This is a genomic window from Phycicoccus sp. Soil802 (genome assembly GCF_001429605.1).
Classification (GTDB): Bacteria; Actinomycetota; Actinomycetes; order Actinomycetales; family Dermatophilaceae; genus Pedococcus.
In genome coordinates this window covers 457,591-514,997 of the sequence record NZ_LMSS01000006.1, presented here as the reverse complement: position 1 = coordinate 514,997, position 57,407 = coordinate 457,591, and the positions used below count along the sequence as shown (strand labels likewise).

Sequence of the window (57,407 nt, the reverse complement as noted above, 5' to 3'; positions counted from 1 at the left end):
GTCGGCCGGGGAGCCTGAGACGGTGAAGGACAGGGACTTGAGGTCGACGTCGTGGGTGCCCCAGAACCCATCGCGGATCGCTGTACCGTCGGAGTAGAAGCTCGAGCTGTTCCCGAACTGGTCTACCACGGCGACCGAGGTCACGGCGTACGTGCCGTTGGCCCAGGTGTCCGGGACCGTGGTGGTCGCCGTGCCGGAGGTCGGCAGGTCGGCGTCGACCAGCTTGGCAGCCCGGACGTAGGGCGAGAAGTCGGCGGTCTTGTTCTGGTAGTACACGGTCACGGCGCGCAAGAGGTGCTGCTCATCCATGGCGTAGTTGACGGCCAGCGAGTCGCCCACGGTGAGCGTCGAGTCGCTGATGGAGGCGGAGGTCAACACAGGTGACGTCCAGTCGGCGACGGAGCCGGTCAGGGTGAGGTCACCGTCGGCCAGGACCAACGGATGGGTCGCCGGGCCGGTGGCGCCCGAGGAGTAGCTGACCGAGCCGCCGCGGAAGGCGGTAGAGGTGTTGCCGGCTGGGTCCTTGAGCCGCACCAGGCTGAGGGAGTAGGTCCCGTTCGCGGAGCCGTCCGGCAGGCTGACGTGGACGGTGCCCGAGGTCGGCACGGCACCAGTCGCGTGGGCCGTGTAGGCGACTGTGCCGCGTTGGAACTGGAACTCGACCGACGAGAGGGTCCCGGCCGCCTCGGTCGCTGCGTAGGTCACCGTGACGTCCTGGCCGGGCCCGACGGCCCGGGGCGAGACCGAGAAGGAGGCCAGCATCGGGGCCTCGGTGTCGGCGGCCTGAGCGGCCGGCGCAGAGACCGCGAGGGCGCCCACGAGCACGGCGAACGCGGTGGCTCCACTCAGGACATGGCGCCAGGTCGGCAGAAAGCTCACGGTTGGATCCCCCCAAGAGATGTCGTGTGGCCGCATGAGTGTAAGGCCCCGGAGCCGTGGGTCGGGGCGCTTCGACGCACCGAATCGCGGTCAGGCCGCGGTGGTGGCCCTGCCGGTGACCCGCCGGCTGATGACCGAGCCCCAGGCTGCCGCGAAGACGAACATGAACAGCGAGTAGACCGCTGCCGGGATGGAGATCTCGGTGGCTTCCAGGACCTCGACCGCCACGAAGATGGCGAGGGTCGCGTTGTGCACCCCGATCTCCATCGACGAGGCGATCGCCTGACCCTCGACGATGCCGAGCGCCTTCGGGATGACGTACCCGGAGACGAGGCTGGCGGCGCAGAACAGCGCGGCGACCAGACCGACGTCGGCGAGGTAGTCGGCGACGTTCTCGCGCTGGTCGAGCAGGATGCCGACGACCAGCACCGCCAGGATCACGGCCGACGCGATCCGCACACCCTTGTCGGTGCGGGCCGCGAAGGCGGGGGCCTTGGCGCGCACCGCCATCCCGATGGCGACGGGGACCAGGACGATGGCGAACACCTCGAGGACCTTGCCGAACTGCAGGCTCACGGTGTCGGACTGGTCGTAGTGCGCGATCGCGAGGTTGGTGATGATCGGCAGGCTGACGATCGCGATGATCGAGTTGATCGCGGTCAGCGTCACGTTGAGCGCGACGTCGCCCCGGAACAGGTGACTGAAGAGGTTGGCGCTGGTGCCGCCGGGCGAGGCGGCGAGCAGCATCATGCCGATGGCCAGGAGCGGGGGCAGGTCGAAGAGCTTGACCAGCCCGAAGCAGACGGCGGGCAGCAGGAGGAGCTGGCAGGCGAGGGCGACCGCGACGGCCCGCGGGTGGCGGCCCACCCTGCGGAAGTCGTCGGGCGTCAGCGAGAGGCCGAGCCCGAACATGATGATGGCCAGGGCGACGGGCAGCCCCACGGTGGTCAGCGCTGAGTCCATGACCGGACTGTAGGGGCCGCGCGCTGCAGATGGGGCTGGGTTCGCCGAGTCACGCCGTCGTGCTGGCCGGCACCTCTTCGCGGTCGACCTCGGCGCCCCTGAGCTTGCGGGGCCAGGCGCTGAACCCGCCGAGGAGTGCGAGCAGGGCGGGGACCAGGACTGCGCGCACCACCAGGGCGTCGATGAGGACTCCCAGCCCCATGACGAACGCCAGCTCACGGAACTGGCGGAGCGGCACGAGGGCGAGCATGCCGAAGCTCGCCGCGAGGGTGATGCCAGCGGCCGTGATGGCGCCGGAGGTCTCCGGCACGCGTTCGGCGATGGCCTTGCGCATGGTGGTCTGCTTGGCCCGGGTCCAGACGTGACCGACCCCGTAGATGTTGTAGTCGGACCCGAGGGACAGCAGCAGGACCGAGGCGGCGAACGGCACGTAGAAGGCCACCCCTTCGTGGCCCAGCCGGTCCTGGAAGACCAGCGTGAGGCAACCCAGCGATGCGGCGAGGGCGAGCACGCTGCACGCGAGCAGCAGCACCGGGGCGACGAAGGCCCGCAGGAAGACCATCAGCAGGACCAGGTTGACGAGCAGCACCGCGACGGCAATGCGCTGCAGGTCGGCGTTGGTCGCGGCCACGAGCTCGCTCGCCACAGCCGTGTCGCCGGCGAAGCCGTAGCGGGCGTCACCCAGTCCCGCCCGCTGCAGCAGGTCGGGCATGGCCGCAGACACCCGGTTGAGGTCGCGGATCGCGGTGGGCCCCAACGGATCGTGGTCGAGGACCACGATGAGACGAGCCGCGTCGCCGTTCTTGGTCACCAGCGCCCCGGCCACCACCTCGTCGGGCAGGGCCTCAGGGCTCAGCACACCCGCGACGCCCTTCTGTTCCGCGAGCTCCTTGCCCAGGCGGGTGAGCTTGTCCCGGTCGCCTCCCACCTTGCTGCCTTGCAGCAGCAGCTCGGTCGGCGCGACGATGCCGGGCGCGAACCCGGACGCGGCGGCCTGCGCCGCGCGCTGCGGCGCGCTGTCGGAAGGGAGGGACGCCGCGAAGGAGACGCCCAGGTGCAGGCGTCCCGCGTCGGTGGCCAGGGTCGCGAGCCCGAGCACGCACGCTCCACCGAGGACCAGCGCCACCACCCGCACCGTCAGCAGCCGGGCGGCGGCCCGGGCGAGGGGGAGCGTGGTGTTCCGACTGGGCCGGCTGGGCCAGAACAACGCGCGACCGAAGATCGCCATCAGCGCCGGGATCAGGGTCAGCGAGACGACGACCGCGGACAGCACGGACAGCGAGAGCACGGGACCAAAGGCGCGGAAGAAGCCCGACTTGGCCACGAGCATCGCCGCGCTGCCTGCCGCGACCGCGATCCCGGCGACCAGCACGATCCGACCGGTCTGGGTGGCCGAGGCCTTGGCCGCCTCGACCTTGTCCAGGCCGTCCTCGAGACCGGTGCGCATGCTGGAGAGGTAGAAGATCGCGTAGTCCGTCACGATGCCCAGCACCAGCGCCAGCACGAGCGGTTTCAGCTCCTCGGGTGCCCCGCCCTCGATGAACCCGCCGGCGTAGTTGGTGACGCGAACGGCCAGGAAGTACGACGCCGCAGCGGTCACCAACGCCACGAGCGGCGCGACGATCGAACGGAACTTGAGGGCCACGATCCCGATCACCACGACGAGCGTGGCGCACTCGAGGAGCAGCAGGTGGCCGTAGAGGATGTCCGACTGCGCCAGCTGGGCGGGGACCGTCCCCGTGACCCCGACGAAGTGGTCGTCGGGCTGGTTCACGTGCTCCCGGGCGAACCTCTTCGCGGCAGCGACCTCGTCGCCGAACGTGGTGCCCGGCTTGGTGAAGACGTAGCTCAGGGCGGTGGTGTCCCGCTCCGCCGACGACGGGAAGACGGCCTCGGCGTTGCCGATCGGCACGACCGCCACGATGGGACCGACGTCTCCCGCAGTGTGCTTCGCCACGGCCACCGCCCGCTCCACGGCGCGCTGCTGCGCGGCCTGCGACAGACCGTCCTCGTCGCGCTGCACCAGCAGGGTGCGCGACAGGATGGGGAACCCGAAGGCCTTGGCCGACGTGGTCTCCGTCGCGATGGCGCGGCTGTTGGGCGGCGCGAAGCCGCCGAGGTCGGCGTTGGACGTGCTTGCCGGAAGCCAGAGGGCCGCAGCGACGAGGACGACCGCCCACCCGGCCACCAGGAACCAGCGGAACGTGACCACGAGCCACGCGAACAGCCTGGCGAGACCGCCGGCCTCGGACTTGCGCCACGACCTCATTGACCAGCCTCTCGTGTGATGGAGAAGGCATACCCCAGATCTCGGTCGCGCACACCTTTGATGTCGAACGCCTCGCCGGGGGTGCTGAGCTCCGGCGGCCGCCGTTCGATCGGAACGTCGTCAGGCTACGGCCCTGTGGACGAACCAGACGTAGGCCGCGACAGCGAGTCCAACGCTGGCCACGGTGACGATGCCCAGGGGAACCAGCGTCATTGAGCCGCCGAGGCCGACCAGTGGCGCGGTCAGGGCGCCGGCCGCGAACCGGGTGACGCCGAGGATGGATGACGCGGTGCCGGCGAACTGCGGGTAGTCGGCCAGGGCCAGCGATGTCGCCGGCGGAGAGACCGCCGCCGCGCCCGCTGCAACTGCGAAGAACGACGCGATCGCGCACGGCAGCGGCAGGTGGGTCACGGCCGTCGCCAGGAGCCCGCCAGCCCCCGCCGCCATGATGCCGAGACCGACGATGAAGGCCAGTCTCTCCGACCAGTGCTCGGCCAGGCGCCCACCGAGGAATCCGAACCCAGCGAACCCTGCCGCGTTGAGACCGAAGACCAGGGAGTACGTCGCCGGTGGCAGCGCGTAGACGTCCTGCAGGACGAACGATGCCCCCGCAAGGTAGCCGAAGTAGGCCGCGGCTGTGAACGCGCTGGCGAGCATCGCGCCGAGGAAGACGCGGTCGCCGAGGAGGGTCCGGACGTGTCCGCCGGTGCTCCGAGCGCCCCCACTGACGCGCAGTGCGACGGGCAGGCTCTCCCGGAATCCGAGGATGACGGCGAGCAGCACGAGCCCACCGATCGCGGTGAGAACGACGAAGAATCCTCGCCACGCGAGCAGCGTCGCCAGCTGCCCTCCGACCACCGGGGCGACGATCGCAGCCAGCCCGGACAGCACGACGATCCGACCGTAGTAACGCGTCAGCTGCCGACCCACGTAGATGTCGCGGCCTGCGGCCTGCGCAATGACCAGGCCTACCGCGCCGGCCAAACCCTGGACGAAACGCAGAGCGATGAGCATCCCGACGGAACTGCTGAAGACACACAACGCGGAGGCAACCATGAAGACGACCAAGCCGGCGATCAGCGGCCGACGGCGACCGTAGCGGTCAGAGACCGGCCCCGCGACCACCTGGCCGAGCGCCAGACCGAGCAGGCACGTGGTCATGGTCAGTTGCGCGGACGACGTGCTCGCCTCCACGTCGCGGGCGAGGGCGGGCAGTACCGGAAGGTAGAGGTCCATGGAGGCTGGCCCCAAGACCGTGAGCAACGCCAGGATCGCAGGGACGCCGCGGCCCACCGCGACTGTTGCCGAGGACGTCACAGGCCCTGGGTCAACGAGGGGCGGAGTGGTTTCCACGCTCAAGACCCCATGGTCGTGGGGGTGCCGGTCGCTGGCTCGATCCGGACGAGGAAGCTGTTGCCGGCCTCGTCGATCGACGAGAGCCCACTGTCCACGACCCCGAGCCGAACCAGGCCAGGCGGGGGAACCGACTGCCCAAGGTCGTCATGGAAGATCGCGACCGTGTGGCTCGGAGCCCAGTAGTACAGCTCCCCCTCGCGGGGGTCGAACACCCGCGCCGCGCCGGACACGTCGATCGGCGCCGGCAGCCTGCCGGACTTGGCCTGACCCATCGGGTCGCCCATGGACACCCGCAACGGCAGCATCGCAGCAAACGCTCGCGCTGCCGGAGTGTCATCAAGGCTGACCACCGCCCGTCCAGCGGGGACACGCAAGAAGACGTCGCCCGTTCTGGGAACGCGGCTGACGCTTGCGTCGGTCGGCAGAGCCGGGACGGCGGGAAGTGTCGACCCGGAGGGAGCGGGGCCGCTCAGGGTCCAGCACGCCAGCAACGCGACCACGGACGCGGGGACCAATGCTGCGCCCGCCACCAGGCGGGGTTGGCGTCGGGGTCGTCGGGTGCTGGTCATGTCCCAAGGAGACCGTCGGCGCGACGCCTGGAAAAGTCACTGATGATGGGTGTACCGACAGGGCATCCCTCATCGTCACTCGCGGTCGTACCGTGGTCGACGTGGACAACCGAGCCGAAGTCCGCGAGTTCCTGACCTCGCGGCGAGCCAAGATCACCCCCGAGCAGGCGGGCGTGCCCCAGGCTGGGCAGCGCCGGGTACCAGGCCTGCGCCGCAGCGAGGTGGCCGCACTGGCCGGGATGAGCGTCGAGTACTACGCCAAGCTCGAACGCGGCGCACTTGGGGGCGTGTCTGCGGGTGTCCTCGACGCGATCGGCCGCGCGCTGCAGCTCGACGATGCCGAGCGCCGCCACCTGTTCTTGCTTGCCCAAGCTGCCGACGGCACCACGGCAGCCATGCGCCCCCGCCGACGTAGCCCCGCCCAGTGGGCGCTCCCGCCGAGCCTGCAGTGGGTGCTGGACTCCATCACCACCGGACCGGCGATCGTCGGCAACAACCGGTCCGACTTGCTCGCCGCCAACCACCTGGGGCGAGCTCTGTATGTCGACGTGTACACCGACCCAACCCGTCCGCCGAACCTGGCCCGGTTCGCGTTCCTCGACGCCGCCGCCCATCGGCTCTACCCCGACTGGGAACACATGGCCGACATCACCGTCGCCAACCTGCGCACCGCGGCGGGGCAGGACCCCCACGACAGGGCCCTTCAGGACCTCATCGGGGAGCTGTCCACGCGAAGTGACGACTTTCGACGCCGGTGGGGTACACACAACGTCCGGACGCATGCTGGTGGCACCAAGCACTACCACCACCACGTCGTCGGCGACCTCGAGCTGGCCTACGAGTCGATGGACCTGCGCTCCGGGGCCGGTCTGAGCATGACCATCTACAGCGCGGAACCGGGATCGCCCACGGCGCAGGCCCTTTCACTGCTTGCCTCGTGGGCAGCGACGCAGCAGGAAGCCAGCGTCGGGCGCACGTGACCGGCGTCAGCCGCTCACGATGACGACCAGCTGTCGGGGGCCGTGGACGCCTTCCACCCGGTCGAGCTCGATGTCGCTGGTGGCGGACGGGCCGCTGATGAAGGTGAGCGGGCGGACGGGGTCCACCCGCTGCAGGCCCTCGGGGACCGTCTGCACCACGTCGCTGACGCGGACGACGCAGACGTGCGTGTCGGGCACCAGGGTGATGGCTCGTCGTCCGCACAGCTCACCGCCGTCGAGGACGATGGTGCCGGTCTCGGCGATGGTCACCACGGATCCGGTGACGACGGCGGGGATGCGGTCGAGCGCCTTGGCGTCGAGCGACCCGTCGTCCACGACGACGTCGGCCAGCCAGCCGGTCCATTCCCGGGGCGTGCCGGGCGGCGTGACCGCCTGGCCGATCTCCCGCGGGGCCAGCGCGTCTGCGACGGCCCGGCCGATGGAGTCGTCGTCGTCCGCGCCGATGCGGACGACGGTGGCGCGGTAGTCCTCGAGCCGGTCGACGAGCTGCAGGACGAGCTCTGGTGCCCCGGCGGCATACTCACCGTGCTGGCGGTAGGCGCGCGGGACCGGCGGCGCCGTGGGGTCGGCACCGAGGGCGCCGCGGATGCGCGCCAGCACGTCGTCGCGGGCACTCACGACGAGCCTCCGCGGGTGCGGGTCCACCAGTCGCGGAACGACTCGGCCGCCGGGGCGGGTGCGTCGCGGGAGGCGGTCCACCCGTTGAGTGGCGGCGGCAGCGGGATGCGCGGCTTCCCTCGACGTATGCCGTGTCGCGCCACGGCGGCGGCGCGACCGGCTTTCGCGAAGCGGCCCTCGTCGGCCATCACCCAGGCGGCGGCTTTCATCGCGGCGGCCTCGGGGCTGGGCAGCCGATGGGTGTCGGCGTGGGCCTCGGTGTGCTCGGCGCGCAGCTGGACGAGCATGTCCGGGATGTTGATCTTGACGGGGCAGACGTCGTAGCAGGCGCCGCAGAGGCTGGAGGCGTAGGGAAGCGAGTCGTTGGGGTCGTCGCCGCCGGTGAGCCCGGTCAGCAGGGGGCTGAGGATGGCGCCGATCGGGCCGGGGTAGACCGAGCCGTAGGCGTGGCCGCCGGTGCGTTCGTAGACGGGGCAGACGTTGAGGCAGGCGGAGCAGCGGATGCAGTGCAGGGCGGTCCGGCCGAGCTCGTCGGCCAGGGCCCGGGTGCGGCCGTTGTCGAGCAGGACGAGGTGGAAGTCCTGGGGCCCGTCGCCTGGGACCACGCCGGTCCAGGTCGAGGTGTAGGGGTTCATCCGCTCGCCGGTGGAGGATCGGGGGAGCAGCTGGAGGAAGACCTCGAGGTCGCGCCAGGTCGGGACGACCTTCTCGATCCCCATCACCGTGATGAGGGTGTCGGGCAGGGTGAGGCACATGCGTCCGTTGCCCTCGGACTCGACCACGGTCAGCGTGCCGGTCTCGGCCACCCCGAAGTTGGCGCCGGACACGGCCACCTTGGCGCGAAGGAACACCTCGCGCAGGTGGGTCCGTGCGGCGGCAGCGAGCACCGCTGGCTCGTCGGTCAGCAAGGGGTCGACGCCGGGCATCTCGCGGGCGAAGATCTCGCGGATCTCGGCTCGGCCGCGGTGGATCGCGGGCACGAGGATGTGCGACGGCTTGTCGTGACCGAGCTGGACGATCAGCTCGGCGAGGTCGGTCTCGTGGGCGGTGATGCCGGCGGCCTCGAGGGCCTCGTTGAGCCCGATCTCCTGGGTCGCCATCGACTTCACTTTGACGACCTCGTCGGCGCCGGTCGCGCGGACCAGGTCGGTCACGATCCGGTTGGCCTCGGCGGCGTCGCGGGCCCAGTGCACCGTGCCGCCCCGCGCGATGACGTTGGCCTCGAGCTGCTCGAGCAGCTCGGGCAGCCGGGCCATGGTGTCGGCCTTGATCGCCGAGCCGGCGTCGCGCAGGGCCTCCCAGTCGGGGACCTCGGCCACGACGCTGGCGCGCTTGGCGCGGATGGTCGAGGTTGCGTGGGCGAGGTTGCGCCGCAGCTGGGTGTTGGCCAACGCGTCGTGGGCCGCGGCGGGGAACGACCGGTCGCCGGTGAGGTGACCCACGCCCGGGTCGGCGGCCGGGCCCCTTGTGCCGGCAGTCCGGCCGCCCGGCATGCCGAGGAAGGTGCTCATGCGGTGCTCGCGAGGATCTCGGCGAGGTGCACCGGCCGGACGCCGGTCTTGAGGCGGGAGAGGCCGCCGCCGATGTGCATCAGGCAGGAGGCGTCGCCGGCGGTGACCACCTCCGCCTTGGTCGTGAGCACCGCGGACATCTTGTCGGCGAGCATCGCGGTGGAGGTCTCGGCGTTCTTGATCGAGAAGGTGCCCCCGAAGCCGCAGCACACGTCGGCGGCCGGCAGCTCGACCAGGTCGATGCCACGAACTGCCCGCAGGAGCTGCAACGGAGCCTCGCCGACCCCCAGCAGCCGCAGCGAGTGGCAGGTGGGGTGGTAGGTGACGCGATGGGGATAGGAGGCTCCGACGTCGGTGACCCCGAGCACGTCGACGAGCAGCTGGGACAGCTCGAACGTCTGTGCTGCAACGGCTTCCGCGCGGACGGCGAGCGCCTCGTCGCCGGCACGGCGGGCGAGGGCGGCGTGCTGGTGGCGGACCGACCCGGCACACGACCCCGAGGGCGCCACGATGGCTTCGCAGCCGTCCGCGAGGGCCTGCTCGAACACCTCGACGTGGTGGCGCACCAGACCCACGGCGTCGCGCTGGTAGCCGGTGTTGGTGTGCATCTGGCCGCAGCAGGTCTGCGCGTGGGGGAAGACCACCTCGTGGCCGAGGCGCTCGAGCACCGTGACCGTCGCGCGGCCCACGTCGGGGAAGAGGACGTCACCGAGGCAGGTGACGAACAGGGCGACCTTCATCAGGCAGTCCTGCGGACCGCTGCGGACGAGGCGCGGGCCACGAGCTCCGGCTGGAAGACCACGTGCTCGTGGTGGTGGTCGTCGCCCCGCTCGGCCTCGTCCATGAGCAGCCGGGCTGCGGTGCGCCCCAGCAGCTGGCGCGGCTGCGCCACGGTGGTGAGGGGGACTGCCGCCGCGGCGGCGTACTCGATGTCGTCGTAGCCCACGATGGCCACGTCGTCAGGGACGCGCACCCCGAGCTGGACCAGGTGCTGCAGGAGACCGAGGGCGAGCAGGTCGTTGGCGCAGAACACGCTGGTGGGCCGGCCACTCCGCGGCAGCCCGAGGAGCCGCTCCCCGGCCCGTCTGCCGTCGGCGATGGTCAGGGCGTCGGTCTGGATGAGGCTCAGGTCGTCGGCGCTGAGGCCAGCGGTCTCCATCGCCCGACGGGCCCCGGTGAGGCGGTCCGTCACCTGGGGGATCTCCAGGGGCCCGCCGATGAACGCGATCTTGCGGTGACCGGACTCGAGGAGGTGGCTGATGGCCAGCTCCCCCCCGCTCACGTCGTCGACGCCGACGGTGCACCAGTCGTGGCCGTCCTGTGGCGCCCGGTCGACGAGGACGACGGGCACCCCTTGCTCGCGCAGTCGGGTCAGTCGCGGGTTCGCGTAGTCCATCGCGGTGATGAGCACCCCGCGCACCCGCAGCTGGGTGAGCTGCTCGAGGTACTGGTCCTCGCGGTCGGCGTCCAGGTCGCTGTTGCAGAGGAAGAGCGAGAGGTGCTCGGTCTTGGCGACCTCCTCGATCCCTCGCGTGACATCGGTGAAGAACGGGTTCGAGGCATCGAGGACGAGGTAGGCCAGGGTGTCGCTGCGGCCCGCAGCGAGCTGGCGCGCCGAGGCGTTGGGCACGAAACCGAGCCGGGCGATGGCCGTCTCGACCTTGGCGCGCGTGGTCGGACGGACGGCAGCAGGACGGTTGAGCACGTTCGACACGGTGCCGACGGACACACCCGCCGCTGCCGCGACGTCCTTGATGCTGGCCGATGCCATCTGCGCTCCTATCCGTCGATGCAAGGTACCGGGACGCCCTCTCATTGTTGCGGTGGGGAGGAGTCGGGGAGGTCAGGAAGGCACAAAGACACGCACCTCCTGGGTCTCCCGCAGGGCGGCGCGGAGCTCCTCGAGGCTGTCCGGTGCGGCACCGTGGGTGCGTGCCTGGACCAGGACGTTGCCGAGCGCCGTGGCCTCGACCGGCCCGCCGGTGACCGGCGTGCCCGAGAGGTCGGCCGTGAGCTGGCACAGGAGGGCGTTCTGTGACCCGCCGCCGACGATGTGGATGACGTCGATGCCGTGGGCCAGCTCGCTCGCCCGGCCCAGAGTGCTTGCGTATGCCGCGGCGAGCGAGTCGAGGATGCACCGCACCGTGGCAGCGGGTCCGGTGGGAGGAGTGCCGCCCTTGTGGGTCACTGCGGCGGCGATCCGCTGCGGCATCCGTCCGGGCGGGATGAGCTCGGGGTCGTCGACGTCGATGGTCGGGCCACCGCTGGGGAGGGTCTCGGCCTCGGTGAGGAGCGAGGCGAGGTCGTGGCTGGTGCCCTCGTCGGCCCAGGTCCGCAGCGACTCCTGGAGCAGCCACAGGCCGCCGACGTTGCGCAGGTACCGGACCCGGCCGTCGACACCACCTTCGTTGGTGAAGTTCGCCTGTTGGCTCTCCGCGGTCAGCACCGGCTTGTCGAGCTCCAGGCCGGCCAGGGACCAGGTGCCGCTGGAGACGTAGCCGAAGCGCCGGCTGGTCGCGGGCACCGCGACGACGGCCGAGGCGGTGTCGTGCGACCCGACCGTGGTGACCACGACCCGGTCAGCCAGACCGGTCGCCCGGCTCACACGTGGGAGCAGGCGACCGCGGACCTCGCCCGGCTGGTCGATCTCCGGAAGCAGCTGCGGAGGCAGGTCGAGCAGCTCAAGCAGCGCGGCCGACCAGTCCCCGGTGGAGACGTCGAGCAGCCCGGTGGTGGAGGCGTTGGTGGCTTCGGTGCGGAGCTGGCCCGTGAGCCAGTAGGCCAACAGGTCCGGCAGGAGGACGACGTGGGCGGTCTTGTCCCACAAGGGGGAGCGCTTCTCCGCTTCGAGCTGGTAGAGGGTGTTGAAGGGCAGGTACTGGAGGCCGTTGACGGCATACAGCTCGTCCTGGGTGACCCGGTCGTGCACGCGTTCGATGACGCTGTCGGTGCGGCTGTCGCGGTAGGAGATGGGTTCGGCGAGGAGCCGGCCGTCGGCGTCGAGCAGGCCGTAGTCGACGGCCCAGGTGTCGATGCCGATGGACTCGACCTCGGGGAACTGGGCCGCCAGCGCCGTCAGGCCTGTCATGACCTCGGCGAACAGGCCCGTGAGGTTCCACCTCAGGTGACCACCCTGCATCGTCGCCCCGTTGGCAAAGCGATGCAGGGTGTGCAACTGGGTCCGCCCGCTCGATGGGTGGACGACGCCCGCCATCACGCGCCCACCGGAGGCGCCGATGTCGATGGCGCCGAACACCCTTGCGGCCATGGTCTAGCGCAGGAAGGCGTTGGCGACGCCGGAGTCGACGGGGATGTGCAGGCCCGTGGTGTGGCTGAGCTCGTCGGAGGTCAGGACCGCGGCGGCGTTGGCGACGTGCTCGGGCAGGACCTCGCGCCCGAGCAGGGTGCGCTTGGCGTAGTAGGCGCCGAGCTCTTCCTCGGGGACGCCGTAGACCTCGGCCCGCTTGGCGCCCCAGCCGCCGGCGAAGATGCCGCTGCCGCGGACGACGCCGTCGGGGTTGATGCCGTTGACCTTGATGCCGTGCTCGCCGAGCTCGGCAGCGAGCAGCCGCACCTGGTGGGCCTGGTCGGCCTTGACCGCGGAGTAGGCGATGTTGTTGGGGCCGGCGAAGACCGAGTTCTTGGAGGAGATGTAGAGGATGTCGCCGCCGAGCTTCTGGGCGATCATCGCGGCGGCGGCGGACTTCGAGGCGAGGAAGCTGCCCTTGGCCATCACGTCGTGCTGCAGGTCCCAGTCGGCCTCGGTGGTCTCGAGCAGGGGCTTGGAGATGGACAGGCCGGCGTTGTTGACCAGCAGGTCGATCCCGCCGAAGGCGAGGAGGGTGGCGTCGACGGCGGCCTGGACGGCGTCGGCGTCGGTGACGTCAGCCTGGACGCCGACGGCGACGTCGCTGCTGCCGAGCTCGGCGGCTGCGGCCTGGGCCTTGGCGAGGTCGAGGTCGGCGATGACGACGCACGCGCCTTCGGCGGCGAGCCGGGTGGCGATGGCCTTGCCGATGCCGGAGGCGGCGCCGGTCACGAGGGCGATCCGCCCTGCGTGCGAGCGGGGCTTGGGCAGGCGGGCGAGCTTGGCCTCCTCGAGGGCCCAGTACTCGATGCGGAACTTCTCCGCCTCGTCGATGGGGGAGTAGGTGGAGACCGACTCGGCTCCGCGCATGACGTTGATGGCGTTGGTGTAGAACTCGCCGGCCACGCGGGCGGTCTGCTTGTCCTTGCCGTAGGAGAACATCCCTACGCCGGGCACGAGGACGATGGCCGGGTCGGCGCCGCGGATCGCGGGGGAGTCGGGGGTGGCGTTGCGGTCGTAATAGCCCTGGTAGTCCTGCCGGTAGGCCGCGTGCAGCTCGGCGAGGCGGGCGACGATCTCCTCGACCGTTGCGTCAGTGGGGAGGTCGACCACCAGGGGCTTGACCTTGGTGCGCAGGAAGTGGTCGGGGCAGGAGGTGCCGAGCTCGGCGAGGGGGGCGAGCTTCTCGCTGGCCAGGAACTCGAGGACGACAGCACTGTCGGTGAAGTGGCCGACCATCGCCTTGTCCTGCGAGGCGACCGCACGGATGTGGGGGGCGAGGGCCGCGGCCTTGGCGCGCCGCTCGGACTCCGGCAGGGCGGCATACCCGGGCACCTGCGGGCCGAAGGGCTCGGTGTTGCCGTGCTCGTCGAGGTAGGCCTGCGCGGTCTGGATGATCCACAGCGAGTTGGCCTCGGCCTCCTCGCTGGTGTCGCCCCACGCGGTCACGCCGTGTCCGCCGAGGATGGTGCCGACGGCCTGCGGGTTGGCCGCCTTGATGGCCGCGATGTCGAGCCCGAGCTGGAAGCCGGGGCGCCGCCAGGGCACCCACACGACCTTGTCGCCGTAGATCTCCTTGGTGAGCTGCTCGCCGTCCTTGGCGGTGGCGATGGCGATGCCGCTGTCGGGGTGCAGGTGGTCCACGTGCGCTGCGTCGACGAGCCCGTGCATGGCCGTGTCGATCGAGGGAGCTGCGCCGCCCTTGCCGTGCAGGCAGTAGTCGAAGGCGGCGACCATCTCGTCCTCGCGGTCGAGGCCGGGGTAGACCTTGACGAGGGAGCGCATCCGGTCCAGGCGAAGGACGGCCAGACCGGGCTCCGTCAGGGTGCCGAGGTCACCGCCGGAGCCCTTCACCCACAGCAGCTCGACCTGCTCGCCGGTCACCGGGTCGGTCTCGGACCCCTTGGCGGAGGTGTTGCCACCCGCGTAGTTGGTGTTCCTCGGGTCGGCACCCAGCCGGTTGGAGCGGGCGATCAGGTCGGCAACGGCGTTGTTGGTCATCGGGGTTCTTTCTCGGTCGAACGGGAGGACGTGGGGAGGGCCAGGGAGGGGGAGTGGGGCTCAGGCGCCCCAGCCGGCTTGCGTGCCGCCGACGCGGTCGGCGGCGATGTGGTCCTGGTAGCCACTCGCGGCGTAGGCCTTCATGGGGTCGGCGGGCAGCCCGCGGGTGACGCGCCAGTCGGCGAGGTCGGCGCGGACGTCGGTGTAGAAGGCGTCCATGAGGATGCCGTTGGCGCCCAGCACGTCGCCCGCGCGCTCGGCCTCGCGCAGCGCGGCACGGTCGACGAGCAGGGCCCGGGTGGTCATCTCCTGGACGTTGAGGACCGAGCGGATCTGGCCGGGGATCTTGTCCTCGACGTTGTGGCACTGGTCGAGCATGAACGCGACGTCGCTGTCCTCGCCGTAGCCGCCGCCGCGGATCACCTCGTAGAGGATCCGGAACAGCTGGAACGGGTCGGCCGCGCCGACGATGAGGTCGTCGTCGGCGTAGAAGCGCGAGTTGAAGTCGAACGAGCCCAGCCGGCCCAGCCGCAGGAGCTGGGCGACGATGAACTCGATGTTGGTGCCGGGTGCGTGGTGGCCGGTGTCGAGGCAGACCGTGGCGCGCTCGCCGAGGGCGAGGCAGTGGACCAGGGAGGTGCCCCAGTCGGGGACGTCGGTCGCGTAGAACGCCGGCTCGAAGAACTTGTACTCGAGGACCAGTCGCTGGTCCTGGCCGAGTCGCGTGTAGACCTGCGCGAGCGAGTCGGCGAGGCGGTCCTGGCGGTCGCGCAGGTCACCCTGGCCCGGGTAGTTGGTGCCGTCGGCGAGCCAGATCTTCAGGTCCCGGCTGCCGGTGACGTCCATGATGTCGATGCACTCGAGCTGGTGGGCGATCGCCTTCGCCCGGATCCGCTCGTCGACGTGGGTCAGGCTGCCGAACTTGTAGTCGTCGTCCTGGAAGGTGTTGGAGTTGATCGTCCCGAGGCGCACCCCGAGGTCCTCCGCGACCCGGCCGAGCTTGTCGTAGTCGTCGACCTTGTCCCAGGGGATGTGCAGGGCGACCGAGGGCGCGAGCCCGGTGAGCCGGTGCACCTGGGCCGCGTCTGCCAGCTTCTCCTCGACCGTGCGCGGCGTGCCCGGGGTGGTGAAGACCTTGAAGCGCGTGCCCGAGTTGCCGAACGCCCAGGAGGGCAGCTCGATCGCCTGCTGGGCGAGGCTGTCCGCGATGTCGGCGAAGGTGTTCATGCCTGACCGTCCGTTCATGAGTGCAAATGAAGCGCTTCAGTTGCATGGAGTAAACAGCAAGAAGCGACGCGCGTCAACGCCGAGCTCGGGAACGCCCTGCAGGAGGAGTGCTGGGGTTGGACGTCTTGATATCAAGGCAATTCACGGCGGAAACAAATCGAGGGAGAATGGTTGACAGGTCCAGGCGGCGCCCCTACCTTGGAGCCACGTCAGGAAATGAAGCGATTCAAAACACGACGTGAGACCAACGCGGATACGCGCCCCAATGCTGTGGAGGTACCCATGAAGATTTCCCGTTCAAAGTTCGCGGCCACCGTCGTTGCTGCAACTGCCGTCGTGTCGCTCGCTGCCTGTGGCGGCGGTGGGGATGCGGCCTCGTCCGGCAAGACGACGATCACGCTGCTCACCGACAACGCGGAGACGACGGTGAAGCCGGCCAAGGCGATCGCCGAGGCCTTCGAGAAGGCCAACCCGACCATCACCGTCAAGCTGGAGTCCCGACCCGGCGGCGCCGACGGCGACAACCTGGTCAAGACCAAGCTGTCGACCGGCGACATGGCAGACGTGTTCTGGTACAACTCCGGTTCGCTCCTGCAGGCGCTCAGCCCGGAGAAGAACCTGGTCGACCTGACCGGCGACGCGGCTCTCAAGGACACCGACCCGGCGTTCCTGCCGACGGTCACGCAGAACGGCAAGGTCTACGGCGCTCCCGTGGGCACCGTGATGGGTGGCGGCATCCTCTACAACAAGGAGGTCTACTCCAAGCTCGGCCTGTCGGTCCCCAAGACGTGGGCGGAGTTCGAGTCGAACAGCGACAAGATCAAGGCCGCCGGGCTCACCGCGGTGGTGGGCAGCTTCAAGGACACCTGGACGTCCCAGCTGTTCGTGCTCGGCGACTTCCACAACGTCGCCTCGGCCAACCCCAGCTTCGCTGCCGACTACACCGCGAACAAGGTCAAGTACGCGACGGATCCGACGGCGGTGAAGGGCTTCGAGAAGACCGCAGAGGCGAAGGCCAGGGGCTGGCTCAACAAGAGTGCCGGCTCGACCACCTTCGACCAGGGCATGAAGCTGCTGGCCAGTGGCAAGGCGGGCCAGTACCCGCTGCTCACCTTCCCGGTCGGCACGCTGTCGAAGGCGGACGCCGCCAAGATCGGCTTCTTCGGGATCCCGGGTGACGACGCGAGCAAGAACGGCGCCACCATCTGGCCCGGCAACGGTCAGTACATCCCCAAGACCAGCAAGAACATCGACGCTGCCAAGAAGTTCATCGCCTTCGTGGCCTCGCCCGCCGGCTCTGAGGTGTACTCCTCGGCAGCCCCGCCCACCGGCCCGTACATGGTGACCGGATCGAAGGTGCCCGCTGACGCACCGCCGGTCGCCCAGGATCTCCAGGCCTACATCGACGCCAAGGCGACGACCCCGGCCCTCGAGTTCCTGTCGCCGGTGAAGGGCCCGTCGCTGGAGCAGATCACCGTCGCCGTCGAGACCGGCCAGACCTCGGGCAAGGACGGTGCCGCCCAGTACGACGCCGACGTGACCAAGCAGGCCAAGCAGCTGGGACTGCCGGGATGGTAACCAGCGTCACCCCGAGCCAGACTCGGACGACCGGCCCCCGCGGTGACGCGGGGGCCGGTCGGCCCACCCGGAAGCAGGCCCGGTCCGGTGGCGCCCGCAACCTCCGCGCCCGGACCTACTCCTACTGGTTCTACGCGCCCGCAGCGGTGATCTACGGCCTGATCTTCCTGGTGCCGACCGTGATCGCCTTCTACTACTCCCTCACTCGCTGGACGCTGTTCGACTCAGAGTTCATCGGTCTGGACAACTTCAGGCAGTTCTTCTCAGAGCAGTCATTGGTCAGCGGCCTCAAGAACACGCTGATCTACGCGGTCCTCACCAGTGGCCTCAAGGTGGTGCTCGGCATGCTCTTCGCCGTCCTGCTGACCGGCCCGATCCGCTCGCGTGGCCTCCTGCGCTCGGTCGTGTTCTTCCCGGTCCTCGTGAGCACCGTGGCCGTGGGCATCACGTTCAGCGTGCTGCTGCAGCCGGACTTCGGCCTCGTCGCCACCGTCCTGAGCAAGGTCGGCATCACCTCGCCCGACTGGCTCGGTGACCCCAGCCTCGCCCTGCTGTCCGTGGCCCTCGTCGACGTGTGGAAGGGCGTGGGACTCGCGACGCTGATCTACATCGCGGGCATCCTCGCGATCCCCAAGGACTACTACGAGGCCGTCGACGTCGACGGCGGCAGTGCCTGGACCAAGTTCCGGAACATCACCCTCCCGCTCGCCCGCCCGGCGACCTTCACCGTCATCCTCCTGTCCCTCATCGGAGGTCTCCGGTCGTTCGACCTCATCTGGACGATGACCGGGGGCGGGCCCGGGTTCAGCAGCGACGTGATCGCGTCGGTGATCTACAAGCAGTACCAAGCCGGCTTCTACGGCTTGGCCACGGCGGGCAACGTCGTCCTCTTCGTCATGGTGTCCCTGATCATCTTCCCGCTGTTCCGGTACTTCAACTCGAAGGAGGTGGAGTCATGAGGACGAAAACCCTGAGAAGCGTCTCGCTGGAAGTCGTGGCCATCCTGGTCGCCCTGGTCGTGTTCGTCGTTCCGTTCGTGTTCATGTTCCTCACCGCGTCCAAGGACGAGTTCGAGTCGGCCGACCTGAAGTTCTCGCTGCCCACCGACTGGGCTGTCGTCGACAACATCAAGGAGGCCTTCGCAGCTCGGGACGGGATGCTGCTCACGGCCTTCAAGAACAGCACCATCCTCACCGTCGTCTCGGTGGCCATCCTCGTGGTGCTGTGCTCGATGGTCGGCTACGTCATCCAGCGCCGTCCTGGGCGGGTGGCGAACCTCGCCAACATCCTGGTCATCTCCGGGCTGATCATCCCGCCGGCCGTCGTGCCGACCATCTGGGTCCTGCAGCAGATGCACCTGTTCAAGACCCTGCCCGGGCTGATCCTGGTCGAGGTCGCCTACCAGATGGCGTTCTGCGTGCTGCTCTTCCGCGCCTTCGTCGCCGCCATCCCCCGGGAGCTGGACGAGGCAGCCATGATCGACGGGTGCACGGGGCTGAACCTGTTCTTCCGCGTGATCTTCCCGCTCCTTCGGCCAGTCACGATCACGGTGATCCTCACGAGCTCGGTCTTCATCTACAGCGACTTCGTCAACCCGCTGTACTTCCTGCCCGGTGACGAGAACGCCACGGTGCAGCTCACGCTGTTCAACTTCCTCAGCCAGTTCAGCACGCAGTACAACCTGCTCTTCATGGACATCGTGCTCGTCACGCTGCCGCCGCTCGTCCTCTTCATCTTCTTCAACCGCAAGATCGTCGCCGGAATGACGTCCGGCGCCGTCAAGGGCTGACGCCCTTCGGCGGGTGGGCGCAGGGCCCGCCCGACCATCCCTACCCCACCGTTCTCCCGACAGCTCGCACAGCTCTCCCGAAAGGCAGCCATGACCCACGAATGGTCCGCGGACCTGATCGCCCCTGACAAGGACTTCGCCGGAGCCCCCTTGCTGCGCAAGGAGTTTGCGCTCGACCAGGGCCACGGTCCCGTGGTGGGGGCGACGCTCTTCGTCACGGCGCACGGGATCGTCGAGCCGACCATCAACGGCACTCCCGTCTCGGACGAGGTGCTCACCCCAGGGTGGACCAGCTACGAGTGGCGCCTGCGCTATCGCAGCTACGACGTCACGCCGCTGGTCTCGGACACCTCGGTGCTGGGGCTCGCCCTGGGCAACGGCTGGTTCCGTGGGCGCCTGGGGTGGAGTGGAAAGAGTGGGTTCTACGGCGCCGAGCTCGCGGGCCTCGCGGAGCTCCACGTGGAGTTCGAGGACGGGCACCGCCAGCTCGTGGGCACTGACGCCACCTGGCAGGCAGGTCCCTCCGCCACGCTGGTCAACGACCTGTACGACGGCCAGACCATCGACGCCCGCCTGGAGTCCTCCGACTGGACCCAGCCCGGCGCCGCCCTCGAGGGTTGGTCCGGGGTGCACGTGGTGGCCCATGACGGTGGACGGCTGGAGCCGTACCTCGGGCCCCCCGTCCGTCGTCAGGAGGTCGTGGCGCCGGTGAAGGTGTGGACCTCCCCGGCGGGAGCGACGCTGGTCGACTTCGGGCAGAACCTGGTCGGCTGGCTCCGCTTCTCCGTTCAGGGCGAGGCAGGCAGCGAGATCACGGTCCGCCATGCCGAGGTCCTCGAGCACGACGAGCTCGGCACCCGACCGCTACGCACCGCCGAGGCGACCGACCGCTTCATCCTCAGCGGGGGGGTCGACACCTTCGAGCCCACCAAGACCTTCCACGGTTTCCGGTATGCCGAGGTGTCGGGCTGGCCGGGCCAGCTCACCGAGGACTCGCTCGAGGCCGTGGTCGTGCACTCCGAGCTCGAGCGGACCGGCACCTTCGAGTCGTCCGACGAGCTCCTCAACCAGCTGCACCGCAACGTGGTCTGGGGCCTCAAGGGCAACTTCCTCGATGTCCCCACCGACTGCCCGCAACGCGATGAGCGGCTGGGCTGGACCGGTGACATCGCTGCCTTCGCCCCCACCGCGGCATACCTCTATGACGTCTCCGGCTTCCTGTCGAACTGGCTCGTCGACGTCGACCTCGAGCAGAGCCATGCCGATGGCATGGTGCCCTTCGTCGTGCCGGACGTCCTCAAGTACATGGAAATCCCGGCAGACTTCCCCGACCCCGACAGCACGGCGGTCTGGAGCGATGCGGCGGCCTGGGTGCCGTGGGCACTGTGGACCGCCTACGGCGACAAGGCGGCCCTCGAGCGCCAGTACCCGGCGATGACGGCGCACGCCCATCGGGTCGAAGGACTGCTCTCGGACAACGACCTGTGGGACAAGGGTTTCCAGTTCGGCGACTGGCTGGACCCGCAAGCGCCACCGGACCAGCCGTTCAAGGCGAAGGCGGACAACGGCGTCGTGGCAACGGCGTGCTACTACCGAACCCTGCGCCAGGTGGCTGCGACGGCCGAGATCCTCGGCATCCCCGACGACGCGGGCTACTTCTCGGCCCTGGCCGAGCGGGTGCGCAGTGCCTTCCAGAAGCACTACGTCACCGAGGGCGGCCGCGTCCTGAGCGACTGCGCCACCGTCTACGCCCTCGCCATCGAGTTCGGCCTGCTCGATGAGGCCGATCGCCAGGGTGCCGGTGACCGGCTCGCAGAACTGGTGCGGGACAACGGTTTCCGCATCTCCACGGGTTTCGCCGGGACGCCGTTCGTGACCGACGCCCTGACGTCCACGGGGCACCTCGACGATGCCTACCAGCTGCTCCTGGAGCGGGAGTGCCCCTCGTGGCTGTACCCGGTCACGATGGGTGCCACCACCGTCTGGGAGCGCTGGGACTCGATGCTGCCCGATGGGACCATCAACCCCGGCGAGATGACGAGCTTCAACCACTACGCCCTGGGCGCCGTGGCCGACTGGATGCACCGGACCATCGCCGGCATCGCCCCGCTCGCGCCCGGGTACGACCGTGTCCTCATCGCGCCACGACCGGGCGGAGGGCTGACCTGGGCCAAGGGCGCCCTGGACACCAGGCACGGCACCATCGCCTCCGACTGGTCTCTGGACGACCAAGGCACGCTGTCGCTTCGGGTGACCGTGCCTCAGGGCGTCGAGGCCACAGTGCGGCTGCCCGACGGCACGGAACGGGTGGTGGTGGGCGCCGGGGACCACCAGTTCACCGCGCCCAGCTGAGTCTTGTCAGGATCGGGCGGCGAGGCGGGCACCCTCCGTGAAGAAGGCTGCGATCCCGGCGACGTCGGCCAGCTCGTCGACGAGGCGAGCGGCGCCGAACGGGGCGTTCCAGAAGTCACCGGTGACCGGGCGGTACGGGCCGACGTAGGCGTACGGCCGGTCCAGGTAGCCGTCGCCGGGGGAGACCCCGTAGTTGACCTCGTCCACGCTGGTGGCGACGTCGAAGTGTTCCGGCCAGAGGGTGCGTTCGGCGTCGGATCTGAACTCGCGGAGAGCCTCGTCGCCGAGTCGGAAGGCCGTCTCGATGACGTGGACCGAGCCGGGATCCAGCTGCACGGTCTCCGACGGTGCGACGTGGGGGCCGTCGCTGTAGACGTCGTCCAGCGGGCTGGCCTCCCAGCCGGCCTGCTTGGCCGCGTCCGAGATCGTGAGCCCGTTGAGGGGAATCCGTGAGGTCCGGGTGACCAGCTCACCGCCGGCCAGCGCGATGACCGGGTCGTCCCAGGTGCCGATGCCCTCTGGGCGCACCCGCAGCCGCAGGTCGCCGGTCTCGCGGAACCGCGGCCCGGCGAGGACCAGCTCGGCCAGCGCGTGCAGGCTGAGCCGGGTCTGGGTGTAGGTGTCGGTCGGATCGGCCATCTTGTCCTCCTAGGGCTCGGTCAACGGTGCGAACGGGCTTGCCGAACGCGAGACCCCTGACGCAGCAGTGCCCCCACCCGAGCGAGCGGGGGCACCACCTCGGCCGACGTCCAGCGCCCCTGAACTTGCAGGACGTCGCCGTGATGGCCGGGGGTCTGAGCGGCGCTGTTGGACCCGACGATGGCCATCGACCATGGCCTGCGGGTCCGGGCAGGCGCTTCTGTCAATGGTATGTAGCAGTGGGGTCAACGCAAAGGGGCTGTTGCTGGACACGGTGCGTTCCGTGCCCCTGAAGGGCAGCGATCACCAGGCGCCCACGACCGAGCTCATCCTCGGCAGCACATCGATCGGCGATCGAGCAGGCCAAGGGCGCGCTGATGCTGCGCTTCGGGTGTTGACGCCGAGGTCGCCTTCGGACTCCTGCGGAGCTACTCGACCCAGCACAACATCAAGCCGGCGACCCTGGCCGCGCCGGAGACCCGCTCGTCAGTCGTCCTTCTTGAGGCTCGGGTACTTCTTCTCGACCGCCGCCCGGACCTTCTTCTGCTCGGACTCCGACCCGTGTTGGGCCACCCGGGCCAGGGCGTTGCGTGCGTGCTCGATGTCCGGAATGGGGTACTTCTCCTGCTCCGGCAACGCGAACGACGACTTCTTCAGCTTCTTGCGGTTCTCGGTGTCACTGAGGTCCTTGGACACGGTGGACTCCTTCCGTGGTTCCTTCTTCCTCGCACTCCGCGGGGAGGTCAGTACCAGTGCCGACGCCCGCCGATCGCGCGGCCCGTCGAGCCGAGCAGCACCAGCACCAGGCCGATGACGGCCAGGATGACGCCGATCGTGATGAGGATGGGGAGATCGGCCACGTAGCCGATGATGACCAGGATGATGCCGAGGATGATCATGCCTACCTCCTTGATCTCAGGCTTCAGAGATAGTGCCCAGACCGGGAGCTTCTAAACGTCGTCGACCCCGAATTCTGACCGAGCCGGGGGCAGCCCTTGCGAAGGCCGAGAGACGACGAGAGAGCCGTCACGATGCGATCGGGCCGCCGCCTGCTGGGCGCGGTAACGGCGCACCTTGGCGCGATCTCCGCACGTCTCCATGTCACACCACCGTCGCGCCTTCGCGCGCGAGCGGTCGAGGAAGGGGTGAGTGCACAGGTCGTCTGCGCACAGCTTCAGGATGGCGCCGTCGGTGGGGTCGACGAGAGCGATGCCGGCCTGGGCCACGGCCGCAAGACAGGCTGCTGCATCACCACGTCGGACACGTCGGCCGTCTGGCCCCACGCTGTTGATGGGTCCTTGTTGGCTGGCGGCCCTGTTGAGGGCCAGCCGGCTGCGCTCAGGTATCGGTGTCCCCTCCAAGAGTGCAGTAACCACGTCGAACAGGTGCTCTCGCAGCTCACGGGCGCGGTTCAAGTCTGGCTCGCTCACCGGAGGAACACGGTCGACCAGACCCGCCTCGACGTACCAGCGACCGAGCGTGGCGCCGCTGTCGAGGCCCTCCTCGTTGCGGGTGCCCCGCTCGCTCACAGTGCCCACGAAATCGAGCGCGGTGTTCCCAGCGACGTGAACCATTGACATGTCACCAGTTTGACCGGTTACGTCACGTCTGGCAACGTGGAGGTAACCGGTTTGAGGAGTGTCATGCCTTCGAGGACGATGACCACCTACATGGCAGCGGCCGTGCTGGTGCGGGCCATGGACGCGGGAGCCACCGTCGGCGTGGTGCTCCTGTGCAGCGCCTCGCAGATGTCGTCGCCGCTGCGGACCGCCGGACTCCTCGGGGCGGCCCTCACGGCTCCGCACGTCCTCGGCTTCGTCACGGCCCCCCTCCTCGACCACTCCCGCGACCCGCGACGGGTCATCGGTGCCGCCGCAGCCACTTTTGCGAGCATGCTTGCGGCGGCCACGACGGCACTCGCAACCGCTCCACTGGGGGTCGTCTTCCTACTCTGCCTGATCGCCGGCGGGTCAGGGCCGTTGCTCACCGGTGGGTTGAGCAGCTTGGTCGACGGACGTCGGGCCGACAAACAGGCACGACGGAGTCGCGCTCTCGACGCTCTCACCTACGGCCTTGCCGGGGCAGCCGCGCCCGCCTTCATCGCGGTCCTCGCGACGCTCGTATCGCCCCGCGGTGCGCTCCTGGCTCTCTGCGGTCTGGGCCTTCTGGGCGCCGGGCTGGTCATGCACCTACCCTCCACCCGACAGGTGAAGGGGCGGAGCGAGCGGACGCGTCATGCGTCGTGGGGCGCCGAAAACCATCACGATCCGACATCCCCCGCGCTCTCTGGTCTTCGGTCCGGCCTGTCCGCGATCTGGCGTGACCGACGGCTCAGGCAGGTCGCGATACTCACCTGGCTGGGCGCGTTCGTCGTCGCGGCAGCGTTGCTCGCCGGGATGTCCTTGGGCGAACGGAACGCCACCGGCCACGGCGGATGGATCGCCGCCGCTTTCGGAAGCGGTGGCCTTGTCGGCGGCCTTCTGCTCGCCGTGCACCCAGTGCGAGCAGACCCAGCCCGCGGGATGATGATGTGGGTCGGTGGGCTCGTCCCGGTGCTCACCGCGGGTGCGCTCCTCGGGACGAGCCTTCCCCCATTGCTGGCCACCTTCACGACCCTGGGCCTGGTCGTCGCGCCTCAGACAATGCTCAGCCTTGCGGCCCGAGGCGAGTACGCACCCGCGGGCACTCAGGGCACCGTCTTCGTCACCGTGGCCGGGACGAAAGTGGCCTTCGCGTCCGCCGGCACGGCAGCCGCCGGTCTCACCGCCGGCCTGCCACCAACACAAGTGCTAGCCGCGCTGGGCGCCCTGACCCTGGGCGCCGTGACAGTGGCGGGCCTCGCCGGCGGACGATCTCGCTGACCGCCAACCCAACGCAACGGAAGCTAGTGGGTTTCGGCCATGCTCCACATGGTCCAGAGCTCGGTGCGCATCCGCCGCGGCTGTTGCAGTGTGTAGACGACGGCCTCGGCGATGTCGGTCGGCTCCATGAACTGCCCCTCGGACGGGTCCGCGCCTCCGAACCGTCCATCGGCGGCGGCGAACGCCGTGTTCACGCCGGCCGGCGCGATCACGGTCGTGCGGATGCCTTCGCTTCGAAGCTCGCGGTCGAGGGCGTAACCCAGGTTGATCTGCGCGCCCTTGGTCGCGGCATACACCGCCTCCTTGCCACCTCCGATCAGGAGGCCGGCGACGGAACCGATGATGACGATGTCGCCTCCGTCGCCCTGCACGCGGAACTGGCGCACGGCCGCGCGGGCCAGCCAGACGGAACCCTTGACATTGACGTCGATCATGAGGCTGACGTCGTCGGCCGAGTAATCGAGAACTCCGCCGTAGAAGCCGATGGCGGCGTTGGCCACCACCGAGTCCACCCGCCCGAACGCGCTGATCCCGGCCTCGATGAGGGCTGCCGAGGTGGCTTCGTCGCGGACGTCCCCGGGGACGACCACGAGCCGGTCCTCGTCCTGGAGCTCAGCCTGCAAGGTCGCCAACGACTGGGGGCGCAGGTCGCCCGCAACGACCCGGCCGCCACCCGCCAGGACCTGGCGGGTGATCGCTCCCCCGATCCCGCCACCCGCACCGGTGACGACGACGACTGTGTCTCGCAGGCTGCGCTGTCTGCTCATGCGGGGAACGCTAGGAGGCGGGCGAGACGCACGACAAGCGCCCCCGACCCGCGTTCTTGATACTTTTCTCGTGTCCTTGAGAGGCAGGCGACGATGTCGTTCCGACCCGAGTCCAGCCGTTCCCAGCCGACCCGGTCGGGGAGCCGCCGTGACTGAGCGGCTACAGCAACCTCGCGAACTTCAACCGCCAGTTCCTCGCCGAAGTCGGCATGACACCCAGCGCATACAGACGCCTGGAGCTGTCACAGAAGCCGCCGCACCAGGTGTTCAGCCTCAACACCCGTGCGCCCGCCGACTAGCCTGACCAGGGGGGCAGGCGCCCGTGCCGCCGGCGAAGCGCCCGGATGTCACAGGGAGATACGCACCCGAGCGCTGCTGGGCGGAGAGCGGCACCGTCTACTGCCCGGCGAGACGGCTTCGACCACCGCACCAAGCCGCGACTCTTGGAAAGGCGGACCTGGCGGCGATAGGGGGGCTCAACCGCCAGGTCCGCCGGTTTAGGGGGAGCGCAAGGACGCGTTGGCGACGAGGACGGTCAGGCTCGTGTAGTCCTCCTGGCTGGCGCTCATGGCCCGTCGGTTCGCATCGCTCAGGTGCCCGATGTCCGGAATGACGATGCCCCAGGCCTCGTCGCCGCGGCGGAACTGCTGCATCAGCGCGTCGAAGGCCGATGGCACGGCGTGGCGTCGGTCGATGAAAATGGTCCCGAGCGTGAACCCTTCGCTGCGGGCGAAGTGCTCGAGACGCGTCTCGGCGCTGGTGAGGGGCTCCCCTTCATCGAGCGCGCCCTCACAGATGTAGCCGAACACCAGGGGTCGGAAGCGGTCACTCATCACAGGCCCTCACGAGCAGCCATGCCGCGCTGTCGGGCGGCAGCTTCTCGCCCACCTCGGCCTTGCTGGCGTGCAGCACGTGACCGTCGACGGGCATGCACACGGGTCGGGACGAGCAGTTCACCACGCACGCGAAGCCGTCACCGCGCATGAAGGCCAGCACTCCCGGCTCGGTGGGCAGCCACCGGAACTCCCCTTGGGTGATGCCAGGCACCCTGCGGCGCAGCGCGATCGCCTCGCGGTACAGGTGCAGCATCGACTCGCCGGACTCCAGCTGCCGGTCGACGGCGTGGTAACCGAACCAGTCCGGCTGCGGGAGCCAGGTGGTCGCAGCAGCGGGCTCCGGGGAGAAGCCCAAGGCGTCCCTGCCCGAGTCCCAGGGCAGTGGGACCCGACAGCCGTCCCGTCCCCGGCGCGCACCGGCCGTGCGGTGGAACATGGGGTCTGTCAGCAGGTGTTCCGGCAGGTCGGTGACCTCCGGCAGACCCAGCTCCTCGCCCTGGTAGATGAACGCCGACCCGGGGAGCGCCAGCATGAGCAGGGCGGCGGCGCGAGCCCTGCTGAGGCCCAGCTCGATGTCGCCGACCGGGCCGCCCGGGGCGCCGCCCGCGTACCGGGTCACCACTCGGGGCATGTCGTGGTTGTTGAGCACCCACGCGACGGGTGAGCCGGTGGCGGCAACCGTCAGCCGTCCGCGATCGATCACGCCGCGCAGCTGCTCGACGTCCCAGGGGGTCCGCAGGAACTCGAAGAAGAAGCTCTGGTGAAGCTCGTCCGGGCGCTGGTATGCGGCGAGCTCCGCCGTGTCCAACACCCCGACCTCGCCGATGAGCACGCGCTCGTGTCCGGTGGAAGCGGTGTACCAGTCGGCGATGGCGCGCCAGCGGCGCCACACGTCGTGCACCTCCGGCTGGTTCCAGGCATGGGGGTTGTTCGGGTCGCCGGTGAGCTCGTCGTCGAGGGCGGAGTCGTGGTCCGGCAGCCCTTCCTGCTTGTGGAGACCGTGGGCCACGTCGATCCGCAGCCCGTCGACGCCCCGGTCGAACCAGAACCGCAACACCTCCTCGAAGTACGCCGGCACGGCTGGGTGTCGCCAGTTGAAGTCAGCCTGCTCCTCAGCGAAGGTGTGCAGGTACCACTGCCCGGGTGTGCCGTCGGGCTCGGTGATCCGCCGCCATGCCGGTCCCCCGAAGATGGAGCGCCAGTTGTTGGGCGGCAGCTCTCCCTGCGCGCCTCGGCCGTCGGCGAAGTGGAAGCGACGACGTTCGGGGCTGCCCGGTCCGGCGGCCACTGCCGCGGCGAACCAGGCGTGCTCGATCGAGCAGTGGTTGGGAACGACGTCGATGAGGACCTTGATGTCGAGCCGGTGAGCGTCGCGGACCAGGGCGTCGAAACCCTCGAGAGTGCCGTATTGGGGGTCCACGTCGAGATAGTCAGCGACGTCATACCCGTGGTCGTGCAGGGGCGAGGGAAAGAACGGGTTGAGCCAGATGGCGTCGACGCCAAGGCTGCGCAGGTACGGCAGGCGATGGCGGACTCCGCCGAGGTCGCCCACGCCGTCACCATCAGAGTCCTGAAAGCTGCGCACATAGACCTGGTAAGTGACGGCCTGGCGCCACCAGCCGAGGTTCCCCTGGTCGCTGTGCGACCCGCTGCTGCGGGCGGCCTGCGGGTGGGGGTGCCGGGCGGGACGCACAGGTCCGCCAGGCTGGCGGAGTGCGGTGCTGGGCAGGCTGTGCATCGTGGTGGCCTCGGGGTGTGAGCGCTAACTTTCGTGCACCACAGAGTTCCGCGTGCGTCACGACCGCGGCATCCGGAGAACTACGGGGATCGGTACTGAGATCGTCCGAGTACGTAGTCGACCCTCAGTGGGGCCAGTGCTGCCCCAATCGGCTGGCCACCTGTGCTCGTGAGGTGAGCCCCAGCTTGTTCAAGATGTTGCCGACGTGCGTCTCGGCTGTGCGGCTCGAGATCACGAGACGTGCGGCAATCTCCCTGTTGCTCAGCCCCTGAGCTATGAGGGCCGCGATCTCCTGCTCCCGGCGGGTCAGTCCATGGGCGGTGCCGACGTCGGCAGCTGGAGGTGGTTCGCCGTCGCTGGTTCCCTGGTCGGGGCCCTCGTCGTCTCCCTTGGCCAGGCCGAGTGCCTGGTCAAGTGAAGAGGCGGCACCCTCGGCGAACGCCTTCTCGAACAGGGTGTCACCGAGAGCTTCGCGGACCGCGTCCTCCGATCGCCGGTCGAACATGCCGTATGCCGTGGTCTCGTCGACCTTTGCTCCGCTGGCCCGCCACACCGCCTGCGATGCGCCCAGCAACCGGGCCGCCCGTTCGTCGGGGGCCTCGAGCGCGGCGCACCACGACAGCGCCTGGACGTCGAAGCTGAGCCCGGTCAGGTCGTGCATCGGCTCGAACAGCCTGATCGACTGGCGGAGCGCTCGGCGAGCTTCGTCGAGCCGACCTTGGCTCCAGCGCACGATCCCGACACTCCATAGCGCGTAGGCCTTCGAGGAGAGCGCGCCGTGGCGCTCGGCGAGGGCCAGAGCCTGCTCGCTGAACTCCTCGGTCCGAGGGTCGTCCATGAAGAACGCGGCGGCCGACAGCAGGAGCAAGGTGTCGAACTCGCCGAGTGGGTCGCCCACCGCGCGGAATCGACTGAGCCCGCTCTCCAAGAGCACGCAGGCGCCAGGAAGATCCCCCTGGTACATGGCCGCGTGGCCACGGCACTCGTCGATGCGCCCTCGCAACAGCTCGTCGTCGAACTGCTCGGCCAGGTCCGTGCACTCGGCGAGCATCGTGTGCGTCCGGTCGAACTCGCCGGCGAACATGGACAGGTAGCTCGCAGCCCACAACCCATAAGCGCGGCAGAGGTCCGGCGCCGTGGCACCCTCCAGCGCCCGGACGAGATAGCGGTGCCCTTCCCGCAGGAACCCGGCAAACCAGAAGTTCCACAGGGGTGCTGCTATGTCCAGCGCGGCGGAGGACTCGCCAGGTGTCTCCAAGCACAGGTCGATGGCGGCTCGCACGTTGTCGTGCTCGCGCCTCAGCCGCAGGAACCAGTCGGCTTGCAGCGTGCTGAAGCTCTCACGCCCGAACTGCTGCGCGAGCGAGCCGTAGTGGTCCCGGTGTCGATGGTGGATGTCCGGCGCGTCCCCGGACTCGACGAGCTGCGCAGCACCGTACTGGCGGAGGGTCTCCAACATCTGGTAGCGGGACGATGCCTGGCTCGTACCGTCCTGTCGGGTGATGATCGACTTGGTGACCAGACCCGCGATCAGGCCCAATACATCGTCTCGGACGATGCCGCTCCCCGAGCACACGTCCTCGGCGGCCTCGAGGTCGAAACCTCCGACGAACACCGAGAGCCGGGCCCAGAGGAGGCGCTCGGCGGGAGAGCAGAGGTCGAAGCTCCACCCGATCGCGGTGTCCAGGGCACGCTGGCGGGCTGGCGCGGCGTTCCGCCCGGAGGTGAGAAGCGCGAAGCGGTCCTCGAGCCGCTCGAGGATCTGGGCGGGGGTGAGGGTCCGCAGCCATACCGCGGCCAGCTCGATGGCCAGGGGAATCCCATCGAGGCGCCGGCACAGCTCGAGCACCGCGGCTCGGTTGGCGTCCACGAGCTGGAAGTCGGGGGTCACGGCGGTGGCGCGGTCCAGGAACAGCGCCACCGACTCATAGCGTCGGGGCTCCCGGGTCTCTGGGGAGTCCTCGTCGGGTGATGAGAGCGGCGGGACAGGCAGGATCTGCTCCCCCTCGACCCCGAGGACGTGTCGGCTGGTGGCCAGGACCTGCAGCCCGGGAGCCGCGGCCAGCAGCTTGCTGGTGAGCACCGCGCAGGCATCGGTCAGGTGCTCGCAGTTGTCGAGCACCACCAGCAGCCGCTTGTCCTCCAGGTACTCCGCCAGGTCGGCGGCGGGGTTCGCGGAGACCTGTCGCAGGTCCAAGGTGTTGGCGACGGTGTGGGGGAGCAGCTGCGGGTCGTGGAGCGAGGCGAGCTCGACGAACCAGACCCCGTCAGGAAAGGTCCGGCGCAGGTCGGCCGCCGTCCTCAGCGCCAGGCGGGTCTTTCCGACGCCACCCATGCCGGTGAGCGTGAGCAGACGGCTGGCGGACAGCAGACGGCGGGTCTCAGTGAGCTCGCGTCGCCGCCCGACGAAGCTGGTCATCTCGGCGGGAAGTGAGCCAGGCACCTTCGCCGCTGATTTCGCACGTGCCATGGCCGTCCGAACCCTTCACCCCGCCGGTTGAGCCCCAGGGGTCCATCCAGTCTAGGTCCGCTCTGGCGCTCGATCCTTACGTCGTTTGGCGCACACCGTTGGGGGCAGCACCGCGACCTCGACCGCCGGGTCCATCTGATGCGGACAGCTTGTCAGGCATCAACCGAAGCCCAAACGTCAAGCGTCGGGCGAACTCGTACACGTGGATGGTGCGCCATCAGGGACTCGAACCCCGAACCCGCTGATTAAGAGTCAGCTGCTCTGCCAATTGAGCTAATGGCGCGCGAGGAGAGACCTTAGCAGGACGATGCGGGCGGCGTGAAATCGGCTGACGCCACGGCTCATTCGCCGGTTCGGCGAGGGGTCAGTCGCCGGATCGGCGCCGGGACGCGGCCACGAGGGCAGTACCTCCCGCGAGCGCGAGAGCAGCCACGCCGACGGCCAGCCCGAGCCGCAGGGCCCGTCCGTCTCCCTCGTCGTCGGCAGGGCGGGTCGAAGGCGTGCTGGTGGTCGGTTCGCTGGTGGGCGGTGCGCTCGTGGTCGAGGTCGACGAGGGAGCCGGCAGCGGGGTGGCGGTGGCCACCGCAGCCACCGAGAACGTGGTCCGGTCGGAGACCGGGTGACCGTCCTCGCTGACCACGTGAAAGGACACCGTGTAGCGCCCGTTGGGCAGGTCGTCGGCCAGCGCCTGGGTGACCGTCGACCCGTCGACGACGGCCTTGCCCTCCGAGACCGAACCGTCGGGACCGGCCACGCTGACGGTGGCGAAGCTCGTGCCGATCGGCTCGTTGAAGGTCAGGACGACCTTCGTGGGGACGGCAGTCAGCGTCGCGCCATCTTTCGGGGTGATCGACCTCAGCACGGCGTGGGCGTCAGCGCTGGTCGCCATCACGAGCGAGCTGAGCACCCCCAGCAGCAGGCCGATGATCGCGACCCACACCCCGATCCGGATGACCTTGGTCTTGCCCTCGGAGTCCATGAACACCCGACCATCCTGCCTGACCGGTCGCCTCGCGATCCTGGCGCCCCAGGCGCACACTGCGTCTCAGGCCGCCCGACGCTCCAAGCCCTCCACGTGCCAGACCGGCCCGCGGTGGGTGTGCACGGCGGTCAGCCCGCGGTCCCGCAAGACGGCCAACATCGCCTCGGGCGGGTGGGCGAACGACTGGTAGGAGTGGCCGGTCAGCCGCAGCACGGCGTTCTGGGCGGCGCTGTACGCACGGACCGCCAGGTTGCGCGGCGGGTGGCTGAAGACCAGGAGCCGTCCGGCATGATCGGCTGCTGCTCCCAGCAGGCGTTCGTAGTCGGGGTAGCAGCAGACGACCCGGTGGAGCACCACGACGTCGGCCTTCGCGACCTGGTCCGGGGCCTCGACGATGTCGTGCAGCCGCCGCTCGACCCGGTCCGCCAGACCGGCCTCGCGGGCCAGCTCGCCGGCCGGACCGTCGTAGGACGCGACCAGCTCCAGGTTGGTCGTGCGGGCGGCGCCTAGCTTCAGCAGCTCGAGCTGGATCTCGCCGACGCCACCACCGATCTCGAGCACGGTCGCCCCGGCCACGCCACGACCGGCGAGGAACTCGACCATGTCGCGCTCCGCCCGGCCCAGCCCGCGCCTGCGGTAGCGCCGCGCCTGCCGGCGCGCGAACCGCGGGCTGAACACCTCGTCGTACCCATGCGGGTCGCAGCAGCCGGACATGCCGCCAGTCTCCCGGGCGGTGAGCACGAGCACCAGAGCCGGGAGACCGGGGACGACGAAGGCCCCTGACCGTCTCGGTCAGGGGCCTTCGGTTTGGGGTGAGCGACGGGGCTTGAACCCGCGACCCCCGCGACCACAACGCGGTGCTCTACCAGCTGAGCTACGCCCACCATGCGTCACGACCGGACAGTGCCGGTCGCGGAAGCGACGCCAATAGTACCTGTTCCGGACCGGTGCTCGTGACCACCCCGGGGAGGTGACGCAGACGCGGCCGGCGAGGCCGCGGCATACGGGCTGGTCGTGGTGGTGTGGTCAGCCGTGGTCGACGATGTGCCGCGCGGCGATGCCCTTGGCCGTCTCGCTGTCCGGCCCGGGGGGAGCAACGAAGACGGCCTCGCGGTAGTAGCGCAGCTCGGCGATCGACTCGCGGATGTCGGCGAGCGCGCGGTGGCCACCGGACTTCTTGGGGGAGCCGAAGTAGGCGCGCGGGTACCAGCGGCGGGACAGCTCCTTGATCGAGGAGACGTCGATGATGCGGTAGTGCAGGTGCGCCTCCAGCTCGGCCATGTCGCGGGCCAGGAAGTTGCGGTCGGTGCCGACGGTGTTGCCGCCCAGGGGGGCCTTGCGCGGCTCGGGCACCCACTCGCGGATGTAGGCGAGCACCTGCTCCTGCGCGTCCTCCATCGTCGTGCCGCCCGGCAGCTCCTCGAGCAGCCCCGACGTGGTGTGCATGCTGCGGACGAAGTCGTCCATCTGCTCCAGCGCCGCGTCCGGGGGGCGGATCACGACGTCGACGCCGTCGCCGAGCTGGTTGAGCTCGAAGTCCGTCACGAGGGCCGCGACCTCGATGAGGGCGTCGGCCTCGAGGGAGAGCCCGGTCATCTCGCAGTCGATCCAGACGATGCGGTCGTTGACGGAGCGGTCGGTGGGGGTGGCAGTCACCGGCCCACCTTATTGCCCCGCTGTGACACGGGCGGCCGCCCGACCTCCTCGACTACCCTTCCCGGCATGACGTGGGGACAGGGCCAGGAGTATGCCGCGGACGCACCGCCCGCGGGCGCGCCCGCGCCCGTCGGGGCCGGGTCGAGCGGCTCCGGCCGGAGCCGCCTGCGCGGGTGGCTCCTCGTGGGCCTCGTCGTCGTGGGGTTCGGCCTCGCGGCCGTCGTGCTGGCGGTGTACTACGGGGCGACCCTCGGGCTCGTGACGACGCTCTTGGCGCTGGTGCTCGCGGCCATCCCGCTGGGCATCGTCATCCCCACCTTCCTGTGGCTCGACCGGTTCGAGGCGGAGCCGGCGCGCTACCTCGTCACCGCGTTCCTCTGGGGGGCCCTGGTCGCTGCGCTGGTCGCCGCGGTTTTCAACACCGGCGCCCACGTTGCCTTCCAGTCGGCCATCGGGCGCGAGGACGACGCCCTCCTCGCCACGGCGGTTTTCTCCGCACCCCTGGTGGAGGAGGCGTCGAAGGGTCTGCTCGTGCTTCTCATCTGGTGGTTCCGGCGTCGCGAGTTCGACGGGATCATCGACGGGATGGTCTACGCCGGGGTGGTGGCCGCTGGCTTCGCCTTCACCGAGAACATCCAGTACCTCGGCATGGCCTACGACTCCGGCGGCGACGCGTCCCTCACCGGCACGTTCATCGCCCGCTGCCTCTTCACGCCGTTCGCCCACCCCATGTTCACCGTGCTGACCGGGATCGGGATCGGGATCGCCGCCACCACGCAGAACCGCGCCCTCAAGGTGCTGGCACCGGTGGGTGGCTACCTGCTGGCCGCGCTCTCGCACGCCGTGTGGAACCTGGCCGCCATCACCGGCGGCGCGGGGATGCTCTCGGTCTACCTCGTCGTCGAGGTGCCGATCTTCATCGGGTTCGTCGCCCTGGTCGTCTGGGCCCGGCGGCGGGAAGGTCGCCTCATCGGGCGCCACCTCAGCGAATATGCCGACGCGGGCTGGCTGTCACCCAGCGAGGTGCAGATGCTGTCCACCATGAACGGCCGCCGCTCGGCGCGGGTGTGGGCCCGGACGTCGGGTGGTCGGGCCATGCTCCGGTCGATGCGGAGGTTCCAGGACTCCGCGAGCGAGCTGGCCCTGCTGCGCGCCCGGATGCACCACAGCGCTGCCGACACCCGAGCGCTGGAGACCGAGCGTGAGCTCTTGGAGGCCATCACCGCCAGTCGCAGGGACCTCCTCGGCGCGTACTAGCGTGCAGGGCGTGCGCACCCTCGAACTCGCCTCCGCCATCGGTCCGGACCTGATCGCGCTCCGCCGCCGCCTCCACCAGATCCCCGAGCTCGGGATGTCGCTCCCGCTCACCCAGCAGGCAGTGCTCCAGGCGCTCGCCGGGCTCGACCTCGAGATCACGCTGGGCAAGTCGCTCTCGTCCGTCGTCGCCGTCCTGCGTGGGCGGGGCACCGCGACCGGCGCGGGGGTCGACCCGGTGGGGGTCGAGCGCCCGGTCGTGCTGCTGCGCGGCGACATGGACGCCTTGCCCGTGACCGAGGACCTGCCGCTCGACTTCGTCTCGCAGCACCAGGGACTCATGCACGCCTGCGGCCACGACCTGCACGTCGCGGGGCTCGTGGGCGCCGCGCGGATCCTGCACGAGCTGCGCGACGAGCTCGAGGGTGACGTGGTGTTCATGTTCCAGCCGGGGGAGGAGGGCCCGGGCGGTGCGAAGCCGATGATCGACGAAGGCCTGCTGGACGTGGCCGGGCGACGGGTCGACGCGGCATACGCCCTGCACGTCTACTCCTCCGAGCACCCGCTCGGCACCTGGTTCGGGCGTCCCGGGCCGCTGATGGCCGCGGCGGACGAGGTCAAGGTGCGCGTGGTCGGTGAGGGTGGTCACGGGTCGCAGCCGTTCCGCGCCAAGGACCCGATCCCGGTGGCGTGCGAGATCGTCGTGGCGCTGCAGACCCTCGTCACGCGCCAGTTCGACGTCTTCGACCCCGTGGTCGTCACGGTCGGGAAGTTCGCCGGCGGCACCAAGGACAACATCATCCCGGACGACGCGGTCTTCGAGGCCACGCTGCGCAGCCTGTCCGAGCGGGCCCGCGCCGAGATGGCCGAGAAGATCGAGCTGCTCGCCACCAGCCTGGCCCAGGCGCACGGCCTGATCGCCGAGGTCGAGTACCTCCCGGGCTACCCGGTGACGGTCAACGACGAGGACGAGTACGCGTTCGCCAAGGACACCATCGTCGACGTCTTCGGGCCCGACCGCTACGTCCACCAGCGCAACCCGGAGATGGGTGCGGAGGACTTCGCCTTCGTCGGGCAGGAGGTGCCCAGCGCCTACGTCAACCTCAGTGCCTGCCCGGCAGCCGACTTCGCGTCGGAGCCCGACAACCACTCGCCGCGAGCAGACTTCGACGACTCGGTCGTCCCGGACGGGGCGGCCCTGCTCGCCGAGCTCGCGCTCCGTCGCCTACGTCAGCTGGCAGCACCCGAGCGGACCGCCAGCTCGTCCTAGACTCTGCGGCATTGCCCCCGTAGCTCAGCGGATAGAGCGAGTCACTTCTAATGACTGGGTCGCAGGTTCGAGTCCTGCCGGGGGCACCAATTAGGTCTCTGACCTGCACTCTCTTGCGCATGTTGGTTGATGCTGAGGTCTATGTTACCCGTACCGTTACCCGTAGACAAGAGTTTAGAGGTACTTTTCCGCACCCGAGGTGTGCCCCATGAGGTCCCTTCCCAGGTAGACGCTCGCGGTCATGGCGGGGTCCGCATGACCCAGCTGGTCGGCAATCTTCACCAGCGGCACGCCGGCCTCGTGAAGCAGGGAGGCGACAGTGCGCCTCATGGTGTGCGGAACCGCCCACGGGGCCCCTGCGGCGTCCAGGGCCGCGCGTACGGCCTTGGCGCTGTTGCTTTGGTCCCAGGCCTTTGACGCGTCCGAGACGTGAGGAGAGGGAAAGAGACGACCTTCCGTGCCGCTGCGAGCGGCCCGGTCCCTGAGCCGGTCAACGAGCCACAGGGGCAGCGGGATGGCCCGCAGAGACGACTTCGACTTGCTGCCCCGGATCACGGCCGTGTGGGCCTCGAGGTCGACGTCCTGCCACAGGAGCTCCCGCGCCTCGTCGATCCGGGCGCCAGTGCCGGCCAGGAAGGCGACGAGGTCGGCCACCGCGTAGGCCTTGCGCTGCGTGGACGGGTGCAGGGCCTCCCCGGCGAGCTTGTAGAGGTGGGAGACGACATGGTCGCGCTCCTGGCGCGTGAAGGCGCGCGTGTGGTCCCGGACCGTGCTGCGCCGCAACGAGGGCTCTTGCTTCACGGGGCGAACCGACCTCAACGGGTCGGCCGGCAGGACGCCGTCCGAGACCGCGAGACCGAGGATGCCCGACAGGGCGGCCCGAGCCGATTTGGCTGCTCCGGTGCCGCGGTCGTCGGCCAGGCCCTGGAGGAAGGCGCGCAGGCGGGAGGCGTCGAGCTGCGCGAGCGTGAGGCCACGAACGGGGGAGCCCTTGGCGTCGATGTAGCGAGAGAAGGACCGCGAGTAGTCGTCCACAGTCCGTGGGCTGAGGCCCGAGTCTGCTCGCTGGATCTGCGCGAGCCAGATGCGCCCAGCGTCGTCGAGACGAGTCGAGGAGGCCAGGTGGCCGCCAGACTTCCCCAGGCTCGACCAGGCGTCCTCAAGGGCCTTCACCGCGGCCTGCTTGGCCTTCACTGAGGGAAGGTCGGGACCGGGAGTGGCTACGCGGGACAGCTCACCCGGCTCGCCGTCATGGCCACGGAAGCGACACCGAGCCCTGTAGCGGTCACCGGCCTTGAAGCGCGGAACCGTCCGCCACTTCCCGGAGGCGTCACGTCGCTGGACGGTCACCTCGATCTCGCCGCGCTCACCAAGTGCGAGCCGCTTGCCTCTCATATTATTAGGGTACCAAAGTAAGGGTAATTTGTCTCGCAGGACACGCTACGTCTCGAAGTCCCGCCGCGACTGTCCGTAGTTGCGCCCTTCGACGAGGAGAACAACCTGTAGCTCCTCGATCCCATCGAGGCGGAGCGGCTCTCTTAGGTTCTCGACCATCGCCAACGCGTCCCCCCGCACCGTCCCGAACCTCCGCACCTCGCCGATTGCTCCAACGACGGATGTACCCCTCTCAACGCCAACGATGCCGCGCGTCCATACTTGGGACACGTCTTCAGCAAGGCTCGACGGCAGGGTTATGTGGCGGCCGCCCGCCGGAGAGAGTTGATACTCGCCCGTAGGCTCGTCAGAGACGAGAGTTGGATCGTTGCTGACGAACACCGTGTACGCCAGGAGTTGCTGCTCAATGGTCTCCGCCCAGTAGGCGCTGAAGAACCCACTGCTCGGATACGGAACGTCGAGATACTGCGCCGCCAAAGCCCTGAACATCCGCGCGTAACGAATACGTGCCGCCACGATCGGGCTTCGCGACGACCAGTCCTGCGGGGTCCACGTCTCCCGCCCCAACTTCGCGTGGAACATGGCCGTTCGAAGGTTGACGTAGAGATCCTCGTGGATTGCGTTGTGAGCCGCCTTCGCTGACGATGGCGCGAACGGAGAGAGGTCCACGTCCTCTGCCACTTTGCGCAGAGCGCGAGCGAGCCACGCGCTGTCGCCCTCGGGTCGTCCTCGGGGACCCTCGGCGGGTGGAACCTCGCCGCTCAGCAAGGACTCGATGGCGAGATACAGATTTCGGAACGAGTCGAAGAGGTCGGTCGCCGCCTCCGAGAGGCGGTAGTACCGCAAACTCTCATGCCACACCTTCGGTGGCGCAGGAGGCTGGGTCACGATGTTGCCTTCGGTGTCGCGGACTACAGCCGTGGCTCGAATGCGCAGGTTCATATGGAGCCGTCCCACGATTCGGAGGATTCGGCCCACGGGCGCCTTCCAGCAGACAATGAATGGGCTGCTCAGGTGTGCCAACGCCAAGGGCCGGCCGCCCTGGCCAAAGTGGATGTCGATCGCGCGATTGGCTGCTGCAAGAGCGTTTCTGTTGACCTCATCAAAGTCTTCGCCGGGACACTCCTGAACAACGATGAATTTCTCGCTTGGCGGAATTACGACGACCGTGCCGTCGGAGGCCTTATGGACGAACTCCACGTCGTCTGACTCGGAGGTCAGCTCGAAGACTCCGGCGCCCCCCGTTCCGAGATCTACCGCTCCGAAACTGGCCATGAGTCATGTTGGCCGAGACTGCGATCAGCGCCCAAAGCGCCGCGCCCAGGGAGGGAGACAGTTCTACCCATGTGCGTTTGGTCGCGCCGCGGCAACGCTCACTTGGGCCGCTGCGTCGGCCAGCCGCGATCATCCACGCTCGGGTCGCGTACAAGTCCACGGTCTACCCCTGGCCGACGCGACACCCGGAAAAACCCCTGCTCGGTGTCGGGGTCGTAGGTGACTACGAAGTCGCGCGCCTGAGCGTCGGCGAGGAAGTTGTCCAGCATCGCCTCGAGGACCGCGGCGCTCGGGAGCCCCTGCTGTCGCCGGTGGTTCACGCGCAGCATCCGGATCAGGTACTGGTCCCGGTGCTCCTTGCGGATCGGGTGCCACGGCACCGCTCTACCCTCAGCCTGATTCGGCCGCTCCCACTTGATCCGTCCTCGACGGATCGCCGCCGAGATGGCGGCCTGACTGACCCCGAAGCGGGCTCCCACCTCTGCCTGCGTAGCACCCGAGCGCAGCATCTGCTCGGCCTCGGAGTAGTCGATCCTCTGCCTTCCCAAGCCTCTTCCATTTCGTCCCATCGTGATTGGAATGGTGATGGCGAGTCCGCGGCGCGTCAAGCGCCGGCCCACCGCTCCGCATCCCGTCGGCGGGGAGGCTCATGATCGTTGTGAGCGCTACGGGCCGGTCGTCACGGATCGGGACTATCTCGCCGTCTAGTGGTTAGACAAGCGAGCAGAAGGCTCGTAACGAGAACACATTGAGTCCCCGCCCGAGGCGGGAGAAGGCGAGTCTTCATGGAACCAACTGTCTGCACCCACCTTTCCCCGCGAGAGCTCGCGGGTCGGTGGCGGACCACCGCAGGGCACCTGGCCAACCTGCGCTCAGCCGGACGCGGGCCGCGGTACCTGAAGCTGTCCGCCGGCAAGGTCGTCTATCGGTTGGCCGACATCGAGGAGTTTGAGTCAGAGCGCCTCGTCTCGGCCCTGCGCCAACAGAGGACCGCGGCGTGAAGCGGGAGTTCAGGGCGCTCTCGCTCGATGATGCTCTGCGTGAGGTGGAAGCCCGCCCTTTTCATCTCGTGCCCGGCCTGTTGGACAGCCGGGCAACGATGCTCATCGGTCAGAGCGAGGCCGGAAAATCGACTCTCGTCGCGGACCTGATCGCGGCAGCGCTGCGTGGTGAGCCATTCCTCCGCCGCGACTTCACGCGGCCTGTCAGCAGAGTGGTAGTCCTCAGCCCTGAGATGGGCGGAACTGGGGAGTACGCCCAAAGACTCGTCGACCGCGGGCTTGGGCGTCATCTGGAGACTGAACGCATCGTCTTGTACCCGGGCGTCGCGTCCCTGTCCAACGACGACTGGTCTGCTCTGCGCGATGACGTCGCGCCTCGCCCGGGCGACCTCGTCATCGTCGATCCCCTCATATTCATCTTGTCCGAGGGGACGAGTCTGAACAGCGACGAAGCGGTCCGGTCCCTGTGGGCCTGCCTGGGCGGGTGGGTCGATGCGGGCGCCGCTGTGCTGATCGTCCACCATTCGACGCGGAAGAGGGGCCAGAACGGCTGGCAGCCGACGGACGGATTGGGCAGCAGCTTCTTCCAGGCGGCGGCGAGGTTGACGTTGACCCTCCGTCGGTCTCGGGGCCAGGTCATCCTCACGACGAGCCCAAACGCGAGCGCGGCCGAGAGGCTGACCTTGTCGGGCGGTGGCGCTGAACCATTCGCACTAGTAGCGGAAGAGGATGCGCAGAAGGCGGCCGAAGCCTCCGCGCGTCGTAGAGACGAGGGTCAAGCGGCACGCTTCGTGGAGGTGGCCAGGTGGGCGGTCGAGAACCACGCGCACGTCGAGACGGCCGCTGAGCTGAGTCGGCTCTTGGCTGACCAGCACCCTTGGCTCTCCGGGGGCGCACAGCCCGCCCGACAGATCGCCAAGCATCTGTCGAGCGGCAGGAAGATCGGCGCCTTCCTCACGTTCGACGGCTCCACGCGGCGATGGACCGAGACGGCCCGGCCTGGGTGACGTTCCTCGTTCCCGTGTTCCCGATGTTCCCCCATGAGGAGTGCTCCTTCGTCGCACTCCCTACCCGAAGGGGCTCAATGGAGCCGGAGGCCTCAAGCCTCCGGATTCGACGAGGGAAGAAGTGGGAGGCCAACAGGCCGACCAGATGGTCCGACTCGCTGAGGCTCGTCGGCCGCAGGCGACGAAGCCGAACGAGGTCGAAGGACTGACGTCCTTCTCCTCGCCGACGAGGAGCGAAGCGACGAGATCCACCCGTTGGTGTCCGGCCTTGAGGGCCGGACGCTACGACGCGCGCGAGCCCGGAGGGGCTCGCCGACCGACCAGAAGACAGACACGACGCGGGCACGAGCCCGCGCCACGAGAGGACCCCAGTGACCACCTTCGTCGGAACGCTCCACCCCCACCAGACCGAGGGACTTACCTTCCTCCGTGACCAGCCACGCGCGATCCTCGCCGACCAGGTCGGTCTCGGGAAGACCGTGCAGCTCGCTGCCCTGATCGGTCACCTCGCCGACACGGGCACGCTTCGCGAGCCCGCTCCAGACCCCGCCAACGAGCCTCCCCAGAGGGGCGTCGCCTTGCCGCGGTTGCCGGTCCTCTGGATCACCACGGCCGGCCTCGTTGCCCAGACCGAGGCCGAGCTGAAGCGCTTCCTCCCGTCGCTGGGAGTCACCACCTCGGAGAGCGGGACGATCGGCAACAAGGCCGATCGGGAGCGGATGGAGGCGTTCCTCGCGGCACACCCGTCCGGACCCGACGTGATCGTGACTAACCACGACCTGGCCAACCGGCGGGTAGACCACCTGAGCGCCCTCCGGCCCCTGCTGGTGGTCGTCGATGAGGCGAGCGCCCTCAAGGGCGCAGGAGCCCGCTACGAGGCCGCCAAGGCCCTCTGCGACGACGCCGAGCGGGTCGCGGCCGTCACCGCCACTCCGCAGGAGAACGACCCCATGGAGCTCTGGGCGGTGATGTCCCTCGCAGGGCTCCCCGGAACGCCCGACAAGGAGCAGTTCGGGCAGCACGTCGAGTGGCGAGAGTTCTCGGACGGCACCCGGAAGCCGGTCGGATGGTTGACCCCCGAGAACGCCGGCATCGTCATGCGGTGGCTCGGGGCCCGCTTCCTGCGACGCACGGCCGAGCAGGTCGGGCTACCCCTGCCGGTCCGCGTGGACAGCGGCCACAGGCTCGTCCCGCTGTCCACGGTCCAGCAGAAGGAGTACGACAAGGCCCGATGGATCAACCACGCACTCGTCCGTCACGCCCGCATGGCGAAGGCAGCACGGCGCGGCAGCGACGGGTCGTCCTCGGTCGTGGACGCAGCCGTGGAAACGATCCGCGAGCTCGCGGAGCGAGGAGAGAAGGTCGTCGTGTTCGCCGAACACCTCGAGATCCTGGGCGACCTCTCGACCAGCCTCGAGGCTGCGGAAGTCGGTCACGTAGCGCTCAAGGGAGAGAACACGAAGGATGAGCGATCCGACGCCGTGGAGGTCTTCCGAGACGACCCAGCGACCCCCGTCCTGATCGGCACGAAGGTGCTCGAGCACGGCCTGAATCTGCAGTTTTCGAACGTGCTGGTCTCTGTGGGTCAGACATACAACCCCGCGCGCGAAGCTCAGCGGGAAGGCCGGCTGCGCCGGATCGGGTCGCCGAACGCCACGTACCGCCATCTCGTGTTCCTGCCCGACACGCCTCAAACGCGCAAGCAGCTGGAGACCCTCGAGCGGAAGGCCGAGCAGGCCGCACCGGTCCTGGCCCCTGGCGGGGTGGCAGCGTGACGGCCGCTGAGGCCCTCGGTCGTTGGTCGTCAGTAGCGACAGAGGGGCAGCGTCTCCGTCCGGATCCCGCGCACGGTCTGCTCAGTGGTGGCCGCCAGGAAGTCTTGGATGGCAGTGACCCTCACCACGACTTCGCCCACCCGAGAACTGCCGAGTGGGCAGGCGGGATCACCGACGACCGTCACCCCCCGTAGGACCGAGGAAGGGCCAGCAAGTACCGGGACGGCGGGCGGCCCCGGCGGTCCATGAGGACCCTCAGGACCCCGCTCGCCGACCGGTCCGTCCAGCCCGGGCATACCCGTCGCGCCAACCGGCCCCTGCGCGCCAGACGGTCCTACCGGGCCCGGCGGGCCCTGTAGATCACCGTGGGCCGCCAGAGCCACAGCCCCTCCGGCCCCGCCCAGTGCCCCGAACAACAACGCCGCCCCCGCGGTCACCAGCAGTCCCCGATTCATGCCACGTCATTGTCCGCCGCGGCCCCGACAACGCGCAGCCAAACGGCCAGACGGTCCTGGACTCGCGCGGTTGAGATTAGTTGCACGACAGGACTATCTCCTCAGCCCCACAGCCCCCGAAATCGCCCATATCGCCCACGAATGAGGGGGGTGGACGGCCCAGCGAGGGGGTGGGTGAGGGGGTGGCTTCGAGGGGGTGCTCAGACCACAGATCTACGACGAACGAAAGGTTCACGAATGACCTTCTGGAAGACCCTCGGCCACATGGCCGAAGCCGCCGCCAAGGCCGGCAATCCCCTGCTCGGCGTGTTCGACGCAGCCCGGGTGGCCGCTCAGACCGAGAACCCCGAGGACGGGCCCGACTCGTTCAAGCAGAACGCGACCCAGCTCGGCGCCGCGTTCTTCAAGAGCTCTGCTCCGCACCTCGCGGCTCAGGGCGGGCTCGGGGTGGTCAACTCCGACCCGGCCCAGAAGCTGCTCGCCCCGGTCGTGTGGACCGGGAACCAGGCATCGCACGGGCTCTCCACGGTCGCCGCCGTCGGCGGCGCCCTGTCCGACGCGGGCGAGACCGGGGTCGACGCCCTGTGGTCGAACGAACTCTGGAGCAAGGACACCTGGGAGCAGGCGTGGGACGCCTCCGAAGGCGTCTCCGGTGGCGAGGCGATCGTCAACGACATGCTCGGCAACCGCACCGACCCCGGCCGCCGCTGGTGGGCTGGCGACGACGCCGACCTCCAGGCCGAGCGCCAGAAGACCGCGTTCAAGGTCTCCGCCGGCGCGATGGACATCATCTCGACGTGGTACGCCGACCCGACCATCGTCGGCGGCAAGGTCGCCAAGGCGGCCCGGCTGGGCAGCAGGATCGTCGACGGCGCGGACGCGGAGAAGGTGTTCGACGCCCTCCCGACCGCAGAGCGCGGTCTCGCCGAGCGCGCGGGCGGAGCCCTGTCCTCGGCCCCCGAGGAGACGGCCTCGCGGCTGTACCACCACGTCGCCAAGACCGACGGCATGGGGATCGACGAGACCGCCGCGTACTTCAAGCAGAACCTCGAGAGGTCCGGCGACGCCGGTCCGATCGTCGGGATCCTCGGTCACGCTGGCCGGATCGCCGACGTCGCGGTGCAGCGTCAGGTCAAGGCCGACGCGCTCCTCGCCGCGGCCGGGTCCACGCAGGCCCGCGACCGGCTGATGCAGGCCGCCCCTCAGATCGCCCGCGCCGTGCAGCGTGTGTCGCTGCCGCCGGAGTCGTTCCAGATCGTCGACGACATGGTGGCCGAAGGTGTCACCGGAGACGCGCTCATCAAGGCCGCCGGCCGGTGGGCGTCGAAGGGGAACCAGAAGGAGCTCGAGGCGTACGCCAAGGAGCTCGATGACATCCACACCCGGATCGCCGCGACCGCGAAGGTCGGCGAGGTAGGCGGCGTGGAGAACGTCGCCGGTTCCGTGCTCGGCACCGTGAAGTCGAAGTACCGCGCCGGGATGGCGCGCGAGTTCTACTTCCAGCCCGGCCCCGCGTCCCGCACCGTCCGCGTCGTCCACTGGGCGACCGGGCAGCGCATGAAGGGCGTCATCGCCACCGACGACGCCGTGCGCGGCCACGACGAGCTCATGGACACGATGATGCGGTCCAGGCTGTTCCCGGCCGAGCAGCGCAAGGCGGTCTCCGAGCAGTGGTGGCTGGCCCCCGACCAGGCGGCCCGCTCCAACATGGCTCAGGCGCTGCCGGAGATCATGCTGAACAAGCTCGCCGCGAAGCACTTCGCCGGCGACCGGAAGCTGCTCGACCACACGATCAAGTCCTACCGGGGCTGGTCCTCGGCGGCCCGCACGTACACGACCAAGCAGATGGAGGCGGCTCGCGCCGCCAACGGAACCCGGGTCGTGCTCGAGGACCCGCTGACCGGCACCCCGACGTCGATCGACCGTGCGCTGTTCGAGACCCACATCGCGAACAACGTCGCGATCCCGGACGTGCAGGTGCTGGAGCGGCTCGTCCGCCACGCCAAGGGCGCTGGCACCGCGACCGACCGCGCGCTGAAGTCTGGCGAGTGGGCCTTGAACACCGCCGAGTCGGCGAACGACCTGTGGCGGACCCTGACGCTGATGCGTCCGGGGTTCGTGGTCCGCACCCAACTCGACACGCAGGCCCGCTCGGCGATGACGATCGGTGCCACCACGGTGGTCCGCGACGCGATGAAGGGTCTCGGCCACAAGGTCACCGACCGCCTGAAGGGCGCCGAGGTGGTGAAGGTGGAGGCTCTGGCCTCCGACCTGCTCCGCCAGCAGCACCTCGCGGCCGACGCTGCGGACCTGCGCGCGAAGGCTTCTGTGGTCGGCGGTGACGCCGGGCGGAAGATGCTCGCTCGCGCCGACGCGCTCGAGGAGGAGGCGGCCAAGACCGTCCAGTACGACGCGCCCGCGCGTCGGCTGGTCACCGAGGACCGCACCCTGAAGCTGAAGGGCGGGGAGGTCACGACCCGCGCTGCTGCGTCTGAGGTCGAGGCCCGTAACCTCGTCGCCGCCCTGCACACGGGCGACGTCTCGATCGGCGACGCGATCACCCAGATCCAGGGCAAAATCCAGATGCGGATGACCCAGAACTCCGGTTCGTGGGTCACCACGCTCCCGGACGAGCCGACGTGGGCTGCGGCTTGGCTGCGGTCCAAGGACGCGATGATGCAGTCGAAGGCGGGACGGAAGATCGTCGACGCCCTCGACGAGCCGACGGTCGACATGGTGCGTCACCTGCGCGCCGACGCCGACGTGAAGGCTGCGTGGAAGGCTGTCCGCGACCGCAACCCGGAGTTCGAGTCGTGGCTGGACCGCGCGATCTCGCAGGTCGAGTGGACCGCCCCCACCCGGGAGGTCCGCGACGCCCTCCGCTCAGGGAAGATCCTCGAGCAGAGCGACGCCGAGGCGCTGTTCAAGAAGGTCGGCGACGAGGGCTCGATGCTCCCGGACCGGCCGCCTGTTCATGCGCCCGAGATGGACATGCTGGACCCGTCCAAGAACGGGATCGAGTCCGCGATGGACCTCGCCAAGAAGGTCGTCCGGATCCTCTCCGACCAGCCCGACACCGTGCTGGGCCGGGTCCCGATGTACACCGAGAAGTACTTCACCCACTACCGCGAGCTCGCCCAGCGCGAACTCGACCGGACGGGCGAACTCGGGGTCGAGGCTCGCGCCAAGATCGAGGGCATCTCGCGTCACCGCGCGATCCAAGACGTCCGCCAGACGATGTACGACACCGCCCGGTTCACCGGCGCACACGACCGCGTGGCCCGCATGGGGTTCGCGTTCCTCGGTGCGTGGGAGGACTCGATGCGCGCGTGGGGTCGGATGTTCTACGACGACCCGTCGCGGGTCGGCAAGCTGGCGAAGATCTGGTACGCCCCCGAGAGGGGCGGTCTGATCGTCGACGAGAACGGCAACCGGGTCCGCCCGGGCGACAAGGCCCGGGAGAAGTGGATCGTGCTGCCCGTCCAGTGGCTGCCCGGCGTCGACTACGACGAGTTCAAGATCCGCAAGGACTCGTTCAACTCGATGTTCCAGGGCGAGGTGCCGTGGGCTCCGGGCTTCGGCCCGGGCGTGCAGGTGCTGACGACCCAGATCGCAGCCCGCACGTTCCCCGAGATCGCCGACCCCAACTTCGAGGTCAAGGGCGTCAACGTCGGGAGCAACCCGGTCCTGCGCCAGATGTTCGGTTTCGGCCTCCCCAAGACGGGAGCCACCACCGGCGAGCAGATCGGCTCCGTCGTCGAGGACGTGAAGCCGGGCTGGTACCGGCGGCTCGAGAACATCTTCGACGGCAACAGCGACCAGTTCAACGACGCCTACGCGATGGCCCTCAACTCCGAGATCCTCAAGGCCCGGGAGGCCGGCAAGGACCCCAACGAGAAACGGGTTCTCGAGACCGCCGACGCGAAGGCTCGCAAGACCGCGAGGTCGATGATGTTCCTCGAGTTCGTATCGAACTGGGGTCTCGGCATGTCCGGCGAAGGCGCCACCAAGGCGGACTTCTACCGGCAGCGGTACCGCGAGATCAGCAAGAACGCCGACGCCCTCTACGCCCGCGGGTCGTCTCCCACCGAGGAGATGCTCCGCCAGCACCCGGAGGCGGCTGGCCTCGAGTGGTCGTTCTCCGAGAACAAGACCGGGATCAACGCCTCGCTGAAGGTGGAGGACCGGGTCCGGAAGTTCGGCAAGGACATCCAGAAGAACCCCGACTTCGGGTGGTTCTACATCGGCTCGGACAACGTGGGCGGGGAGTTCTCCGCCGCGTCGTACTCGGCGCAGTTCGGCCGCGAGGCGACGCCCGGCTCGGGTGACACCTGGAGGTCGAAGCTGTCCAACAGCGAGATCCGCGAGAAGACTGCGGCCTCGCTCGGGTGGGACGAGTACTACAAGGTGAAGGACGCGATCGACGCCAAGCTGGCCGAGCGCGGTCTCCACTCGACCCAACAGAAGGGCGCCGAGGATCTCGCTGCCGTGATGAAGGACTTCCGCAACAGCCTGTCCGCGGAGAACCCCTCGTGGGCCAAGGACTACAACTCGTTCGACTCGACGAAGATGCAGACGTTCCTGACCCAGGTCGCCGAGCCGGCGCTGAAGGACGGGCGGCTGAAGAACCGCTCCGACATCAAGGCCATGAGGGACTACCTCGAAGTGCGGACTGCGGCGATGGCCCAAGCAAACGCCAACGGGTACTCCCTCGGCTCCCAGAAAGCTGCAAACCTGCGCGCGATCCTCAACGAGCTGGGCGCGGCCCTCGCTCAAGAGAACATCGGGTTCTCCCAGATGTGGCAGCGAGTCCTCCAGCGGGAGGTCGACACCGGCGAGAAGGACGCGCTGGTGGATTCCTCGTCGACGAGCAGCTCACCGACGTTCAGGTTTTAACTGTCTGTCCAGAAAGGGACCTCCACCCGCCCGGGTGGGCGTCCCTTTCTTCTGTCATGCCACGTCGTCGACCTGTTCAAGTTGACCTAGAACCTCCGCTCGAGCCAACCAAGTCGACCCAGGCGCTAACCTTGTGGGCTCAGGCGCCCGAGTACGCCCCTCACCGACCGGGCGCCGGAAGAGCCCTCACCCCTCCTTGCGGTGAGGGCTCTTTTCGCGCACGCGCAGCGGGTGTACCTTGCAAGAGGCGCCTGCCCAGACCCGCACCCGTCGCACTTCATGGCGTGAAGTTTCGGGTCCGAGGGGCGTACCAGAACTTCAGCCCCAAGGCGACGAGTGCGCCTCAGGGGGTTGGGCGATGGCCGCCGGAAGCAGTGCCTCCATCCTCACCGGGTGGGGGCACTGCTGTTGCGCAAGGGGCCTGGCGCCGCCCCGCCCTACAGGGGTATTGGGCGGGGCGGCTACGCGGCCCGGCGAGGGGGGAGGTCCAGGCCGCGATGTGGGCAACGATATCCACGTCAAGGCACGCGAAGGACGCACAGTGGTCCTAGTCAAGCTGACGTGTGAGCGAGGCTCCCCCGCCTTCCCCCGAGCCCCTCCGGCGTGGGGTCCTCTACCCACAGCGCGTGTGCTCTCCGGCCGCGACCGCCGCCGATGGCCACATCGTCCAGACGGGGACGTCCGTCGAGGAAGTGACAGGCGCCTGTAGGCAGGGTTGAATCAGGTCAACGGCCAAACGGGTCGCGTACCCGCCCGGTTGGGCTAGTAAGGACGAGTCGATGCCCCGGGAGCTGGACGAGACCTGGCAAATGTTGGACGACTTCGCTGAGGTCGCCCGCCTGGCCCAGCTCCAGGATGACCACAGAGACGCCCTTGCGGCACTGTGCGATCTGGCGATGAAGGTGGTCGAGGGGGACCACGCATCCATCACCACCGTCAACCGCGGCAAGTTCTCGTCCGTCGCCAGCACCAGTGAGCTGCCCGGCATGGTTGACGAGATCCAGGCCGAAACCAAGGAGGGGCCCTGCGTCGATGCAACCCAGACCACTGACGGCGTGCGGATCGACGACCTGACCACCGATACACGCTGGCCTACCTTCGGGCGGACGACGTCCAGCAGGCTCGGGATGCGCAGCATGGTCGCCGCTGTCAGGCCCGTGGGCGCCAACGTCGTGAGCGCGGTCAACGTCTACGCAGCCCGCCCCCACGCCTTCTCAACCGAGCATGAGACCCTGCTCTCGATCTTCGCCTCTACCGCGGCCGGCACGCTGCGCGTCGCCCATCACGACGACAGGGCCAAGCAACTCGAACGGGCTTTGCACACCAGTCGCCGGATCGGCGTCGCCTTGGGAATCCTGATGAACAGCCGCCAGATCAGCCTCGATGAAGCCTGGACCGTGCTGTCCACCGCAAGTCAGAACAACAACATCAAGCTATCTGTGCTGGCGCACCAGGTCCTCGACACGGGCAGCGTCGAGCTGGCCCCCGCGAACTGAGAGAGCCGGCTGTTTGACCCTCCCAGCCCACTTGGCGCCTACCCAACGCCGCGGGTTCCATGCATCAGGGGACGGTAAAGGTTCAGTGCGGGCGTGCGACCAGCCAGCTCAGGGTGCCCACTTGCAGTTCCAGTCGGGATGGCGCGAGTACGCGGAAGCCAGGGACAGAAGCTCCCATGAGGGGTCCTGTCCGTCGGGGAAGTAGCCCTCGTGCACCTCGACGATTCGACGCTTGGCCTCACAGGCGGCCAGCGCCAAGCTCACGGACTGGCGCACCGCGACCGGCATCAACTCCGCCTCGAGCAGCGCTCTACACCGGATCTCCTGCTCCGTGATCCTCGCCTGAAGGAACTCTGTGATGGTCACGCCCAACATCATGCGTTAAGACAGCGCCCTCGCCACAGATGATGGCGGGGGCGCCTGGTGGTGGGCCTTGGCTATGAGTCCTCGTAGACCATCCGTTCGCACTGCGGGCACAGGACGGCGTCTTGTGGCCAGATGCTCCTGAGGCTTGGCCACGGCACACCAGCGTGGATGAACATCCACCGGCCGCAATAGGACTGGAGGGCGCCGACGTCCTCGGCGTGCGCAGGTCCCGAACCGTCGGATGTCTCGTATGCGATTAAGGCGGCCATGGCAGCAGATTAAGCCCCCTCTACACGAACAGGTGCACGTCACACGGCGCGTGCGTCCGCCGGGGGCTGGTGACCCGGCCAATGGGGGCGTAGCGTCCGCACAGCCCCTGCTCTGGGGGTCAGCGGGCTGGCGTAGGGATGCGGGACCCGCCAACCCCCTGTAGAGCGGGAGCCCCCTGCGCCGCCCGCGCCCATTCGTCGCTGGTTTGGCCGGCAGCAGCGCGGGTATCCCTCGACTACCGCGGCCCGGGGTAGAGGACCCTGCCCCCCTTGGCCCTCCCTCGGGTCGTGGCTAGCAGGGAGGGCGCCGCGGCCCGGGAGCAAGGTGTGGCATGGATTCCGGGCCGCGGTTCTCACTCACGGTGCCCACTCTGTGCGCCAGTCCGGGTGATCGGCATAGGTGTACGCCAGGGCCATGAGCTCCCAGGTCGCCTCCTCGCCCCCGAGGAGAATCTCCTGCATCTCGATGACCCGCCGCTTGGCCGTGCAGTCCGCGAGCGCCACGCACACCGCCCGACGCACGTCCGGCGACAGCTCTGCGGTCTCGAGCAGGGTCCTGCACCGGATCTCCTGCTCCGTGATCCGGGCGTTCAGGAAGTCAACCAACCTCATGACGAGCCCACACTATGGCCCGTTCGCGACTCCACGCTCACCGCGCGATCGTTGCCGGCCGGGATTAGGACATTGGGCTGGTGGAAAGTGGGACGCGCGGATGGACCGTATGACCGTGGGCTACGTTTTTGCGGGCTTCGTCATCGGGGCCGTTCTGGGCCTCGGGGTGGGGCTCATGGAGTCGTCGAAGTTCCAGGCCGCGGGCGTCGTGTGGGCATGCCTCGCGGTCCTCGGCATCAGCGGGGTCGTCGGCGCGGTTCAGACCGTCCAGCACGAGCGCCAAGCGTTCTGCGACTCCGGCTCCACCGTGCCGGGAAGCACCTCCCCTACCGCGGGGCCATGCTCCGACCTCAGTGCGGGCATCAAGATGCTCTTTCCCGGCTCCTTGGCCTGCCTTGCCGGGTACTGGATCACCGTGGCGATCAAGCGGGGAAACGACTAGGGCATGGCTCGGCCCTCGACCCCACGCGGCGCGTTTCGCTGAGGTGGAGCATTGCTCCGGGGGCCGTGACTCGAGGCGAGCCCCCCTCGTTATCCCTGTAGGAGTGCCTCATCTCGGTCTTGCAGGAGGGCAGGCTGTCCATGTGGCGGCGACTTCTCGAGCGCCGGGATGGTGATCGTTCGGCTTCCACAGCTGCCCGAGAGGATTCTGGAGAGCTTGGTCCGCTCGGCGTAGTCAGCCGCCACCGGTACTTGATCGGCACCCAATGGATCGCCTAGTGAGGCAGCCACTGCGCAGGGTCGGAGGGGCCGTCCGAACCCCTAGGGGGCGCGAGGCCGCGGTCCTGCGGGGTGTGCGCTTCCCTGCTCGGGCTGGACCCAAATCGCAGTCTGAGATAGTCCCATGCCGAGGTGCGAGGACCCATCCGGTTCTCCGTCCTCCAATCAGCCATGAGCGCTCGGACGGCTCCACGCTCCCCAGCGTCAAGCCTGCCAACGGGCACCAGAGAAATGGCCTCCCACGCCCTGATGAATTCGCTGGCGTCCTTTCGGGCTGCGGGACCGCTCATGCCCACCCTCAGGAAGCTGACGAGCCACGACAAGAGCCAAAGCAGCACGGGCAGCCCCACCAACACGCCGACAACAATGAGCCAGAGTGGGGCTGCGATCGTGTTGGAGCGCGGAGTCGGATCGTCCGAACACAGGTCCTTCATCGCCGCCGACCAAATGACCAGCGACATCGCATCGATAGCTTCATTCGGGAAGAGCGAGCCGTTGGGCGTTGTGGCTACTGTCGTTCTGAAGTCGCGCTGGTAGTCGTCACGTGGTTTGTCGGCGGCCTTGTAACCACAGGCGGATCGCCCGGCGTCCAGAATCCCGGCACGGAACGACGGAAGGTCCGAAACGCTCGCCATGTAAGTCGGCCCGAACCCTGCCTCGACGCTTGCCACGAATGCATTGGCCCCTCCCTCTGGCTGGCTCGCGCGAGCGACGTCCGGAACAGACAAGAGCAATGGCATAACAAGCAGGAGCGCTGTCGCCAGTCTCCGTCCCTCCATGTTCCCACGGTACGAATGCCAGAGCGCTAGCGCTTCCGTCAATTGCGTGACATCGGCGTACGGACGAGGACGGGTCCTCGGTTGAAGGTCACATCCGCGGGGTACGGGTCAACGTTGGGCGGCGATGAACTGAGCTAGGGCACGTAAGCCTCCGGCGTCAACGTCGCCCAGTTGCACACCTCCAGCCTGACGCTGATTGCGGCTGTGCTGACACCACGCATGAGGATGTTCGGCCCAGCCGTCCCGGGACTTCGCTCGACCGCAGACATGATTTTGCCAACCGTGACCGCAGCCGCCATGTAATTGGCCCCACTCAGGTCGGCGATGACGCTTCCCCAATCAGCGTTCAAACAGACTCCGTCTGGCGTCGCCTCCGCCCGTATGACTGGATGGATGCCGCGCCTCGACGCGACGGACACCTTCAGGTTCGGGTCGACTTGCTCTAACGCGCCCAGCACTTCCAGTCCCAGCCGATTCGCCAGGAAGGCGGAGTAGTTCGCCACGCATTCGGCTCCGGTGTGTACGGGCAGATCCCCATCCACACCCAGGGCGTGGAGCCGTTCCTTTACTTCGGCGGCGTCGGGATTCACAACGTCCACGGTGACGCGGCGGCCCGCGAGGGCCTCACGCAGCATTCCGGCCGTCACCAGATCGGTCAGCGGCAGGGAGTAGCCCACCACGGCTACCCGATCCGCCCGGCTCAGCGCTTCCGAGGCGTTGCGCCAGAGTTGCCGCGTGATTGGGTTGTCGTAGAAGGCGGACTTCGCGGCGGCGGGTGGCACGAGAAACGGCTGCCGGCCGGGGGCGTGCTTGGTACGTTCGAAGTTGGACGGGTAGGCGCCATCCCAGTTGCGCTCACCTCGGAGGCGTCCGATTGTCGACCCTGTGGCGTCCCCTCGCACCCAGTACGTGTCTAGCGATCCGTGAAGCTTCATCAGTCGAAAGCTGCTCATCGGCGTGGGCGCGAGCATCGCGTACGACGCTGTAAGTGGCGGGGGTAGGGCGTCGAGGATCGACTCCATGTTCGCGTAGGAGCCAACCTCGGCGTCGAAAAGCCCTGCCGACAGGGCCGCCCGCTCCACCAGCGTGTCGTAATTGAAGGTGATCACGTCGGCGCGCGTTGCATGGAGCACTCGCATGAGGCTGAGAAGCCAAGGCTTGGGCGGGGCGGCGAGAGCCTGCGCCTCGCGCTCTACGAGGATGTCGTGGAGCGCTTGGGTTGCTGCGACGAAGAGCGCAGCGTTGTCTGCGTTCTGCTCATCGCTGAGGTAGGGCTGGGGCTCAGCCACACCGGACATCCAGGTCTCAAAGTTGCCATCGGTGAACAGCTGCGGGACCCGATCCGCCAAGCCTTCGATCCGCCCTCTGAGCTCGTTACCGAGTTCGTCTGTGGTTGGCAGGCCGGCCGCGGCTCGCGAGAAGCCAGCTCCCAGGACTACGGCTAGACGAGGCATAGTCGGTCTCCAACCGCGCTCGTTCGGTACGGCGGCCCACCGGGGGGCGCCATGTGTCGGATGATTCTGCCAGCACGGGGCCCTACTCGGCCGCGACGGCTGTCGAGCCTGTTGACGGCGAGCCGGTACTTGTCCAGGCCCTTGCGGGCCACCAGCGACCGCTGGACACTCGGATCAGCGAGGTCCGGGGAGGAACTTTGGACCCGTGAGCGCGGAGGGGTTCTCATGAAGTTCGTCGTGGGCAACGACAGCGGCGGCCACCCGTCGTGGTGGCTGTACAGCAGCAGCGACATGGTGGCGTGGGCGGGCGAATCGTTCGGAAGCACGTATAACGCGACTCGGGCCGCGGAGGCATTCAAGAACGGGGCATCGTCGGCTAGGTACGACGTCTACGAGGACATGGGCGGCAAGTGGCGATGGCGCGCGTCCAGGTCCAGCGACAAGGTCGCCGCCTCCGGAGAGAGCTTCGCAAGCAAGTCGAACGCGGAGCGTGCTGCGGCCAACGTTCGCGATAACGCGGGTAGCGCCACCGACCCGTAGAGGTCGAGTAGCCCCGACTAAAGCAGCTTCAGGATGCGGCTTGACCGCCGGCCGCAGCCTCGCCAGACGGTGGGGTGATGTGGAGTGCGCGGTCGATCTCGGCTTGGCACAGCGGGTGGTCGGTGGTCGCCACCGTTTCGATCATGTCGCCCAAGAGTTCGATCTCTTGGGCCAGGACCGTGTCGCTTAACTCCTCCACAGGACTCGCCTCAGCAGCGCTCATTGCCAGACCCCCTCGTTTTCGACGTTCCTTCTGTCCGGTCAACGAGTGGCCCTGGTTGGAGTTCTGGTCGCCTCGACGAAATCAGCCAAACGGCTGAGTAGGAGCCACCCATCGGGTGCAGCGAGACACGACCGACGGTTGGGCAATTTTTTTCGGCGGGATAGTACACAGGGGGTGGGGGTGCCTGATTAAACATGGGTGGGTCAAGCTCCGGCGCTGCCGGCGGGCGCCTGCAAGGCTCCCTTGGCGGGCCAGAGTCGCGCGGTCGGCCCTTTGGCGGTGGCCTGCTGGACAGGCTGACAGCTGCTTGCGGTTGTAGTCAGCGCCCTAGATCAGGGGGGCAGCAGCACTAACCGTGCGCGCCAGAGGGGGAGCTCACCGGGCCGACAGTCGTTCGCCCCCCGGGCCGGCGCTCCCATGCAGGGGGCCTCGGGGGCCGTCTCGCAACGCCACGGGCCGGATGGTGTGCAGAGGAGCCGCTGACCACGACGGCCAGCGGCTCCGGTAGCGAAGTTCGGTGACCCTCTAGGTCCAGTCTTCCTGGAGCACGGGCTCGAGCGGGTAGACGTCGCACGCCGGGTCTCCGTCGGGGATCGGATCGTCAGCGGGCCGCAGGCCGATCGTGACGAGCCAGTCGGTCACCGCGTCCCAACTCGCCTGGTAGGCCACGTCCGTGTCCTGCATAGACCTCAGGACGCCGTAGGGATATGTCGCGCTGCGACGAAGGTCCGCGGTCTGAGCTCCGAACACGAGCCTGACGAGCGCACCGTTGAGCGCGCGCTCTTCGACGTCTGGTTTCGGCAGGTCCCAGGAGATGCGACCAAGTGTCCTCTGCTGCTCGATCTCCTCCGGGGCGAAGATGTGTGCGCGCTCGCTCATTGTCTCGTTCCTCTCATGGTTGTTCCGTGGTTACCCGTACTGTCACCCGAAGTAGAGGTGACTGGCGATGATGGCGGATGAGCCCTCAGGGTGCCTTATCACCCCAATCATGCTTCGCGCTAACGCTTCTGACGTCTCATCGTGAGTGCTGATGAAGCCTCGATTTCGATCGGACTTCAAATGACTGGGTCGCAGGTTCGAGTCCTGCCGGGGGCGCCAACCACCGTGACTTCTGGCCACCCAGGCCTCATCGGGTGCCCCGAACCGGCCATCGATGCACCACGGCTGGCCAGAAGTGATGGCTCCTTCGGGTGTGGACTGGCGCGTCGATCGCGAGTCGGGCCTCCGGCTGGCAGGATCGGCGCCATGCCGGAGGGACGATGGCTGGAGCGGTACCAAGCAGGGGAGCGCGAGCTCGTGTGGCACGAGCTGCGCCAGCTGGGCGACCGGGTGCGTGAGCCCGAGTACGCGGCTGAGGCGCAGGCGGTGTGCGACGAGATGGCGACGCGCGCCGCGCACAACGTCCGGCTGGTCGTGGCCCGGCTCCGCGAGCAGGGGTACCGCTTCCACGTCAACGACAACCGGCAGGCCGCCGTCGAGCCGTTCCACCCGCCCGGTCCCGAGGCGTCGGCGCACGTCGCCTGGCTGGAGGACCACCTCGGGCCGATCCCGATGGCCCTGTCGTCGTGGATCCGCCTGGTCGGTGACGTCTGGCTGGTCGGCACGCACCCGCGGTGGCGCGAGTCCTCGGACGCCGACCCGCTCGTGATCGAGGCCGAGGGCTCGCGATACCCGGAGGCCTCGATCGCTGACTACTTCGAGGACGAGCACGATGCGTGGGAGGAGGCGCGCGACGAGGGGTACGACGACGAGCCGTTCCTGCTTCCGCTGGCCCCCGACGCGCTCCACAAGGCCAACGTCAGCGGCGGCGACCCCTACGGCGTGCCGCTTCCGGATCGGACCGCGGAGGGCATCTTCGTCGGCGAGGTCGCCATGCCCTTCGTCGCCTACCTCAACCACGTCTTCAGCAACGGCGGCTTTCCCGGCCAGGCCGACGGTGACGCGCAGTGGGAGGTCCGACACAGCCTCTCCGAAGGCATGCTCGCGCTCTGACCCGCGAGGGCGCCAACCACCGCGACTCCTGGCCACCCATGCCTCAACGCCCGCCCCGAACCGTCCGCGGATCCACCACCTCTGGCCAGAAGTGGTGACCGTGGGGGACTCAGCCGGAGAGCTCCACGACGGCTATCGGCTCGTAGTGCGGTCGAGCCCGGCCCTCACCGCGGTGCGACGCGAACACGGTGACCTCGTCCGCGGTCCATTCCGGACCGGCATACCCCTCGAGCACCCGCAACCACCGGGTCGCCTCGAACGGGTGGCGTGACCGGGCCACGGTGAGGTGCGGGGTGAACGGCCCGCCCTCGGGGCTGGCGCCGACGTGGCTGCACGCGCGACGGACGGCCCGGGCGAGCCCGGCCAGGGACTCGAGCTCGTCCGGCTCCCCGTCGATGCCCATCCAGGTGACCCGCGCCTCGTAGGGGTTGGGGAAGGCGCCACCACCGCGGATCGACACGGTGAGGGGACGGCGGCTCGCCACCGCTTCCGCGACGCCTTCGACCATGGGGTCGACCAGCCGGCTCGGGACGTCGGCCATGAACGCCGTGGTGACGTGCCAGAGACTGGGATCGGTCCAGCGCAGGTCCGGCCCGGCATCCCGGCGCGGGTCGAGGAACTCCGCGAGGTCGTCCAGGGCCGACTCGGGCGGGACGACGGCGGCAAAGATGCGCATCGGCCCATTCTGTCGGAGGCATCCCCATGGACTGCTCCGTGTGGCGCGGGCTGGAATAGATTGGCGCGAGGAGGAAGGGGTCGCCATGCCGCTGTCGACTGTTCGCGTGGAGTGGACACCACCGCGCACGTGGTTCGTCACCGCGCGGCTCCTCGAGGTCGCGGCCGTGGTGGCCGTCCTCGGGTGGGCGCTCCAGAGCTGGCAGGTCTACCAGTCGACCGCGCAGAACTTCGGCGAGGACGGCACCCCGACCGGTGCCCCGCCGTTCCTCGACCGCGTCACGCTCTTCGCGATGTACGGCTTCGGCTACGGGCAGGCCCCCTTCTCCGCCCCGCTCGCGTGCCTGGTGCTGCTCGGGCTGGTCGCCATCCTGCACTTCGCCCAGCCGGTCAGCCACGCGTCGGTGCTGCGCTGGGAGGTCTTCAGCCTCTGGGCGGTCGTGTTCCTGGGCAACGTGGTGCTGGTCCTGTCGGTGGTGGTGGCCTTGGTCCGCGGTGACCCCAACGCGCCGCCGGACGACGGGGTGGTGCGCATCGACACCGGGCCCAGCATCATCGAGGTGCTGGCGGCCGGGGCGACCCTC

Annotated in this window: 49 protein-coding genes and 3 tRNA genes (2 of these 52 only partly in view); 18 read left to right on the top strand and 34 right to left on the bottom strand. The window is 68.9% G+C overall.

Annotation, left to right across the window (positions count from 1 at the left end; genetic code table 11):
* The 5 genes from ASG91_RS16415 to ASG91_RS21375 all read right to left on the bottom strand — a co-directional run.
* Positions 1–879, bottom strand: partial view of a fibronectin type III domain-containing protein gene (locus tag ASG91_RS16415; RefSeq protein WP_157606391.1) — the 5' portion only. 1,404 nt of this gene lie to the left of the window's left edge; 879 of the gene's 2,283 nt are visible here — the first part of the coding sequence; it begins with the start codon at positions 877–879; its stop codon lies off the left edge, out of view.
* Between the two features lie 90 nt (positions 880–969).
* On the bottom strand, positions 970–1,842 hold the full coding sequence (locus ASG91_RS16410; protein ID WP_056923681.1) for a bile acid:sodium symporter family protein: 873 nt from the start codon (positions 1,840–1,842) through the stop codon (positions 970–972).
* Between the two features lie 49 nt (positions 1,843–1,891).
* Complete coding sequence (locus ASG91_RS16405; RefSeq protein ID WP_056923680.1) at positions 1,892–4,111, bottom strand: MMPL family transporter; 2,220 nt, start codon at positions 4,109–4,111, stop codon at positions 1,892–1,894.
* 120 nt (positions 4,112–4,231) lie between these two features.
* Entirely contained in the window at positions 4,232–5,404 is a 1,173-nt protein-coding gene (locus ASG91_RS16400) for a multidrug effflux MFS transporter (protein ID WP_256363733.1), read from the bottom strand.
* Positions 5,405–5,466: 62 nt separating this feature from the next.
* Entirely contained in the window at positions 5,467–6,036 is a 570-nt protein-coding gene (locus ASG91_RS21375) for a cyclophilin-like fold protein (protein WP_256363730.1), read from the bottom strand.
* A gap of 101 nt (positions 6,037–6,137) precedes the next feature.
* On the opposite strand from ASG91_RS21375, the gene ASG91_RS16390 reads away from it, so the two are divergent.
* Positions 6,138–7,016, top strand: a complete 879-nt coding sequence (locus ASG91_RS16390) for a helix-turn-helix transcriptional regulator (RefSeq protein WP_056923823.1) — start codon at positions 6,138–6,140, stop codon at positions 7,014–7,016.
* 6 nt (positions 7,017–7,022) lie between these two features.
* On the opposite strand, the gene ASG91_RS16385 is transcribed toward ASG91_RS16390, so the two are convergent.
* From ASG91_RS16385 to rhaI, 7 genes are all read right to left on the bottom strand, one after another.
* Positions 7,023–7,655 (bottom strand): LUD domain-containing protein, encoded by a 633-nt coding sequence (locus ASG91_RS16385; RefSeq protein ID WP_056923822.1) that lies wholly within the window; start codon positions 7,653–7,655, stop codon positions 7,023–7,025.
* Positions 7,652–9,166, bottom strand: coding sequence for a lactate utilization protein B (locus ASG91_RS16380; protein WP_082594244.1), 1,515 nt, complete (start codon positions 9,164–9,166; stop codon positions 7,652–7,654). The genes ASG91_RS16385 and ASG91_RS16380 overlap by 4 nt, the downstream gene beginning before the upstream one ends.
* On the bottom strand, positions 9,163–9,906 hold the full coding sequence (locus ASG91_RS16375; RefSeq protein WP_056923677.1) for a (Fe-S)-binding protein: 744 nt from the start codon (positions 9,904–9,906) through the stop codon (positions 9,163–9,165). The genes ASG91_RS16380 and ASG91_RS16375 overlap by 4 nt, the downstream gene beginning before the upstream one ends.
* Positions 9,906–10,937 carry a LacI family DNA-binding transcriptional regulator gene (locus tag ASG91_RS16370; protein WP_056923676.1) on the bottom strand — a complete coding sequence of 344 codons (1,032 nt, stop codon included), beginning with the start codon at positions 10,935–10,937 and terminating at the stop codon, positions 9,906–9,908. The genes ASG91_RS16375 and ASG91_RS16370 overlap by 1 nt, the downstream gene beginning before the upstream one ends.
* Before the next feature lie 72 nt (positions 10,938–11,009).
* A complete protein-coding gene (locus ASG91_RS16365; RefSeq protein WP_056923675.1) occupies positions 11,010–12,434 on the bottom strand; it encodes a rhamnulokinase family protein in 1,425 nt (474 codons plus the stop codon).
* A gap of 3 nt (positions 12,435–12,437) precedes the next feature.
* Entirely contained in the window at positions 12,438–14,474 is a 2,037-nt protein-coding gene (locus tag ASG91_RS16360; RefSeq protein WP_056923674.1) for a bifunctional rhamnulose-1-phosphate aldolase/short-chain dehydrogenase, read from the bottom strand.
* Between the two features lie 60 nt (positions 14,475–14,534).
* Positions 14,535–15,701, bottom strand: a complete 1,167-nt coding sequence (rhaI, locus tag ASG91_RS16355) for an L-rhamnose isomerase (RefSeq protein WP_056923673.1) — start codon at positions 15,699–15,701, stop codon at positions 14,535–14,537.
* A 282-nt stretch (positions 15,702–15,983) separates the two neighbouring features.
* Here rhaI and ASG91_RS16350 point away from each other — a divergent pair, with 282 nt between their 5' ends.
* The 4 genes from ASG91_RS16350 (at position 15,984) to ASG91_RS16335 (ending at position 21,420) form a co-directional block, all read left to right on the top strand.
* Positions 15,984–17,279 (top strand): ABC transporter substrate-binding protein, encoded by a 1,296-nt coding sequence (locus ASG91_RS16350; protein WP_056923672.1) that lies wholly within the window; start codon positions 15,984–15,986, stop codon positions 17,277–17,279.
* The gene (locus ASG91_RS16345; protein WP_082594242.1) at positions 17,273–18,238 is read left to right on the top strand and encodes a carbohydrate ABC transporter permease; all 966 of its coding nucleotides are present in this window, start codon (positions 17,273–17,275) and stop codon (positions 18,236–18,238) included. Before ASG91_RS16350 ends, ASG91_RS16345 begins: the two co-directional genes overlap by 7 nt.
* The gene (locus tag ASG91_RS16340) at positions 18,235–19,068 is read left to right on the top strand and encodes a carbohydrate ABC transporter permease (RefSeq protein WP_056923671.1); all 834 of its coding nucleotides are present in this window, start codon (positions 18,235–18,237) and stop codon (positions 19,066–19,068) included. The genes ASG91_RS16345 and ASG91_RS16340 overlap by 4 nt, the downstream gene beginning before the upstream one ends.
* 90 nt (positions 19,069–19,158) lie before the next feature.
* Complete coding sequence (locus ASG91_RS16335; protein WP_056923670.1) at positions 19,159–21,420, top strand: family 78 glycoside hydrolase catalytic domain; 2,262 nt, start codon at positions 19,159–19,161, stop codon at positions 21,418–21,420.
* Between the two features lie 6 nt (positions 21,421–21,426).
* Here the strand turns inward: ASG91_RS16335 and ASG91_RS16330 are convergent, their stop codons facing one another.
* From ASG91_RS16330 to ASG91_RS20320, 4 genes are all read right to left on the bottom strand, one after another.
* The gene (locus tag ASG91_RS16330; RefSeq protein WP_056923669.1) at positions 21,427–22,059 is read right to left on the bottom strand and encodes a hypothetical protein; all 633 of its coding nucleotides are present in this window, start codon (positions 22,057–22,059) and stop codon (positions 21,427–21,429) included.
* A gap of 486 nt (positions 22,060–22,545) precedes the next feature.
* The gene (locus ASG91_RS16325; protein ID WP_056923668.1) at positions 22,546–22,755 is read right to left on the bottom strand and encodes a DUF6582 domain-containing protein; all 210 of its coding nucleotides are present in this window, start codon (positions 22,753–22,755) and stop codon (positions 22,546–22,548) included.
* Between the two features lie 47 nt (positions 22,756–22,802).
* A complete protein-coding gene (locus ASG91_RS21090; RefSeq protein WP_200961338.1) occupies positions 22,803–22,958 on the bottom strand; it encodes a DUF6131 family protein in 156 nt (51 codons plus the stop codon).
* Positions 22,959–23,009: 51 nt separating this feature from the next.
* Positions 23,010–23,639 (bottom strand): ABATE domain-containing protein, encoded by a 630-nt coding sequence (locus ASG91_RS20320; protein WP_082594241.1) that lies wholly within the window; start codon positions 23,637–23,639, stop codon positions 23,010–23,012.
* A gap of 63 nt (positions 23,640–23,702) precedes the next feature.
* Between ASG91_RS20320 and ASG91_RS16315 the strand changes: the two genes are divergently transcribed.
* Positions 23,703–24,920, top strand: a complete 1,218-nt coding sequence (locus ASG91_RS16315) for an MFS transporter (RefSeq protein ID WP_056923666.1) — start codon at positions 23,703–23,705, stop codon at positions 24,918–24,920.
* 23 nt (positions 24,921–24,943) lie between these two features.
* On the opposite strand, the gene ASG91_RS16310 is transcribed toward ASG91_RS16315, so the two are convergent.
* The 9 genes from ASG91_RS16310 to orn all read right to left on the bottom strand — a co-directional run bounded on the left by ASG91_RS16310 (position 24,944) and on the right by orn (position 33,369).
* The gene (locus tag ASG91_RS16310; RefSeq protein WP_056923665.1) at positions 24,944–25,687 is read right to left on the bottom strand and encodes an SDR family oxidoreductase; all 744 of its coding nucleotides are present in this window, start codon (positions 25,685–25,687) and stop codon (positions 24,944–24,946) included.
* A gap of 497 nt (positions 25,688–26,184) precedes the next feature.
* Entirely contained in the window at positions 26,185–26,520 is a 336-nt protein-coding gene (locus ASG91_RS16305; protein WP_157606390.1) for a hypothetical protein, read from the bottom strand.
* Entirely contained in the window at positions 26,513–28,216 is a 1,704-nt protein-coding gene (locus tag ASG91_RS16300; protein ID WP_056923663.1) for a glycoside hydrolase family 13 protein, read from the bottom strand. Before ASG91_RS16300 ends, ASG91_RS16305 begins: the two co-directional genes overlap by 8 nt.
* Positions 28,217–28,385: 169 nt before the next feature.
* The gene (locus ASG91_RS16295) at positions 28,386–30,680 is read right to left on the bottom strand and encodes a LuxR C-terminal-related transcriptional regulator (protein WP_200961337.1); all 2,295 of its coding nucleotides are present in this window, start codon (positions 30,678–30,680) and stop codon (positions 28,386–28,388) included.
* A gap of 258 nt (positions 30,681–30,938) precedes the next feature.
* A tRNA-Lys gene (locus ASG91_RS16290) sits at positions 30,939–31,014 on the bottom strand.
* 81 nt (positions 31,015–31,095) lie between these two features.
* Positions 31,096–31,710, bottom strand: a complete 615-nt coding sequence (locus tag ASG91_RS16285) for a copper resistance CopC family protein (protein ID WP_235545726.1) — start codon at positions 31,708–31,710, stop codon at positions 31,096–31,098.
* Between the two features lie 66 nt (positions 31,711–31,776).
* Positions 31,777–32,427 (bottom strand): bifunctional 2-polyprenyl-6-hydroxyphenol methylase/3-demethylubiquinol 3-O-methyltransferase UbiG, encoded by a 651-nt coding sequence (locus tag ASG91_RS16280; RefSeq protein ID WP_056923819.1) that lies wholly within the window; start codon positions 32,425–32,427, stop codon positions 31,777–31,779.
* 94 nt (positions 32,428–32,521) lie between these two features.
* Positions 32,522–32,597, bottom strand: a tRNA-His gene (locus ASG91_RS16275).
* A 142-nt stretch (positions 32,598–32,739) separates the two neighbouring features.
* Positions 32,740–33,369 carry an oligoribonuclease gene (gene orn, locus ASG91_RS16270; RefSeq protein ID WP_082594239.1) on the bottom strand — a complete coding sequence of 210 codons (630 nt, stop codon included), beginning with the start codon at positions 33,367–33,369 and terminating at the stop codon, positions 32,740–32,742.
* A gap of 66 nt (positions 33,370–33,435) precedes the next feature.
* Here orn and ASG91_RS16265 point away from each other — a divergent pair, with 66 nt between their 5' ends.
* The 3 genes from ASG91_RS16265 to ASG91_RS16255 all read left to right on the top strand — a co-directional run bounded on the left by ASG91_RS16265 (position 33,436) and on the right by ASG91_RS16255 (position 35,982).
* Complete coding sequence (locus ASG91_RS16265) at positions 33,436–34,626, top strand: PrsW family intramembrane metalloprotease (protein WP_082594238.1); 1,191 nt, start codon at positions 33,436–33,438, stop codon at positions 34,624–34,626.
* A 10-nt stretch (positions 34,627–34,636) separates the two neighbouring features.
* Positions 34,637–35,893 (top strand): M20 family metallopeptidase, encoded by a 1,257-nt coding sequence (locus tag ASG91_RS16260; RefSeq protein WP_056923816.1) that lies wholly within the window; start codon positions 34,637–34,639, stop codon positions 35,891–35,893.
* A 13-nt stretch (positions 35,894–35,906) separates the two neighbouring features.
* Positions 35,907–35,982, top strand: a tRNA-Arg gene (locus ASG91_RS16255).
* An 85-nt stretch (positions 35,983–36,067) separates the two neighbouring features.
* On the opposite strand, the gene ASG91_RS16250 is transcribed toward ASG91_RS16255, so the two are convergent.
* From ASG91_RS16250 to ASG91_RS16240, 3 genes are all read right to left on the bottom strand, one after another.
* A complete protein-coding gene (locus tag ASG91_RS16250; RefSeq protein ID WP_082594236.1) occupies positions 36,068–37,288 on the bottom strand; it encodes a site-specific integrase in 1,221 nt (406 codons plus the stop codon).
* A gap of 45 nt (positions 37,289–37,333) precedes the next feature.
* Positions 37,334–38,563: a hypothetical protein gene (locus tag ASG91_RS16245; protein ID WP_056923659.1), complete on the bottom strand. Its 1,230-nt coding sequence runs from the start codon at positions 38,561–38,563 to the stop codon at positions 37,334–37,336.
* A 98-nt stretch (positions 38,564–38,661) separates the two neighbouring features.
* Positions 38,662–39,042 (bottom strand): hypothetical protein, encoded by a 381-nt coding sequence (locus ASG91_RS16240; RefSeq protein WP_157606389.1) that lies wholly within the window; start codon positions 39,040–39,042, stop codon positions 38,662–38,664.
* Positions 39,043–39,348: 306 nt separating this feature from the next.
* Here ASG91_RS16240 and ASG91_RS16235 point away from each other — a divergent pair, with 306 nt between their 5' ends.
* The 5 genes from ASG91_RS16235 to ASG91_RS16215 all read left to right on the top strand — a co-directional run bounded on the left by ASG91_RS16235 (position 39,349) and on the right by ASG91_RS16215 (position 49,193).
* The gene (locus tag ASG91_RS16235) at positions 39,349–39,564 is read left to right on the top strand and encodes an AlpA family transcriptional regulator (RefSeq protein ID WP_056923657.1); all 216 of its coding nucleotides are present in this window, start codon (positions 39,349–39,351) and stop codon (positions 39,562–39,564) included.
* Positions 39,561–40,571 carry an AAA family ATPase gene (locus tag ASG91_RS16230; protein ID WP_056923656.1) on the top strand — a complete coding sequence of 337 codons (1,011 nt, stop codon included), beginning with the start codon at positions 39,561–39,563 and terminating at the stop codon, positions 40,569–40,571. The genes ASG91_RS16235 and ASG91_RS16230 overlap by 4 nt, the downstream gene beginning before the upstream one ends.
* A 371-nt stretch (positions 40,572–40,942) precedes the next feature.
* A complete protein-coding gene (locus ASG91_RS16225) occupies positions 40,943–42,346 on the top strand; it encodes a DEAD/DEAH box helicase (RefSeq protein WP_056923655.1) in 1,404 nt (467 codons plus the stop codon).
* 692 nt (positions 42,347–43,038) lie between these two features.
* The gene (locus ASG91_RS16220; RefSeq protein WP_056923654.1) at positions 43,039–47,697 is read left to right on the top strand and encodes a hypothetical protein; all 4,659 of its coding nucleotides are present in this window, start codon (positions 43,039–43,041) and stop codon (positions 47,695–47,697) included.
* Between the two features lie 779 nt (positions 47,698–48,476).
* A complete protein-coding gene (locus tag ASG91_RS16215; protein ID WP_056923653.1) occupies positions 48,477–49,193 on the top strand; it encodes a GAF and ANTAR domain-containing protein in 717 nt (238 codons plus the stop codon).
* Between the two features lie 108 nt (positions 49,194–49,301).
* Here the strand turns inward: ASG91_RS16215 and ASG91_RS16210 are convergent, their stop codons facing one another.
* Positions 49,302–49,559: a DUF6221 family protein gene (locus tag ASG91_RS16210; protein WP_157606388.1), complete on the bottom strand. Its 258-nt coding sequence runs from the start codon at positions 49,557–49,559 to the stop codon at positions 49,302–49,304.
* Positions 49,560–50,185: 626 nt separating this feature from the next.
* On the bottom strand, positions 50,186–50,440 hold the full coding sequence (locus ASG91_RS16200; protein WP_056923650.1) for a DUF6221 family protein: 255 nt from the start codon (positions 50,438–50,440) through the stop codon (positions 50,186–50,188).
* A gap of 109 nt (positions 50,441–50,549) precedes the next feature.
* On the opposite strand from ASG91_RS16200, the gene ASG91_RS16195 reads away from it, so the two are divergent.
* A complete protein-coding gene (locus ASG91_RS16195) occupies positions 50,550–50,882 on the top strand; it encodes a hypothetical protein (protein ID WP_056923649.1) in 333 nt (110 codons plus the stop codon).
* 1,191 nt (positions 50,883–52,073) lie between these two features.
* Here the strand turns inward: ASG91_RS16195 and ASG91_RS16185 are convergent.
* Entirely contained in the window at positions 52,074–53,228 is a 1,155-nt protein-coding gene (locus ASG91_RS16185; RefSeq protein ID WP_157606387.1) for a hypothetical protein, read from the bottom strand.
* 390 nt (positions 53,229–53,618) lie between these two features.
* Between ASG91_RS16185 and ASG91_RS16180 the strand changes: the two genes are divergently transcribed.
* Positions 53,619–53,933, top strand: a complete 315-nt coding sequence (locus ASG91_RS16180; RefSeq protein ID WP_056923646.1) for a DUF1508 domain-containing protein — start codon at positions 53,619–53,621, stop codon at positions 53,931–53,933.
* Between the two features lie 28 nt (positions 53,934–53,961).
* On the opposite strand, the gene ASG91_RS20765 is transcribed toward ASG91_RS16180, so the two are convergent.
* Both ASG91_RS20765 and ASG91_RS16175 read right to left on the bottom strand, forming a co-directional pair.
* Positions 53,962–54,156 (bottom strand): hypothetical protein, encoded by a 195-nt coding sequence (locus ASG91_RS20765; protein ID WP_157606386.1) that lies wholly within the window; start codon positions 54,154–54,156, stop codon positions 53,962–53,964.
* Positions 54,157–54,681: 525 nt separating this feature from the next.
* Positions 54,682–55,035, bottom strand: coding sequence for a hypothetical protein (locus ASG91_RS16175; protein WP_056923645.1), 354 nt, complete (start codon positions 55,033–55,035; stop codon positions 54,682–54,684).
* Between the two features lie 366 nt (positions 55,036–55,401).
* Between ASG91_RS16175 and ASG91_RS16170 the strand changes: the two genes are divergently transcribed.
* On the top strand, positions 55,402–56,148 hold the full coding sequence (locus ASG91_RS16170; protein WP_056923644.1) for a hypothetical protein: 747 nt from the start codon (positions 55,402–55,404) through the stop codon (positions 56,146–56,148).
* A 109-nt stretch (positions 56,149–56,257) separates the two neighbouring features.
* Here ASG91_RS16170 and thpR read toward each other — a convergent pair whose 3' ends face one another.
* Complete coding sequence (gene thpR / locus ASG91_RS16165; RefSeq protein WP_056923643.1) at positions 56,258–56,824, bottom strand: RNA 2',3'-cyclic phosphodiesterase; 567 nt, start codon at positions 56,822–56,824, stop codon at positions 56,258–56,260.
* A gap of 85 nt (positions 56,825–56,909) precedes the next feature.
* Between thpR and ASG91_RS16160 the strand changes: the two genes are divergently transcribed.
* Positions 56,910–57,407 carry the 5' portion of a hypothetical protein gene (locus ASG91_RS16160; RefSeq protein WP_157606385.1) on the top strand. 267 nt of this gene lie beyond the right edge of the window, so the window shows 498 of its 765 coding nt (coding positions 1–498); the start codon lies at positions 56,910–56,912; its stop codon lies beyond the right edge, outside the window.

Bases quoted from the DNA above. Each gene is read 5' to 3' on its own strand.
- ASG91_RS16245 (WP_056923659.1), bottom strand. From the start codon at position 38,563: ATGGCCAGTTTCGGAGCGGTAGATCTCGGAACGGGGGGCGCCGGAGTC.
- ASG91_RS20320 (WP_082594241.1), bottom strand. From the start codon at position 23,639: ATGTCAATGGTTCACGTCGCTGGGAACACCGCGCTCGATTTCGTGGGC.
- ASG91_RS16305 (WP_157606390.1), bottom strand. From the start codon at position 26,520: ATGAGTGACCGCTTCCGACCCCTGGTGTTCGGCTACATCTGTGAGGGC.
- ASG91_RS16330 (WP_056923669.1), bottom strand. From the start codon at position 22,059: ATGGCCGATCCGACCGACACCTACACCCAGACCCGGCTCAGCCTGCAC.
- ASG91_RS16295 (WP_200961337.1), bottom strand. From the start codon at position 30,680: ATGACCAGCTTCGTCGGGCGGCGACGCGAGCTCACTGAGACCCGCCGT.
- ASG91_RS16350 (WP_056923672.1), top strand. From the start codon at position 15,984: ATGAAGATTTCCCGTTCAAAGTTCGCGGCCACCGTCGTTGCTGCAACT.
- ASG91_RS16375 (WP_056923677.1), bottom strand. From the start codon at position 9,906: ATGAAGGTCGCCCTGTTCGTCACCTGCCTCGGTGACGTCCTCTTCCCC.
- ASG91_RS16175 (WP_056923645.1), bottom strand. From the start codon at position 55,035: ATGAGCGAGCGCGCACACATCTTCGCCCCGGAGGAGATCGAGCAGCAG.
- ASG91_RS16170 (WP_056923644.1), top strand. From the start codon at position 55,402: ATGCCGGAGGGACGATGGCTGGAGCGGTACCAAGCAGGGGAGCGCGAG.
- ASG91_RS16235 (WP_056923657.1), top strand. From the start codon at position 39,349: ATGGAACCAACTGTCTGCACCCACCTTTCCCCGCGAGAGCTCGCGGGT.
- ASG91_RS16250 (WP_082594236.1), bottom strand. From the start codon at position 37,288: ATGAGAGGCAAGCGGCTCGCACTTGGTGAGCGCGGCGAGATCGAGGTG.
- ASG91_RS16405 (WP_056923680.1), bottom strand. From the start codon at position 4,111: ATGAGGTCGTGGCGCAAGTCCGAGGCCGGCGGTCTCGCCAGGCTGTTC.
- ASG91_RS16345 (WP_082594242.1), top strand. From the start codon at position 17,273: ATGGTAACCAGCGTCACCCCGAGCCAGACTCGGACGACCGGCCCCCGC.
- ASG91_RS16215 (WP_056923653.1), top strand. From the start codon at position 48,477: ATGCCCCGGGAGCTGGACGAGACCTGGCAAATGTTGGACGACTTCGCT.
- ASG91_RS16370 (WP_056923676.1), bottom strand. From the start codon at position 10,937: ATGGCATCGGCCAGCATCAAGGACGTCGCGGCAGCGGCGGGTGTGTCC.
- ASG91_RS16365 (WP_056923675.1), bottom strand. From the start codon at position 12,434: ATGGCCGCAAGGGTGTTCGGCGCCATCGACATCGGCGCCTCCGGTGGG.
- ASG91_RS16380 (WP_082594244.1), bottom strand. From the start codon at position 9,166: ATGAGCACCTTCCTCGGCATGCCGGGCGGCCGGACTGCCGGCACAAGG.
- ASG91_RS16180 (WP_056923646.1), top strand. From the start codon at position 53,619: ATGAAGTTCGTCGTGGGCAACGACAGCGGCGGCCACCCGTCGTGGTGG.
- ASG91_RS21090 (WP_200961338.1), bottom strand. From the start codon at position 22,958: ATGATCATCCTCGGCATCATCCTGGTCATCATCGGCTACGTGGCCGAT.
- ASG91_RS16265 (WP_082594238.1), top strand. From the start codon at position 33,436: ATGACGTGGGGACAGGGCCAGGAGTATGCCGCGGACGCACCGCCCGCG.
- ASG91_RS16195 (WP_056923649.1), top strand. From the start codon at position 50,550: ATGACCGTGGGCTACGTTTTTGCGGGCTTCGTCATCGGGGCCGTTCTG.
- ASG91_RS16340 (WP_056923671.1), top strand. From the start codon at position 18,235: ATGAGGACGAAAACCCTGAGAAGCGTCTCGCTGGAAGTCGTGGCCATC.
- ASG91_RS16285 (WP_235545726.1), bottom strand. From the start codon at position 31,710: ATGGACTCCGAGGGCAAGACCAAGGTCATCCGGATCGGGGTGTGGGTC.
- ASG91_RS21375 (WP_256363730.1), bottom strand. From the start codon at position 6,036: ATGACCAGCACCCGACGACCCCGACGCCAACCCCGCCTGGTGGCGGGC.
- ASG91_RS20765 (WP_157606386.1), bottom strand. From the start codon at position 54,156: ATGAGCGCTGCTGAGGCGAGTCCTGTGGAGGAGTTAAGCGACACGGTC.
- thpR (WP_056923643.1), bottom strand. From the start codon at position 56,824: ATGCGCATCTTTGCCGCCGTCGTCCCGCCCGAGTCGGCCCTGGACGAC.
- ASG91_RS16410 (WP_056923681.1), bottom strand. From the start codon at position 1,842: ATGGACTCAGCGCTGACCACCGTGGGGCTGCCCGTCGCCCTGGCCATC.
- rhaI (WP_056923673.1), bottom strand. From the start codon at position 15,701: ATGAACACCTTCGCCGACATCGCGGACAGCCTCGCCCAGCAGGCGATC.
- ASG91_RS16335 (WP_056923670.1), top strand. From the start codon at position 19,159: ATGACCCACGAATGGTCCGCGGACCTGATCGCCCCTGACAAGGACTTC.
- ASG91_RS16360 (WP_056923674.1), bottom strand. From the start codon at position 14,474: ATGACCAACAACGCCGTTGCCGACCTGATCGCCCGCTCCAACCGGCTG.
- ASG91_RS16310 (WP_056923665.1), bottom strand. From the start codon at position 25,687: ATGAGCAGACAGCGCAGCCTGCGAGACACAGTCGTCGTCGTCACCGGT.
- ASG91_RS16200 (WP_056923650.1), bottom strand. From the start codon at position 50,440: ATGAGGTTGGTTGACTTCCTGAACGCCCGGATCACGGAGCAGGAGATC.
- ASG91_RS16315 (WP_056923666.1), top strand. From the start codon at position 23,703: ATGCCTTCGAGGACGATGACCACCTACATGGCAGCGGCCGTGCTGGTG.
- ASG91_RS16280 (WP_056923819.1), bottom strand. From the start codon at position 32,427: ATGTCCGGCTGCTGCGACCCGCATGGGTACGACGAGGTGTTCAGCCCG.
- ASG91_RS16220 (WP_056923654.1), top strand. From the start codon at position 43,039: ATGACCTTCTGGAAGACCCTCGGCCACATGGCCGAAGCCGCCGCCAAG.